The organism is Rothia sp. HMSC069C04, from assembly GCF_001812895.1.
Taxonomy (GTDB): Bacteria; Actinomycetota; Actinomycetes; order Actinomycetales; family Micrococcaceae; genus Rothia.
In genome coordinates this window covers 253,095-310,418 of record NZ_KV810736.1, presented here as the reverse complement: position 1 = coordinate 310,418, position 57,324 = coordinate 253,095, and the positions used below count along the sequence as shown (strand labels likewise).

58 protein-coding genes (1 of these 58 cut by a window edge) are annotated in these 57,324 nt (G+C 58.3%); 49 read left to right on the top strand and 9 right to left on the bottom strand.

What is annotated here, in order from left to right:
- A protein-coding gene (gene fusA, locus HMPREF2879_RS03975) for an elongation factor G (protein WP_049347282.1) crosses the window boundary here: on the top strand, positions 1-1,213 show its 3' portion. The gene continues 902 nt to the left of window position 1, outside the view; only the last 1,213 of its 2,115 coding nucleotides appear in the window; the start codon falls outside the window, past its left edge; its stop codon occupies positions 1,211-1,213.
- Between the two features lie 200 nt (positions 1,214-1,413).
- Positions 1,414-2,604, top strand: a complete 1,191-nt coding sequence (tuf, locus tag HMPREF2879_RS03970) for an elongation factor Tu (RefSeq protein WP_005508397.1) — start codon at positions 1,414-1,416, stop codon at positions 2,602-2,604.
- A 622-nt stretch (positions 2,605-3,226) separates the two neighbouring features.
- Here the strand turns inward: tuf and HMPREF2879_RS03965 are convergent.
- A complete protein-coding gene (locus HMPREF2879_RS03965) occupies positions 3,227-6,556 on the bottom strand; it encodes a Fe2+/Zn2+ uptake regulation protein (RefSeq protein ID WP_246822900.1) in 3,330 nt (1,109 codons plus the stop codon).
- Positions 6,557-7,132: 576 nt separating this feature from the next.
- Between HMPREF2879_RS03965 and rpsJ the strand changes: the two genes are divergently transcribed.
- The 37 genes from rpsJ (at position 7,133) to glmM (ending at position 35,838) form a co-directional block, all read left to right on the top strand.
- Positions 7,133-7,441 carry a 30S ribosomal protein S10 gene (gene rpsJ, locus HMPREF2879_RS03960; RefSeq protein WP_004005287.1) on the top strand — a complete coding sequence of 103 codons (309 nt, stop codon included), beginning with the start codon at positions 7,133-7,135 and terminating at the stop codon, positions 7,439-7,441.
- A 13-nt stretch (positions 7,442-7,454) separates the two neighbouring features.
- Positions 7,455-8,111, top strand: coding sequence for a 50S ribosomal protein L3 (rplC, locus tag HMPREF2879_RS03955; RefSeq protein WP_005504955.1), 657 nt, complete (start codon positions 7,455-7,457; stop codon positions 8,109-8,111).
- 6 nt (positions 8,112-8,117) lie between these two features.
- Positions 8,118-8,735, top strand: a complete 618-nt coding sequence (rplD, locus tag HMPREF2879_RS03950; protein WP_005504957.1) for a 50S ribosomal protein L4 — start codon at positions 8,118-8,120, stop codon at positions 8,733-8,735.
- Complete coding sequence (gene rplW / locus HMPREF2879_RS03945) at positions 8,735-9,037, top strand: 50S ribosomal protein L23 (RefSeq protein ID WP_005504959.1); 303 nt, start codon at positions 8,735-8,737, stop codon at positions 9,035-9,037. The genes rplD and rplW overlap by 1 nt, the downstream gene beginning before the upstream one ends.
- Positions 9,038-9,077: 40 nt before the next feature.
- Positions 9,078-9,914, top strand: coding sequence for a 50S ribosomal protein L2 (rplB, locus tag HMPREF2879_RS03940; protein WP_005504961.1), 837 nt, complete (start codon positions 9,078-9,080; stop codon positions 9,912-9,914).
- A 12-nt stretch (positions 9,915-9,926) separates the two neighbouring features.
- Positions 9,927-10,208, top strand: a complete 282-nt coding sequence (gene rpsS / locus HMPREF2879_RS03935) for a 30S ribosomal protein S19 (protein WP_004005282.1) — start codon at positions 9,927-9,929, stop codon at positions 10,206-10,208.
- 60 nt (positions 10,209-10,268) lie between these two features.
- Entirely contained in the window at positions 10,269-10,634 is a 366-nt protein-coding gene (gene rplV / locus HMPREF2879_RS03930; protein ID WP_005504964.1) for a 50S ribosomal protein L22, read from the top strand.
- Entirely contained in the window at positions 10,635-11,432 is a 798-nt protein-coding gene (gene rpsC, locus HMPREF2879_RS03925) for a 30S ribosomal protein S3 (protein ID WP_005504966.1), read from the top strand.
- Positions 11,433-11,852 (top strand): 50S ribosomal protein L16, encoded by a 420-nt coding sequence (gene rplP / locus HMPREF2879_RS03920; RefSeq protein ID WP_005504968.1) that lies wholly within the window; start codon positions 11,433-11,435, stop codon positions 11,850-11,852.
- A gap of 5 nt (positions 11,853-11,857) precedes the next feature.
- Complete coding sequence (gene rpmC, locus HMPREF2879_RS03915; RefSeq protein ID WP_005504969.1) at positions 11,858-12,097, top strand: 50S ribosomal protein L29; 240 nt, start codon at positions 11,858-11,860, stop codon at positions 12,095-12,097.
- A complete protein-coding gene (gene rpsQ / locus HMPREF2879_RS03910) occupies positions 12,094-12,366 on the top strand; it encodes a 30S ribosomal protein S17 (protein ID WP_005508401.1) in 273 nt (90 codons plus the stop codon). The genes rpmC and rpsQ overlap by 4 nt, the downstream gene beginning before the upstream one ends.
- A 473-nt stretch (positions 12,367-12,839) precedes the next feature.
- Positions 12,840-15,557, top strand: a complete 2,718-nt coding sequence (locus HMPREF2879_RS03905; RefSeq protein WP_070634862.1) for an LPXTG cell wall anchor domain-containing protein — start codon at positions 12,840-12,842, stop codon at positions 15,555-15,557.
- Positions 15,558-16,507: 950 nt separating this feature from the next.
- Positions 16,508-17,698, top strand: coding sequence for a YncE family protein (locus HMPREF2879_RS03900; RefSeq protein WP_049347277.1), 1,191 nt, complete (start codon positions 16,508-16,510; stop codon positions 17,696-17,698).
- A gap of 657 nt (positions 17,699-18,355) precedes the next feature.
- Positions 18,356-18,727 carry a 50S ribosomal protein L14 gene (rplN, locus tag HMPREF2879_RS03895; protein WP_005504986.1) on the top strand — a complete coding sequence of 124 codons (372 nt, stop codon included), beginning with the start codon at positions 18,356-18,358 and terminating at the stop codon, positions 18,725-18,727.
- Positions 18,728-18,730: 3 nt separating this feature from the next.
- Positions 18,731-19,066 (top strand): 50S ribosomal protein L24, encoded by a 336-nt coding sequence (gene rplX / locus HMPREF2879_RS03890; RefSeq protein ID WP_005504988.1) that lies wholly within the window; start codon positions 18,731-18,733, stop codon positions 19,064-19,066.
- On the top strand, positions 19,066-19,626 hold the full coding sequence (rplE, locus tag HMPREF2879_RS03885) for a 50S ribosomal protein L5 (protein WP_005505001.1): 561 nt from the start codon (positions 19,066-19,068) through the stop codon (positions 19,624-19,626). Before rplX ends, rplE begins: the two co-directional genes overlap by 1 nt.
- Before the next feature lie 73 nt (positions 19,627-19,699).
- Positions 19,700-20,098: a 30S ribosomal protein S8 gene (gene rpsH / locus HMPREF2879_RS03880; RefSeq protein ID WP_005505003.1), complete on the top strand. Its 399-nt coding sequence runs from the start codon at positions 19,700-19,702 to the stop codon at positions 20,096-20,098.
- Between the two features lie 27 nt (positions 20,099-20,125).
- Entirely contained in the window at positions 20,126-20,662 is a 537-nt protein-coding gene (rplF, locus tag HMPREF2879_RS03875; protein ID WP_005505004.1) for a 50S ribosomal protein L6, read from the top strand.
- A gap of 2 nt (positions 20,663-20,664) precedes the next feature.
- Positions 20,665-21,024: a 50S ribosomal protein L18 gene (gene rplR, locus HMPREF2879_RS03870; RefSeq protein ID WP_005505006.1), complete on the top strand. Its 360-nt coding sequence runs from the start codon at positions 20,665-20,667 to the stop codon at positions 21,022-21,024.
- A 29-nt stretch (positions 21,025-21,053) separates the two neighbouring features.
- On the top strand, positions 21,054-21,698 hold the full coding sequence (rpsE, locus tag HMPREF2879_RS03865) for a 30S ribosomal protein S5 (protein WP_171840195.1): 645 nt from the start codon (positions 21,054-21,056) through the stop codon (positions 21,696-21,698).
- A 2-nt stretch (positions 21,699-21,700) separates the two neighbouring features.
- Positions 21,701-21,907: a 50S ribosomal protein L30 gene (gene rpmD / locus HMPREF2879_RS03860; protein ID WP_004005265.1), complete on the top strand. Its 207-nt coding sequence runs from the start codon at positions 21,701-21,703 to the stop codon at positions 21,905-21,907.
- A gap of 2 nt (positions 21,908-21,909) precedes the next feature.
- The gene (gene rplO / locus HMPREF2879_RS03855) at positions 21,910-22,356 is read left to right on the top strand and encodes a 50S ribosomal protein L15 (protein WP_005505008.1); all 447 of its coding nucleotides are present in this window, start codon (positions 21,910-21,912) and stop codon (positions 22,354-22,356) included.
- 280 nt (positions 22,357-22,636) lie between these two features.
- Positions 22,637-23,944, top strand: coding sequence for a preprotein translocase subunit SecY (gene secY / locus HMPREF2879_RS03850; RefSeq protein WP_012903060.1), 1,308 nt, complete (start codon positions 22,637-22,639; stop codon positions 23,942-23,944).
- The gene (locus HMPREF2879_RS03845; protein ID WP_005505015.1) at positions 23,941-24,504 is read left to right on the top strand and encodes an adenylate kinase; all 564 of its coding nucleotides are present in this window, start codon (positions 23,941-23,943) and stop codon (positions 24,502-24,504) included. The genes secY and HMPREF2879_RS03845 overlap by 4 nt, the downstream gene beginning before the upstream one ends.
- Positions 24,505-24,623: 119 nt before the next feature.
- A complete protein-coding gene (map, locus tag HMPREF2879_RS03840) occupies positions 24,624-25,463 on the top strand; it encodes a type I methionyl aminopeptidase (RefSeq protein ID WP_049341779.1) in 840 nt (279 codons plus the stop codon).
- 124 nt (positions 25,464-25,587) lie between these two features.
- Complete coding sequence (rlmN, locus tag HMPREF2879_RS03835) at positions 25,588-26,802, top strand: dual-specificity RNA methyltransferase RlmN (protein WP_044150213.1); 1,215 nt, start codon at positions 25,588-25,590, stop codon at positions 26,800-26,802.
- 286 nt (positions 26,803-27,088) lie between these two features.
- Positions 27,089-27,310, top strand: coding sequence for a translation initiation factor IF-1 (gene infA, locus HMPREF2879_RS03830; RefSeq protein WP_005505018.1), 222 nt, complete (start codon positions 27,089-27,091; stop codon positions 27,308-27,310).
- 124 nt (positions 27,311-27,434) lie between these two features.
- Positions 27,435-27,548, top strand: coding sequence for a 50S ribosomal protein L36 (gene rpmJ / locus HMPREF2879_RS03825; protein ID WP_004005257.1), 114 nt, complete (start codon positions 27,435-27,437; stop codon positions 27,546-27,548).
- 179 nt (positions 27,549-27,727) lie between these two features.
- On the top strand, positions 27,728-28,096 hold the full coding sequence (rpsM, locus tag HMPREF2879_RS03820) for a 30S ribosomal protein S13 (protein WP_005505026.1): 369 nt from the start codon (positions 27,728-27,730) through the stop codon (positions 28,094-28,096).
- A gap of 68 nt (positions 28,097-28,164) precedes the next feature.
- Complete coding sequence (rpsK, locus tag HMPREF2879_RS03815) at positions 28,165-28,572, top strand: 30S ribosomal protein S11 (protein WP_005505028.1); 408 nt, start codon at positions 28,165-28,167, stop codon at positions 28,570-28,572.
- 138 nt (positions 28,573-28,710) lie between these two features.
- On the top strand, positions 28,711-29,703 hold the full coding sequence (locus tag HMPREF2879_RS03810; RefSeq protein WP_005505031.1) for a DNA-directed RNA polymerase subunit alpha: 993 nt from the start codon (positions 28,711-28,713) through the stop codon (positions 29,701-29,703).
- Between the two features lie 105 nt (positions 29,704-29,808).
- A complete protein-coding gene (rplQ, locus tag HMPREF2879_RS03805) occupies positions 29,809-30,462 on the top strand; it encodes a 50S ribosomal protein L17 (protein WP_005505032.1) in 654 nt (217 codons plus the stop codon).
- 174 nt (positions 30,463-30,636) lie between these two features.
- Positions 30,637-31,602, top strand: a complete 966-nt coding sequence (gene truA / locus HMPREF2879_RS03800; RefSeq protein WP_070604078.1) for a tRNA pseudouridine(38-40) synthase TruA — start codon at positions 30,637-30,639, stop codon at positions 31,600-31,602.
- Between the two features lie 364 nt (positions 31,603-31,966).
- Complete coding sequence (rplM, locus tag HMPREF2879_RS03795) at positions 31,967-32,410, top strand: 50S ribosomal protein L13 (protein ID WP_005505035.1); 444 nt, start codon at positions 31,967-31,969, stop codon at positions 32,408-32,410.
- Between the two features lie 31 nt (positions 32,411-32,441).
- Positions 32,442-32,933: a 30S ribosomal protein S9 gene (rpsI, locus tag HMPREF2879_RS03790; protein ID WP_070634861.1), complete on the top strand. Its 492-nt coding sequence runs from the start codon at positions 32,442-32,444 to the stop codon at positions 32,931-32,933.
- Between the two features lie 235 nt (positions 32,934-33,168).
- Positions 33,169-34,236: a polyphosphate kinase 2 gene (ppk2, locus tag HMPREF2879_RS03785; RefSeq protein WP_049345685.1), complete on the top strand. Its 1,068-nt coding sequence runs from the start codon at positions 33,169-33,171 to the stop codon at positions 34,234-34,236.
- Between the two features lie 243 nt (positions 34,237-34,479).
- A complete protein-coding gene (gene glmM, locus HMPREF2879_RS03780; RefSeq protein ID WP_049341784.1) occupies positions 34,480-35,838 on the top strand; it encodes a phosphoglucosamine mutase in 1,359 nt (452 codons plus the stop codon).
- Between the two features lie 178 nt (positions 35,839-36,016).
- Here glmM and mscL read toward each other — a convergent pair whose 3' ends face one another.
- The 3 genes from mscL to coaA form a co-directional block, all read right to left on the bottom strand.
- Complete coding sequence (mscL, locus tag HMPREF2879_RS03775; protein ID WP_049341785.1) at positions 36,017-36,400, bottom strand: large conductance mechanosensitive channel protein MscL; 384 nt, start codon at positions 36,398-36,400, stop codon at positions 36,017-36,019.
- 292 nt (positions 36,401-36,692) lie between these two features.
- Complete coding sequence (locus HMPREF2879_RS03770) at positions 36,693-37,607, bottom strand: M15 family metallopeptidase (protein WP_070634860.1); 915 nt, start codon at positions 37,605-37,607, stop codon at positions 36,693-36,695.
- Between the two features lie 151 nt (positions 37,608-37,758).
- On the bottom strand, positions 37,759-38,715 hold the full coding sequence (coaA, locus tag HMPREF2879_RS03765; RefSeq protein ID WP_005505041.1) for a type I pantothenate kinase: 957 nt from the start codon (positions 38,713-38,715) through the stop codon (positions 37,759-37,761).
- Positions 38,716-38,899: 184 nt separating this feature from the next.
- Here coaA and glmS point away from each other — a divergent pair, with 184 nt between their 5' ends.
- The 3 genes from glmS (at position 38,900) to HMPREF2879_RS03750 (ending at position 43,174) form a co-directional block, all read left to right on the top strand.
- Positions 38,900-40,783: a glutamine--fructose-6-phosphate transaminase (isomerizing) gene (gene glmS / locus HMPREF2879_RS03760; protein ID WP_070634859.1), complete on the top strand. Its 1,884-nt coding sequence runs from the start codon at positions 38,900-38,902 to the stop codon at positions 40,781-40,783.
- A gap of 278 nt (positions 40,784-41,061) precedes the next feature.
- Complete coding sequence (locus tag HMPREF2879_RS03755) at positions 41,062-41,502, top strand: holo-ACP synthase (protein WP_044150219.1); 441 nt, start codon at positions 41,062-41,064, stop codon at positions 41,500-41,502.
- An 85-nt stretch (positions 41,503-41,587) separates the two neighbouring features.
- Positions 41,588-43,174: a bifunctional ADP-dependent NAD(P)H-hydrate dehydratase/NAD(P)H-hydrate epimerase gene (locus tag HMPREF2879_RS03750; protein ID WP_070634858.1), complete on the top strand. Its 1,587-nt coding sequence runs from the start codon at positions 41,588-41,590 to the stop codon at positions 43,172-43,174.
- A 226-nt stretch (positions 43,175-43,400) separates the two neighbouring features.
- Here the strand turns inward: HMPREF2879_RS03750 and HMPREF2879_RS03745 are convergent, their stop codons facing one another.
- From HMPREF2879_RS03745 to HMPREF2879_RS03735, 3 genes are all read right to left on the bottom strand, one after another.
- Positions 43,401-44,882, bottom strand: coding sequence for a sugar transferase (locus HMPREF2879_RS03745; protein ID WP_070634857.1), 1,482 nt, complete (start codon positions 44,880-44,882; stop codon positions 43,401-43,403).
- A 509-nt stretch (positions 44,883-45,391) separates the two neighbouring features.
- On the bottom strand, positions 45,392-46,174 hold the full coding sequence (locus HMPREF2879_RS03740; protein WP_049341800.1) for a phosphatase: 783 nt from the start codon (positions 46,172-46,174) through the stop codon (positions 45,392-45,394).
- Between the two features lie 28 nt (positions 46,175-46,202).
- Positions 46,203-47,465: a glycosyltransferase gene (locus HMPREF2879_RS03735; RefSeq protein WP_070634856.1), complete on the bottom strand. Its 1,263-nt coding sequence runs from the start codon at positions 47,463-47,465 to the stop codon at positions 46,203-46,205.
- 137 nt (positions 47,466-47,602) lie between these two features.
- On the opposite strand from HMPREF2879_RS03735, the gene alr reads away from it, so the two are divergent.
- From alr to tsaD, 5 genes are all read left to right on the top strand, one after another.
- On the top strand, positions 47,603-48,916 hold the full coding sequence (alr, locus tag HMPREF2879_RS03730; protein WP_070634855.1) for an alanine racemase: 1,314 nt from the start codon (positions 47,603-47,605) through the stop codon (positions 48,914-48,916).
- On the top strand, positions 48,916-49,521 hold the full coding sequence (tsaE, locus tag HMPREF2879_RS03725; RefSeq protein WP_060824446.1) for a tRNA (adenosine(37)-N6)-threonylcarbamoyltransferase complex ATPase subunit type 1 TsaE: 606 nt from the start codon (positions 48,916-48,918) through the stop codon (positions 49,519-49,521). The genes alr and tsaE overlap by 1 nt, the downstream gene beginning before the upstream one ends.
- A 23-nt stretch (positions 49,522-49,544) precedes the next feature.
- Positions 49,545-50,372, top strand: coding sequence for a tRNA (adenosine(37)-N6)-threonylcarbamoyltransferase complex dimerization subunit type 1 TsaB (gene tsaB, locus HMPREF2879_RS03720; protein ID WP_049341806.1), 828 nt, complete (start codon positions 49,545-49,547; stop codon positions 50,370-50,372).
- Positions 50,373-50,882 (top strand): ribosomal protein S18-alanine N-acetyltransferase, encoded by a 510-nt coding sequence (gene rimI, locus HMPREF2879_RS03715; RefSeq protein WP_049341807.1) that lies wholly within the window; start codon positions 50,373-50,375, stop codon positions 50,880-50,882.
- A 157-nt stretch (positions 50,883-51,039) separates the two neighbouring features.
- The gene (gene tsaD, locus HMPREF2879_RS03710) at positions 51,040-52,140 is read left to right on the top strand and encodes a tRNA (adenosine(37)-N6)-threonylcarbamoyltransferase complex transferase subunit TsaD (RefSeq protein ID WP_049349291.1); all 1,101 of its coding nucleotides are present in this window, start codon (positions 51,040-51,042) and stop codon (positions 52,138-52,140) included.
- 100 nt (positions 52,141-52,240) lie between these two features.
- Here tsaD and HMPREF2879_RS03705 read toward each other — a convergent pair whose 3' ends face one another.
- Both HMPREF2879_RS03705 and HMPREF2879_RS03700 read right to left on the bottom strand, forming a co-directional pair.
- Positions 52,241-53,389, bottom strand: a complete 1,149-nt coding sequence (locus HMPREF2879_RS03705; RefSeq protein WP_049358746.1) for a glutamate--cysteine ligase — start codon at positions 53,387-53,389, stop codon at positions 52,241-52,243.
- Positions 53,390-53,708: 319 nt separating this feature from the next.
- Positions 53,709-55,199 (bottom strand): class I SAM-dependent methyltransferase, encoded by a 1,491-nt coding sequence (locus HMPREF2879_RS03700; protein ID WP_371326086.1) that lies wholly within the window; start codon positions 55,197-55,199, stop codon positions 53,709-53,711.
- A 227-nt stretch (positions 55,200-55,426) separates the two neighbouring features.
- Here HMPREF2879_RS03700 and groES point away from each other — a divergent pair, with 227 nt between their 5' ends.
- Together groES and groL are read left to right on the top strand one after the other, a co-directional pair.
- Positions 55,427-55,714, top strand: a complete 288-nt coding sequence (groES, locus tag HMPREF2879_RS03695) for a co-chaperone GroES (RefSeq protein WP_005505066.1) — start codon at positions 55,427-55,429, stop codon at positions 55,712-55,714.
- Between the two features lie 105 nt (positions 55,715-55,819).
- Positions 55,820-57,324: chaperonin GroEL (gene groL, locus HMPREF2879_RS03690; protein WP_070634853.1), on the top strand; the 1,505-nt coding region annotated here is incomplete at its 3' end.

Below are 57,324 nucleotides of genomic sequence, written 5' to 3'. Positions count from 1 at the left end.
CAACGAGGAAGAGAAGCTGACCCGTAAGGCATCCGCTGAGGAGCCCTTCGCAGCACTGGCGTTCAAGGTTGCAGCTCACCCGTTCTATGGTCAGCTGACCTACACCCGTGTGTACTCCGGTACCGCAGCTCAGGGCCAGCAGGTTCTGAACTCCACCAAGGGTAAGAAGGAGCGCATCGGTAAGCTCTTCCAGATGCACTCCAACAAGGAGAACCCTGTTGAGGAGATCACCGCAGGTCACATTTACGCTGCAATCGGTCTGAAGGACACCACCACCGGTGACACCCTGTGCGACCCCGCACACCCGATTGTTCTCGAGTCGATGACCTTCCCCGATCCCGTGATCTTCGTGGCTATCGAGCCCAAGACCAAGGGTGACCAGGAGAAGATGTCCACCGCTATCCAGAAGCTCTCCGCTGAGGACCCCACCTTCACCGTTTCGCTGAACGAAGAAACCGGTCAGACCGAAATTGGTGGTATGGGTGAGCTGCACCTGGACATCATCGTTGACCGTATGAAGCGTGAGTTCAAGGTTGAGGCTAACGTTGGTAAGCCTCAGGTTGCTTACCGCGAGACCATCAAGAAGGCAGTCGAGAAGGTCGACTACACCCACAAGAAGCAGACCGGTGGTTCCGGTCAATTCGCAAAGGTGCAGGTCTCCTTCGAGCCCCTGCCCCTGGATGGCGAAGAGCTGTACGAGTTCGAGGACAAGGTCACCGGTGGCCGCGTTCCTCGCGAGTACATCCCCTCGGTCGACGCTGGTATCCAGGACGCTATGAAGTTCGGTGTCCTCGCTGGCTACCCGATGGTGGGCGTGAAGGCAACCCTGATCGACGGTGCTTACCACGACGTCGACTCCTCCGAAATGGCGTTCAAGATCGCTGGTTCGATGGTCTTCAAGGAAGGCGCTAAGCGCGCTAACCCGGTCCTGCTCGAGCCGCTGATGGACGTTGAGGTTCGTACCCCCGAGGAGTACATGGGCGACGTTATCGGCGACCTGAACTCCCGCCGTGGCCAGGTTCGTTCCATGGAGGACGCATCCGGCGTTAAGATCATCAAGGCTATCGTGCCCCTGACCGAAATGTTCGGTTACATTGGCGACCTGCGTGGCAAGACCCAGGGTCGTGCAGTGTTCTCGATGGCATTCGACAGCTACGGCGAGGTTCCCAAGAACGTCGCTGACGAGATCATTCAGAAGAGCCGCGGCGAGTAATTTTCGCGTCTCACCCGTGGGCCACGGGCTAAAAACCTGTGGCCCACGCTAAAATTTTCAATTAAATCCATTATTGAGAGCATGAACAGTTTCATCTCTGCGGCGTAATCCGCTATTGTAGACGCTAGACCGTTTTATAACGGGATGCGCCGGAGCGAAGATCCGCGTGCATGTTTTCAATCGTTCTAGGAGGAACACTCTTGGCTAAGGCTAAGTTCGAGCGCTCCAAGCCTCACGTTAACGTCGGTACCATTGGTCACGTTGACCACGGTAAGACCACCCTGACCGCAGCAATCTCCAAGGTTCTGGCTGACAAGTACCCGGACCTGAACGAGAAGCGCGACTTCGGTATGATCGACTCCGCTCCCGAGGAGCGCCAGCGCGGTATTACCATTAACATTGCTCACATCGAGTACCAGACCGAGAAGCGCCACTACGCACACGTTGACGCTCCCGGCCACGCTGACTACGTCAAGAACATGATTACCGGTGCGGCTCAGATGGACGGCGCAATCCTCGTGGTTGCTGCTACCGACGGCCCCATGGCACAGACCCGCGAGCACGTTCTGCTCGCTCGCCAGGTTGGCGTCCCCACCCTGCTGGTTGCACTGAACAAGGCAGACATGGTTGACGACGAAGAGCTCCTCGACCTCGTCGAGATGGAGGTCCGTGACCTCCTCTCCTCGCAGGAGTTCGACGGCGACAACGCTCCCGTTGTTCGCGTTTCCGCACTGAAGGCTCTCGAAGGCGACCCCGAGTGGGTTGCTAAGGTCGAGGAGCTCATGGACGCAGTCGACACCTACATTCCGGACCCCGTGCGTGAGAAGGACAAGCCCTTCCTCATGCCCATCGAGGACGTCTTCACCATTACCGGTCGTGGCACCGTTGTTACCGGTCGTGCAGAGCGCGGTACCCTGAAGATCAACTCCGAGGTCGAGATTGTCGGTATCCGTCCGATTCAGAAGACCACCGTTACCGGTATCGAGATGTTCCACAAGCAGCTCGACGAAGCATGGGCAGGCGAGAACTGTGGTCTGCTGCTGCGTGGTCTGAAGCGTGACGATGTTGAGCGTGGTCAGGTTGTCGTGGAGCCGGGCTCCATCACCCCCCACACCGAGTTCGAGGCAAACGTCTACATCCTCTCCAAGGATGAGGGTGGCCGTCACAACCCCTTCTACTCCAACTACCGTCCTCAGTTCTACTTCCGTACCACTGACGTGACCGGCGTTATCACCCTCCCCGAGGGCACCGAGATGGTTATGCCCGGTGACAACACCGAGATGACCGTTACCCTGATCCAGCCCATCGCAATGGAAGAGGGCCTCGGCTTCGCTATCCGTGAGGGTGGCCGCACCGTTGGTTCGGGTCGCGTTACCAAGATCATCAAGTAATTGCCGTAAATTTACGACAATTCGCTAAAGATCTGCCGGAGAGGTAACTCTCCATCAGGTAGCGATACTCAAGGACCCCCGCATCTGCGGGGGTCCTTTTGTTATGCCCTTTTGCGGGTTGCTGAAGGCTCCGGCGAAGGAGAGAGCGACATTATCTGCTGGGCTGTATAAAAACCCCGCTCTGAGCGTTATCAGTTCGTCTCAGCAGCCGCTCAAGGCTTCTGAAGGGGTATACGTGGCCGATAGCGGAGTTCATGGTGAATCTGTAGCGGCAGGGAACACCCTCCTCGGCGGCGGTATGACATGTCCGTACCTTCTAGCCGTAGATTCTGAACTCCTGGATATGGAAAGAAGCTGGACATGGAAAGAACCTGGGTAGGGGAACGATTGCCTACTCCGTTCAGAGATCTGCTGGCTCGAGACAGAATCTGGGTCATGCGGACCGGCTTGCGGCGGGGGAGCGACTACAGACCCTGTAGATGGAATATAGAATCTGCGGACAAAGAAAAACGGTTCCCAGCCCGAAGGCTGGGAACCGCAATTCGAATGACTGCCCCTCGGAAGGGACATAGCTAATCCTACTACAGAATGCCGTAGGAATAGAACCTATGTGTGCTGATCGCTAGAGGTTTTCCTCGTGGAGAGGCTGGTAGCCCTGCTGAGGAGCCGGGGGCTGCTGCATCTGGACGTTGCCCTGCGGATACATATCCGGCTGATCTTGAGTGTGCGGGAAATTCCCGAGCTGCTCAGAATCCTGGTGCGGAGCTGCTGCATCCTGCTTGTTCTGTCGCACCAGCAGGCGCCAGATAACGCCGGCAATGAGCAGAATAGAAATGATCAGCAAGGTCAGCGGGTTCAGACCGTTGAGCAAAATCGCCAGGTCGAGGGTGACTAGCGCAGTTGCGATATAGGTCCAGACTCGGTCGAGCAGCAGAGCGCTCAGGAGAGTCAGGGCAATGCCGAGTACCAGCACTACGATATCCGGACCGTCAGCGGGAACTGCCCACGTTACCAGGGTGAGGAACACCTGCAGGCCCAAAGCCCAGTACAGAGGAGAATCCGATACCTGCTCGTCTACAGGCCTCTTTGCGATGAAGTTCTTGAGAACCTTGGCAGCTACAACAGCCAGCAGAATCAGGAGAGCAACCTCAAGAATGACGCTCAGGGGATTGGACTTTGAGTAATCAATGACCAGACGGGCGATGAAGAGGCTGAACGCCGTAGTGCAGACGGTCGGCAGGTTCTTCGCCTTGGTGACAGACACGAAGGACAGAGCGCCTAGACCCCAGAGAAGTGCGTTGAGCTCCACCTGCCTGGGCTCAAAAACCAGCCCAACGAAAGTGTAGAATCCCAGCGTCGCCAGAGCGGGAATCATCAGCAGCGTATTGACCGGTGCATAGATACCCTGGCTCAGGGGACGACGAGACAGGAAACGCGCGTAAGGGGCACCCAACGGGCCGTGCATCGGCAAATCAACCATCGTATTACCAACCGGGACAGCGATGCGCGGACGAACATTAGCGTTCACACCGAAGACCTCAATCGGGAGCGTGACCTTCAGAACGAACAGGATGATGACGGCAATCAGAGCGTAGTAGCCCAGAAGAGTCATCTCCATTGTGCTTTCCCTCGTGTTGAAGAGATTCCACAGAGCACCGATGCAGAAAGTCGTGATGCTGATGGAGGCACCAATCTGCATGCGGGAGACCCTGAAGATAAGGGCAAGCACCCATACAGCGATGAAGATAGCAGGAGTTGCTACCGCGAACAGAAGATTATCAAAATCGCCAATGAAACGGCCTGCGCTCAGGACAGAACCAAGGGTGAAGAAAATCGCCGCCGCGTATGCTTCGTAGTTTCGCTTGGAGTACGCATAGAGTAGCACGCTGCACAGCGCCTGAACCGCCAGCAGTGCAAGTACGAGGAAGTCTACGAGCGATTCCTTCATATTGCCGGTAATCGCGAGCAGAATGACCGACCAGCAGATGGGGAATCGCGCAACGGTGAGTAGCTCCGAACGAATCGAAGAGCCAACCGGCATAAAGAAACCAAGCGCACCATAAACGACGGTTAGGAGCGCCGGCAGTGCTACAGCAATGTACTCCTTCTGCAAGTCGTACAGCAGGTAGTGTCGCGAGCCAATCGTCGCGATAAGCAGAGTCGCGTAGAACGCGATACGGACAAACATGACAAGCGTGGAGCGGAAGGAACCAACGTCCGAAAGTCGTAGCGCGCGGGCCAGAATAAGAGCGCTCAGGACGCTCAAGAAGAGGACGGCACCCGAGAAGAGCGGGAAACCAACCCAGAATCGGCCATGTGCTCCGCCATCAGCATGGTTAGCTACGTACCCAACGAAGAGAGCAAAAACGCCCAAGAAGAGGTAGACCGACATCTCTACAAGACGGTAGCTTGCGTTCTGTACTGCAACGCCCTGAGAGAGGACAAAAGTCAGCAGCGCAATAGCGGCGCAGACCAACGCAAACATCAAAAGCGACTCAGAAGTCTGCATCTCAGGAATGAGAGCGAGGAAGAGCTGAATCATACCAATGGCATAACCGATGTTGCTCAGTACCGCTCCAGCGGTACGTGCCTCGGGAGCCTTAGCACTGACCAGATAGATGACTACAGCCGCGGCAAAGAAGAGGTAGAACGTTCCCTGGTTGCCAGGGGAGGCGTACATGCCAATAACAGGAATGAGCGCTACAAAACTCATGAGCACCAGAGGCTGAATTGCCTTGCGGTACAGCAAGAAACTGACAATGCAGAGGACACCAATAACCCAGGGCGCGGGGAAGACACCTTGATTACCCTCTGCATAGGGAAGGAAAGTGCTCCAGCGCGTTGCGTAGGTAACGCTATCAGCGACGTGAGCAGTGTAGAAGGCATCAAGGAGAGCAAAGAAGGAGAAGAATACGCCGACGCATGCGTCAATTGCCGGCAACCACTCCATCTTGTGAGCGGGATGGTGAGGAGCTTCCTTCGCCCAGGGGATAGCCGGGGTGCTTTGCACCTGCTCGGACTGTTCAGCGGCAGCAGGAGCGGAACCAGCAATAGTCTTCTGCAGACGAGGAATAAATACGTAGGCAGAAATCAGGTTAACAACCAGAACAGAGACGAAGAAGATACTGGGGAACCACGGGCCGTGATCCGAGTCCATGATGAAGGAGAGAATGGATGCAATCGGGTAGATGCGTGCCTGGGCGTAGTAATCCGCCGTGCCGTTCAGCCAGGTGAACAGAATGGCGTGCACAGACATGACCGCAAAGGCAATACCTGCATCCGTGTAGCTCAGATCGTTGGTAAAGAAGAAAATGGCGACGGCAGTAGCCGGGACGAAAATACGGGAAGAATCAACAAGACCTTCGCGGATACCCTTCGGGGCAGCATTCGGGGCAAAGTGCAGAATCAAACCCAGAACAGTGGCAACGGCAGTCAGAGAAACGAAATACCAAACGAAAGGCAGAGCCGCCACCTTCGTAGCTGCCAACGAGTCCGAAACGATGAACGAAATCAGCAGGTACGCCATCACACGGTTACGCATGAGGGCGCAGGCTCCAACAATAGCTGCAGTGCCAACCAGAGACGTGAGGAGCCAGATGTAGCGTCCTTCAGTCCAAATCTTGAGGACATAGATAGCAACGCCGGTCAGAGGAATAAACGCAAGACCCGTTGCTGCAAAAGAGTAGGAGGCAATACGCAGGCGCTCTACGAAACGGTAGGTGAGCAGACCGGCTCCGTAGAAGACAATTGCTCCAAGCGCCATTGCGAGGACACGGAAGATAGCCGTTTCATCCTGAGAAGAAGTCACCGAGGTGACAAAAAGACCTGCAGCGCCGATGAGCAGGAGCGAGCCGATGTACAGAACAATATTGAGGAAGATATCCTCATTGACCCGGCGTCGCTGCGCAGGAGGCTGAGGATACGGACTCGATAGGGACGGGGGAACGTACAAGCCGAGACCTTGCGGCTGAGCATACTGAGGGCTCTGAGACGAAGAGTGAGAGCTAGAGGATGCCTGATGAGGTTGTGTCGGCTGAGACATGGTTTCTCCTTAGGCTGTAGTGATACTTCTACGATACGAGAGTCTTTAGGCCTAAAAGCTTTATTAAGAGCAATAAAGCGCATGGAACTTACTGAAAGTAGATTGAAAGCTCCCTGAGAGTTACATCGCGGGAGTATCCTCAGGTTGACAGCGACAGTTAAGTGTTCTTAAGCACTTAACTTGTGTTCGTATTGCATCAGGGCTCTAACTCTGAGAGAATTGACGACGTTGTCAAAGCGTCTACCTGCACTAAAGGTAGGCCCACGTATGACCCGGTCCGAAGGATGACGGGACGAGTTTGTCTAGAAAATAGGCGACACGCCCGAGTTCGGGGGTCGGTACTCAGGCGGGGTGAGGAACCCGGCAAAGCCGGATTCAGTCCGTTCTGAGTGGCGCACGTGATGAATATATCGCGTTCCTTAAGCGCTATAACAAAGGGGCAAAAGCTCCGATACAGGGAATACATCAAGAAAGAGAGTCCGACAGATGGCGGGACAGAAAATCCGCATCCGTCTGAAGTCCTATGACCACGAGGTCATCGATTCTTCGGCACGGAAAATCGTCGAAACGGTCAAGGGCGCAGGCGCAACTGTAGTTGGCCCCGTGCCGCTGCCGACCGAGAAGAACGTCTACTGTGTTATTCGTTCTCCCCACAAGTACAAGGACAGCCGCGAGCACTTCGAGATGCGTACGCACAAGCGTCTGATCGACGTTGTTGATCCGACCCCCAAGGCTGTTGATGCCCTCATGCGTCTCGACCTGCCGGCAGACGTAAACATCGAGATCAAGCTGTAGAGGATCGCATCTAATGACTAACAAATTCGAGCGCCAGGTGAAGGGCCTGCTGGGCACCAAGCTCGGCATGACCCAGGTCTGGGACGAGGACGGCAAGTTCGTGCCCGTCACCGTCGTCAAGGCTGATTCTAACGTTGTTACCCAGATCCGTAACCAGGAAACTGACGGCTACGAAGCTGTTCAGATCGGTTTCGGTGCAATCGACTCTCGCAAGGTTACCAAGCCCCTGGCTGGTCACTTCGAGAAGGCCGGTGTTACCCCCCGTCGCCACATCGTCGAGCTGCGTACCGCAGATGCTTCTGAGTATTCCCTCGGTCAGGAACTGACCGTTGAGCTCTTCGAAGCAGGCCAGAAGGTCGACGTCGTTGGTAAGACCAAGGGTAAGGGCTTCGCAGGTGTTATGAAGCGTCACGGCTTCAAGGGTGTTGGCGCGTCTCACGGTCAGCACAAGAACCACCGTAAGCCCGGTTCCATCGGTGGCGCATCCTACCCCGCACGCGTGTTCAAGGGTATGCGCATGGCTGGCCGTATGGGCGCAGCACGTCACACTACCTTGAACCTGACTATCCAGGGTGTGGACGCAGAGAACAATGTCCTGCTGATCAAGGGCGCAATCCCCGGTCCCAAGGGCGGCGTTGTTCTGGTTCGTACCGCTGTGAAGGGAGCCTAATACATCATGGCTGTTAAGACCCTTAAGGTAGACCTGCCCGCAGAGATTTTCGACGCGCAGGCATCCGTGCCCCTGCTGCACCAGGTTGTCGTTGCACAGCTCGCTGCTGCACGCCAGGGCACCCACAAGACCAAGAACCGCGGCGAGGTTTCCGGTGCAGGCCGTAAGCCCTTCAAGCAGAAGGGTACCGGTAACGCACGTCAGGGCTCCATCCGTGCACCGCACATGACCGGCGGTGGCGTTGTTCACGGTCCGACCCCGCGTAACTACGCACAGCGCACCCCCAAGAAGATGATCGCCGCTGCACTGCGCGGTGCTCTCTCTGATCGCGCTCGTCACGACCGCGTCCACGTTGTCGAGAACTTCATCTCCGGTGAAACCCCCTCGACCAAGGCTGCAAAGGCTGCATTCGCAGCTATCACCGAGCGCAAGAACATCCTTCTTGTGATTGCTCGTGCAGAGGACGTTGTGGCTCTGTCCGCACGTAACCTGGAGAACGTCCACGTTCTGTACGCAGATCAGCTCAACACCTACGATGTGCTGGTTTCTGACGACGTGGTCTTCACCAAGGCAGCATTCGACGCATTCGTTGCTGCAGCTCAGAAGAAGGAGGGCGCTAAGTAATGAGCGTTTCCACCAAGTCTGTATACGACGTGATCATCGCTCCCGTCGTTTCCGAGAAGAGCTACGGTCAGCTCGACGAAGGTAAGTACACCTTCGAGGTTGCTACCGATTCCAACAAGCTGGAAATCAAGCAGGCCATCGAGAAGATCTTTGACGTCAAGGTTGCTTCCGTCAACACCATCAACCGTCAGGGCAAGCGCAAGCGCACCCGTTTCGGTTGGGGCGCTCGCAAGAACACCAAGCGTGCGATTGTGACCCTCAAGGAAGGCACCATCGACATCTTCGGCGGTCCGCAGGCATAAGCCCCGCGGAGACCACTTTAACGAAGGAAGAAATATCTAAATGGGTATTCGTAAGTACAAGCCGACGACCCCGGGTCGCCGCGGTTCGAGCGTTGCTGATTTCTCCGAGATCACCCGCTCCACCCCGGAAAAGTCCCTGCTTCGTCCGCTTCACAAGACCGGCGGCCGTAACAACACCGGCCGCATCACCACCCGTCACAAGGGTGGCGGCCACAAGCGCCAGTACCGTCTGATCGACTTCCGTCGTCACGACAAGGACGGCGTTAACGCACGCGTTGCACACATCGAGTACGATCCCAACCGTACCGCTCGCATCGCGCTGCTGCACTACTTCGATGGTTCCAAGCGCTACATCATCGCTCCGAACAAGCTCGCTCAGGGCGACATCGTCGAGTCCGGCCCCGCAGCTGACATCAAGCCCGGTAACAACCTGCCCCTGCGCAACATCCCCGTTGGTACCGTGATTCACTGTGTCGAGCTCCGCCCCGGTGGCGGCGCAAAGCTGGCTCGTTCCGCAGGTGCTTCTGTACAGCTGGTTGCTAAGGAAGGTAAGTACGGTCAGCTCCGTCTGCCCTCCGGAGAAATCCGCAACGTGGATGTTCGCTGCCGCGCAACCGTTGGTGAAGTTGGCAACGCTGAGCAGTCCAACATCAACTGGGGTAAGGCAGGCCGTAACCGCTGGAAGGGCATCCGCCCGACCGTCCGTGGTGTGGTCATGAACCCGGTTGACCACCCGCACGGTGGTGGTGAAGGTAAGACCTCCGGTGGTCGTCACCCGGTTAACCCCAACGGTAAGCCCGAGGGTCGTACCCGCCGTCCCAACAAGGAAAGCGACAAGCTCATCGTTCGTCGCCGTCGTACTGGCAAGAAGCGCTAAGGAGCCTGAAACATGCCTCGTAGTTTGAAGAAGGGCCCTTTCGTTGATCAGCACCTCTACCTGAAGGTTGCAGCTCAGAACGAGAAGGGCACCAAGAACGTAATCAAGACTTGGTCGCGTCGCTCGATGATTATCCCCGACATGCTCGGTCACACCATCGCAGTGTACGACGGTCGCAAGCACGTGCCGGTGTTCATCACCGAGTCGATGGTTGGTCACAAGCTCGGTGAGTTTGCTCCGACCCGCACTTTCCGCAGCCACGTGAAGGACGACCGTAAGGGCAAGCGTCGCTAATCGGTTCACACCGATAAGCTAACGTTTCCCTTTCGGCAATAGACGAAAGAGAGATAGGCAATGGAAGCCAAGGCATCAGCGCGTTTCGTTCGCGTTACGCCTATGAAGGCCCGCCGTGTCGTCAACCTGATCCGTGGTAAGCAGGCGGAAGAGGCTCTGGCGATTCTGAAGTTCGCCCCCCAGGCAGCTTCGGAGCCGGTATACAAGATCGTTGCTTCGGCAGTAGCTAACGCTCGTCAGAAGGCAACCCAGCAGGGTCTGCCCTTCCGCGAGGAAGAGCTGTTCATCAGCGAAGCATTCGTGAACGAGGGCCCGACCATGAAGCGCATTCAGCCCCGCGCTCAGGGTCGCGCATACCGAATCAACAAGCGCACCAGCCACATCACCGTGGTAGTTGCTACCCCGGAGAAGGAGGAGGACCGCTAAATGGGTCAGAAAATTCACCCGAACGGTTTCCGACTGGGCATCACCACTGACCACGTCTCCAAGTGGTTCGCTGATTCCAACAAGCCCGGCGAGCGTTACGCTGACTTCGTCCGCGAGGACGTAAAGATCCGCGAGCTGCTGGCTAAGAACCTGGATCGCGCAGGCGTTGCAAAGGTCGAGATCGAGCGTACCCGTGACCGCGTGCGTGTGGACATTCACACCGCTCGTCCCGGTATCGTGATTGGCCGCCGTGGCGCAGAAGCAGACCGCATCCGCGGCGAGCTCGAGAAGCTCACCAACAAGCAGATTCAGCTGAACATCCTCGAGGTTGCTAACCCCGACCTCTCCGCTCAGCTGGTTGCACAGAGCATCGCAGAGCAGCTCGCATCGCGTGTTGCATTCCGCCGTGCAATGAAGAAGGCAATCCAGTCCGCACAGCGTGCAGGTGCAAAGGGTATCCGTATCCAGTGCTCCGGCCGTCTGGGTGGCGCTGAAATGTCCCGTTCCGAGTTCTACCGCGAAGGCCGTGTGCCCCTGCACACCCTGCGTGCGAACATCGACTACGGCTTCTTCGAGGCTAAGACCACCTTCGGTCGCATCGGCGTGAAGGTCTGGATCTACAAGGGCGACCTGACCGACAAGGAGCTGGCAGCTCAGCAGGCAGCAAACAACCGCCGTGGCAACCGCCGCGATGGTGACCGCCGCCGCCAGGGCAACCGTGGTCCTCGTCGCGAGCGCCGCAACGAGAACGCTTCGGCAAAGGTCGAGGCCAAGACTGCAGAGAACGGTGAGGCATAAATGCTTATTCCCCGTCGAGTAAAGTACCGCAAGCAGCACCACCCCAAGCGTAGTGGTCTCGCAAAGGGCGGCACCGAGGTTAGCTTCGGTGAGTGGGGCATTCAGGCCCTGTCGCCCGCATACGTGACCAACCGCCAGATTGAGGCTGCACGTATCGCAATGACCCGTCACATCAAGCGTGGCGGTAAGGTCTGGATCAACATTTATCCCGACCGTCCGCTGACCAAGAAGCCCGCTGAAACCCGTATGGGTTCCGGTAAGGGTTCGCCCGAGTGGTGGGTCGCAAATGTCAAGCCGGGTCGAGTCATGTTTGAACTCTCCGGTGTGTCCGAAGAAGTGGCTCGCGAGGCAATGCGCCTGGCAATCCACAAGCTCCCGATGAAGGCACGTGTTGTGCGTCGCCGCGAAGGTGGTGAATAAGCGAGATGGCAGTAGGATCCAAGGACCTGAGCATCGATAAGCTCGCAGAGCTCTCCAACGAAGAGCTGGCTGCAAAGCTGAGCGAAGCGAAGAAGGAACTCTTCAACATCCGCTTCCAGGAAGTCACCGGTCAGGCTAACGCAGGTCGTCGCCGCACTATCAAGCGCGACATCGCACGTATCTACACCGTGCTGCGTGAGCGCGAGCTCGGTATTCGTCCCGCAACTGAAGGTGAGTCCAAGTGAGTGAAGTAAAGAACGAAGAGCGCGGCTACCGCAAGACCCGCCGCGGCTACGTTGTCTCCGACAAGATGGACAAGACCGTTGTCGTCGAGGTCGAGGACCACGTGAAGCACGCACTGTACGGCAAGGTCGTTCGCCGTAGCTCCAAGATCAAGGCACACGATGAGCAGAACGCTGCTGGCATCGGTGACCTCGTTCTGATTGCAGAGACCCGTCCGCTGTCCGCTTCCAAGCGCTGGCGTATCGTGGAGATCATCGAGAAGGCTAAGTAAGCCCTTTTCATGACTCTCTGCTAGAGCAGTAAAAGAACCCCTCTCCTACTTCGGTGGGAGAGGGGTTCTTTGTGTTTTAACCTTTGTTAGGGAAAACTAGGGCGGGCGCCCTATGACATGGGCTAATAACAGACGCTAAGACAATATCTGTCATAAATGTCTTGATATGTCATACGAGAAAACAATATTTTTCTCTCGCGTTGATGGCGCAATCCACGAGTAGATGCTACTAGAGAAGAAAGCGCATGTGGAGGCGGAATTAGGGCGAAAAAATGAAAAGTAATACGTGAGTAAGGCGCATGGGGACTGCGGAATCCGATGAGCAGCACTTGAAAACAACCTGATTAGGGACTTATTATCAACTTTATAGTTGCTTAGCATAACCTTGCCTAATAATCAGTCGGGTGGCTTTGCACCTTCCGGAGGTTGCACGACCTTTGGAGAAGTACCACTACACATCATTGAGGATCAGCATGACTTCTTCACCCAAGCCCTCACGTAAGCTGCTCGCCATTGCTGGCGCACTTTCCGTTGTCGCAGGCTCTTTCGCTACCGTTCCCGCTACCTTTGCGGCAAACGTCTCCGCATCCGTTCCCGGCGGGAACTCCCAGAACTCCGCTGAGGAATGCCGCCACATTGCAGTGAGTGCTACCCAGTACCAGGGCTTGCCCGGCCAGTACCAGCTGGCATACTCGGCAGCAACCTCCTCCCTCTATACTTCCTTCTCCTCCGGACGCCCGCCGATTCTGACCGGTGGCGTCGGCACCTGGAACGTTGCATCCACCCCGAGCCTTGCCACTGTCTACCAGTTCCCGACCACCGACTTCACCGCACGTGGTGCTACCGCACCGACCGGTAAGCAGATCGAATCTCCCTACGGTATCGCTTACGATGAAGCAACCGGATACGTATGGGTGACCCAGACCCGCGTCAACAAGGTATCTGTCTTCGATCCCGCGACCAACAAGATTATTTGGAGTAGCGCAGAAGGCGACGTCAACCACCCTCGTGAGGTACGCATCGACCCCTCCAGCGGCAAGGTCTTTGTATCTGGCTCCGGCGGCATTAGTGTCTTCGACACCACTCGGCACGCCCTGGTCAAGAAGATTGAATTCACCGATGCCAAGGGCGAATCTGACATTGCAATGAACATGCACGTAGACTCCGCTGATGGCAAGCTCTACGCACCCTCCCTGAGTGCCGGCACCGTGAAGGTGATCGACACCAAGAGCTACGAAGTCGAGAAGACCATTCAGCTGCACAAGGAAAATGCTGAAGCTGCTCTGAACCCCTCGGACGTCACTATCGACAAGTCCCTGAAGGAAATCTACGTCAGCACCCAGGGTGACCGTAAGGGCACTAACTCCGGTATCACCGTCTACGACCTGGAAACTGGTGCCTACAAGAAGACCATTCCTTTCGGCAACCAGGCCCTCGCCCTCGCCTCCGACGAAGCCCGTGACCTGCTGTACGTGACCGATTACGGTACCGGCAACGTCGGTGTTGTTGATGCACGAACCGGCACCGTTGTTTCTCAGGTGTCTACCGGTGCGACCAGCGGCGCAAATGATGTTCTGGTCGCTGCAGACGGCAGTGTATACGCTGTAGCACGCAGCATCGAAGGCGCTTCCGCTATCGAAACCGACTACACCATCGATAAGACCACCGGCGAATACCGCACCTCTAGCACCGAGCCCAAGGGTAAGGACAACGCAGACTCCCCGATTACTCCCGGTGTCATGGTGAAGATCAACACCACCGTTGAAACCACCGCGAAGCCTGCTGCACAGACTTCTTCTGAAGAACTGGTGAAGACCTACGCCGACGGCGCTAAGCTCTACGCCGTGAAGGACTGGACCACCGGTGAAACCCTGAAGCTGCGTGGCGAAGGTTTCAAGACTCAGGACGGTTCAAAGGGCTCCGTACTCGCAGTCAAGCTGAACAAGGGCCGCATCTCCGCGAAGGAAGAGCCGAAGCTCAACGGTGCTGAGGGCAACAGCGCCGGCGTCTGGGCGTACATCCAGGCAGATGAGAATGGTAACTTCACCGCTGAGCTGCCGTACCCGACCACTGAAAACTCCAACCTGAAGGAAAACCTGAAGAGCGGCGATAAGGTATCTGTCTTCCTGCTCTCCGGCTCCATGGTTGAAGGCGATACCGCACGTGGTGGTGAAGCGCTCTCCGCAACTGTTGCAGAGAAGAAGGCAGACACCGCTACGACCTGCGCGCCGGCAGAAACTACCCAGGTCGCTGCTGCTCCCTCTGGCGTGATTACCACTTACCCCGCCGGCACTAAGCTGAGCCTGCCGGATAGCGAACAGCCCACTCCGGCTCCGAGCGAGTCTGCTAAGCCTGAGCCGACTACTCCGGCTCCGAGCGAGTCTGCTAAGCCCGAGCCGAGCACCCCGGCACCCTCCGAAAGCGCAAATTCCAATGAGGTTGTGCACGAGTACAAGGACGGCGCTAAGGTCTACTTCCCCAAGACTTGGGACGGCCAGAAGCTGACCTTCCGCGGTGAAGGCTTCAAGACTCTGGACGGTAAGGGCTCCGTTATCGCCGTCAAGCTGAACAAGGGCGCTATTTCTGCGAAGGTAGAGCCTAAGCTCGCAGGCGTTGAAGGCAATAGCGCAGGCATCTGGGCATACATCAAGGCGGACGAAAACGGTAACTTCACCGCAACCATCGACCGCCCCACCGTGGCAAACTCTAACCTGACTGAAGAACTGAAGACCGGCGATAGCGTTGCTATCTACCTGCTCTCCGGTTCCCTGACCGAGAACGATAACGTGCGCGGTGGTGTGGCTGCAGAATACACCTTCAGCGTTGACAACCAGGCACCTGCACCGAAGGCATCCGAATCGGCTAATGCACCTGTAACTAACCCCTCTGAGGCGCCTTCCGCACCGGCAGACTCCAAGGAACAGGTAAAGGAAAACGCTAAGGATCAGTCCAAGGCTCCCGCGGATTCTTTGAAGTCTGATGCTCAGAAGAAGGACAGCACTGCACCGAAGACCTCCGGCTCTTCGTCGCAGAACGTCACCTCTTCCAACAACGGCTCCACCGCTTCGAGCTCCTCGAAGTCTTCGCTGGCTAACACCGGTGCTTCGGGCGTCGTCGTTGCTGCAGGAATCGGCGTTCTTGCCCTGGTCGTTGGCGCAACCGTGCTGGTAGCACGTCGCCGCAAGGCATAGCCCGTACCCCACGGCAGCCCACGATACTACCGCTTGGCGGTAGCGAAAGAGGTAGAGCGGGATCTGCTAGATATTCAAGAACCCGCTTGACTCTCTGAAACTGCCGATAGGCGCTGAAAGGGGCGGTACCCATCGAACCGATGGGTACCGCCCCTATCGTTTTGCCTATACGTCTGTATTCGAGCGGAAGGCCTAGACCAGGATCAGAAGTAGTAGCGGGGGAGAGCGGAAGAGAAGCGGAGGAAGGGTGAAGCGCACCCTCTGCGCTCGCCCGCCCTTATTTGACGAGTTAACAGCCTGAAGAATGAAGTGCGGGATTCTAACGCCTCAAATACGAAGAAAACCCGCACCGAAGTGCGGGTTTAGTGTCAAAGCGAGGTTCGGTCCCTAGACAAACGGATTAGCGAGGAAAAAGGGACCCAAGAAATCTGTCCGATAAGGACCGAACCTCTTGTTTGACGCATGCGTCTCTTCTATTATGGTACATCTCGCTGATTTTCGCACCTTGAATCGCGATTTTTGCTAAAAAACTTGATTTTTGAAAAAACAACCCTTAATTTCTAAATTTTTAAGCAGATTTTTTCAGAACGCTGTTTTGAGGGGGTCAGAGGTGAAGAAATATTACAAAATCTATGGCTCTGGTCGACTCGATATAAGTCTTTTAGTTCTAGAAGATGCCGATAGTTCTAGATATATGTCTTTTATGCTAATTATGTTTAGATTGTAAAGCTTTCATGGGGTAAATTTGCCCCGCTCAGAGCCGGAGGGGAGAACAGCTCCGGATGCCAATATAGGACCTCTTGAGGATGAATTTCGTAGTGCATGGACTGCACTAGAAAAGCCTCAAAATGGTGGGCAAAGCGTAAGATATACAGCAGAAAGCTCCGGATGCTAAGCCCGCAAAATATAAGGTGAGCTAGCCTCCAAACTACACAACTCTGGAGATACTTATGGTTCCCCCTGTCGCAGGAGAAGAGCAGAAGAACGTGCCGGATGCTAAGCGTTTTTCCGTGGATCGTTCCGCGGGACTTGCTGGCCAGTATCAAGTGGCATACAACCCTGAAGAGAACGTTCTTTTTGTAAGTGGAAGCTATAACCACACAAAGACCCACGGCACTCTCTGCGCCACAATTGCTCGCATAAACGCGGATACCCTGCAGATTGAGCAGACGGCTACTCTGCCCGTTATCCCGGAAAATAACCCCGAACTAGCAAACCTCTTCCAGGTTCAAGCTGCCTATGGGTTAGCCGCAGACAATGAACGGGGGCTTCTCTGGACCGGAGGAACCCACACAAACTCGGTTACCGCATACTCCCAAAAGGACCTATCGCGCGTATGGGATTCTCTCGTTCTAGAAGTAGAGATGCTGACTCCGCGTGAGCTATACGTCGCACCCAACGGTGCCGTACTCGTTACCGGAATGGGCGGCTACCAGGTGATTTCTGCACCCACCGCAGAGGGGGAACGTAGGGTTAGCCCCCTTCAAGGGGAAGGCCCTGCCATGCTACTAGGACCCGTAGCGGACGAAAGCCGTAGCCTCCTGTACATCCCGAATATTATGCGAGATGAAATCTGGGTTGTGGATATGAATACCTGGGAGCTTGCACGCAAGCTGCCCGTAATTGGCGGGGAAGACGCCAATACTCCAGTCGGTGTTCACGGTGTGGAGATTGTTTCGACGCGCGGTGAACTATATGTCTCTGCGCAAGGGCGCGAGGGTAAGAATGGCGGTCTGTATGTTCTGAGCTTTGAGGGTGAGCACCTCGCTTATCTTCCGTTCGGAAAGATGCCCACCGATATCTTGCTCGATGCAGAACGTCACCTGCTCTATGTTGCTGATTTCGGTGGCAAGGGGGAGGCGGCAGTTGCTGGTGGCGGAACTATTACCGTCATTAATACGCTCAATCGAGCCATTATTGACACCGTGCAGGTGGCTCCCACCCGCATTAACCACCAGGTCCTGTTGAAGGACGGGAGTGTCATTGCTGTCGATAAAGCAGGAGACTACCCCGCAGCTGAGGTTCCCTACGTGCTGGATGCAAACTCTGGCGAATACTACGAGGCTGCAGAAGAGACTCGACCGGGAGAACCTCCTCGCCCTATCGTTCGTGACGGTATCGCGAAAGTATATATGCCCTAGCTGATGAGTGAAGAGCGGCTGAGCCGCCTATGTCGTGTCTGCTGTGCTCTCGCGTCGTATGCATGTTTGTGTAAGGAGCGGAACCGCGGTGATCTCCCGCCAGCCCCGCGGCAAGTCTGTCGTGGAGGGACATTAAAGCGTAGTAAAATATTAATATCTATCTTCTTTGTTTGACACATTGTTTGATAGATTTCTCGAGGCCCCTTCAGTTTCTTATGCGTCAGGAACTACACGAAGGGGCCTCCTGCTTTAAGTGTCAAATAAGGGGCCTTCTCAATCGATGGTGATGTGGGGTATGGGGTTTTTGCTCTCTAAGCCCGGCTATCCCCAGAGATAGGGTGGAGGAGACTGAAATCATAGTCGGCAAACTCTTGCGCTACATACCTGCTTCCTGTACAGTGTTAAGACTGTGTGGCTGTATCCAAATAGCCGCACAACCACGGGCTTCTCGTGCCAGTGCATAATGCCGCTATTTACGGGTGGGATACGCCCGCTTCACGCGGGTCCAAATGCTTCTGGCATGGGTTTGCCCCAGGCGTTTCCGCTAACCCCTTCCATAGAGTTGGGGCCCGGGGCGTCAACCAATCCCGTAAAAATGTTCCGCAAGGCTGGCTCGCGCCTAAAGCGAGTCGGAACCGGCGAGACGACAGGAGAAATATGATTCAGCAGGAGTCGCGACTGAAGGTCGCCGACAACACTGGTGCGAAGGAAATCCTGACCATCCGTGTTCTCGGTGGTTCCTCGCGTCGCTACGCAGGCATCGGCGACATCATTGTCGCAACCGTCAAGGATGCAATCCCCGGCGGTACCGTAAAGAAGGGTGACGTTGTTAAGGCAGTCGTCGTCCGCACCAAGAAGGAAACCCGTCGTCCCGACGGCTCCTACATCAAGTTCGACGAGAACTCCGCAGTGATCCTGAAGAACACTGATGGTGATCCCCGTGGTACCCGTATCTTCGGCCCCGTGGGTCGTGAGCTTCGCGACAAGAAGTTCATGAAGATCGTTTCGCTGGCTCCGGAGGTGCTCTAATTCATGGCTAAGATCAAGTCCGGCGACCTGGTTCAGGTTATTTCCGGTGCAGATAAGGGCAAGCAGGGCAAGGTTCTGAAGGTTCTCCCCAAGGAAAACCGTGTGATTGTTGAGGGCGTCAAGGTCGTCACCAAGCACACCAAGGCTAACCCCCTGACCGGCGCAGCAGGCGGCATTCAGAAGGTTGAGGCACCGATCCACGTTTCTAACGTTGCGATTGTTGACCCCGAGACCAAGAAGCCGACCCGTGTTGGTTTCCGCCTCGAGACTGTAGAGCGTGACGGCAAGGAGCGCACCGTTCGCGTGCGCGTTGCTAAGCGTTCGGGTAAGGACATCTAATGACCGAAACCAAGATCACCCCCCGCTTCAAGACCAAGTACGCTGAGGTCGTCGTTCCCGCTCTGCAGGAAGAGTTCAAGTACGAGAACGTCATGCAGACCCCGAAGATCGTTAAGGTCGTCGTAAACATGGGTGTTGGCGAGGCAGCTCGCGACGCAAAGCTCATGGACGGCGCAATCCGCGATCTCACCGCAATCACCGGTCAGAAGCCGATTGTTACCCGCGCTAAGAAGTCCATCGCACAGTTCAAGCTGCGCGAAGGTATGCCCATCGGCGCACACGTCACCCTGCGTGGCGACCGCATGTGGGAATTCCTGGACCGCCTCGTCACCCTGGCGCTGCCCCGAATCCGCGACTTCCGCGGCCTCTCGGACCGCCAGTTCGACGGTAATGGTAACTACACCTTCGGTCTGACCGAGCAGTCCATGTTCCACGAAATCGATCAGGACTCGATCGACCGCGTGCGTGGTATGGACATCACCGTGGTGACCTCCGCGAAGACCGACGAAGAAGGCCGTGCAATCCTGAAGGCACTGGGCTTCCCGTTCAAGACCAACTAACGACTACGTTGTAGGTCCAGACCCCGTTACCGCGGGGTAGGGAAACCACAACGAGGAAGGGCTAAAGCCCACAATGACTATGACTGATCCGGTCGCAGATATGCTGACCCGTTTGCGTAACGCAAACTCCGCATACCACGACACCGTATCCATGCCCTACTCCAAGCTGAAGGCTCGCATTGCTGAGATCCTGAAGGCTGAGGGCTACATCGCCGACGTGAAGGTTGAGGATGCAAAGGTCGGCAAGACCCTGACCCTCGTCCTCAAGTACGGTCCGTCCCGCGAGCGTTCCATCGCTGGCGTGCGTCGTATTTCCAAGCCGGGCCTGCGTACCTACGCAAAGTCCACCAACCTGCCCCAGGTTCTGGGTGGCCTCGGCATCGCAATCCTGTCCACCTCTTCGGGTCTGCTCACTGACAAGCAGGCTGCGAAGAAGGGCGTGGGCGGCGAAGTCATCGCTTACATCTGGTAGTCGGTTAGAAGAGAAAGGAAGAGAATAATGTCACGTATTGGACGTCTCCCCATCTCGGTTCCCGCCGGCGTTGAGGTTAAGGTCGATGGCAACCTGGTTACCGTTAAGGGCCCGAAGGGCGAGCTCTCCCACAAGGTAGCTTCCCCCATCACCGTGGCTCTGAACGAAAACGAGATCGTTGTATCTCGTCCGAACGACGAGCGCCTGTCTCGCTCGCTGCACGGTCTGACTCGTACCCTGATTCAGAACCTGATTATCGGCGTTACCTCCGGCTACGAAAAGAAGCTGGAAATCGTTGGTACCGGTTACCGTGTGACCCCGAAGGGTAACGACCTGGAGTTCGCTCTGGGCTACTCCCACCCGATCAACATCACCGCTCCCGAGGGTATTACCTTCGCAGTGGAGGGTGCTAACAAGCTGACCGTGTCGGGTATCGACAAGCAGCTCGTTGGTCAGGTTGCAGCAAACATTCGTGGTCTGCGTAAGCCCGATCCCTACAAGGGTAAGGGTGTTCGCTACGCAGGTGAGCACATCCGCCGCAAGGTCGGAAAGGCTGGTAAGTAAACATGGCTATCAAGTCGAAGGCAGCGCAGCGTGCACGTCGTCACGCTCGCATCCGCAAGTACGTTTCGGGTACCGCTGCGCGTCCGCGCCTGTGCGTCACCCGTTCGACCCGTCACATGTTCGTTCAGGTTATCGACGATGTCAAGGGCGTAACCCTGGCATCCGCTTCCACCATGGAAGCAGAGCTGCGTGCAGCTGACCTGGACAAGACCGCTAAGGCAAAGCGCGTTGGTGAGCTCGTAGCAGAGCGCGCCAAGGCAGCTGGTGTTGAGGCAGTCGTGTTCGACCGCGGTGGTAACAAGTACCACGGCCGTGTTGCAGCCGTTGCTGACGGTGCACGCGAGGGAGGTCTTGCACTCTAATGAGCGAGCAGAACGTAAAGGAAACTCAGGTGAGCGAAGCAGTAGTAGCTGAAACCGCTGAGACCTCCAACCAGCGCGAGGAGCGCCGCAACAACCGCGGCGAGCGTCGTGGCCGTGGTGAGCGCCGTAACAACCGCGCTCGCGAGGAGGAGAAGGACAAGTACATCGAGCGCGTTGTGACCATCAACCGCGTTTCCAAGGTCGTCAAGGGTGGTCGTCGCTTCAGCTTCACCGCACTGGTCGTCGTTGGTGACGGTAACGGCCTGGTCGGCGTTGGCTACGGTAAGGCTAAGGAAGTTCCCGCAGCAATCTCCAAGGGTGTCGAGGAAGCAAAGAAGAACTTCTTCCGCGTTCCCCGCATCGAAGGCCGCACCATCCCGCACCGTGTGCAGGGTGAGGCAGCTGCAGGCGTTGTGATGCTCCGCCCGGCAACCGCTGGTACCGGTGTTATCGCAGGTGGCCCCGTGCGTGCAGTACTCGAGTGCGCAGGCATTCACGACGTGCTGTCCAAGTCGCTCGGTTCCTCCAACCAGATCAACATCGTTCACGCAACTGTTGCAGCACTCAAGGAGCTCGAGGAGCCCCTGGCAGTGGCAGCCCGCCGTGGCCTGCCCACCGATGAGGTTATCCCCAGCTACCTGCGCAACACCAAGTCTGAAAAGGCAGGTGCGTAGTAATGGCCAAGCGTATTCAGCCCAGCGACGCAAAGCTGGAAATCACCCAGGTCAAGTCCTATGTTGGTCAGAAGCAGAACATGCGCGACACCCTGCGTTCCCTGGGCCTCAAGCGCCCCGGCAACAAGGTAGTCCGCACTGCTGACCCCGTCACCGTTGGCATGGTTAACACCGTTGCTCACCTGGTGAAGGTTGAGGAGGTCAAGTAAAGATGGCAGAAGCTATCAAGATTCACGATCTGCGCCCGGCACCGGGTGCCCACAAGGCAAAGACCCGCGTTGGCCGCGGTGAAGGCTCCAAGGGTAAGACCGCAGGTCGCGGTACCAAGGGTACCAAGGCACGTTACCAGGTTCGTGCAGGCTTCGAAGGCGGCCAGCTGCCGCTGCACATGCGCCTGCCGAAGCTGCGCGGCTTCAAGAACCCCTTCCGCACCGAGTACCAGGTTGTTAACCTGGACCGCATCCAGGAACTGTTCCCCAACGGTGGCGACGTCACCGTCGAGGCACTGGTTGCTAAGGGTGCCGTTCGCAAGAACGAGCTCGTGAAGGTTCTGGGCAACGGCGAAATCTCCGTCAAGGTGAACGTTGTTGTTGACAAGGCATCGGCTTCCGCTATTGAGAAGATCGAGGCCGCTGGCGGTTCTGTAACCGTTAAGTAGTCTTCAAGACGAGAAAGCCCCCGTCCGTACACTGTACGGCGGGGGCTTTTTGCTGCTCGGAAAGACTCACAACGGGATATATTCCTGTATTCGTATATTTGAACGCTTGGTGTGCGCCACATTTGGCGTTCAAAAATCACGCTAAGAGAATATAAAAGCTACATAATCTGCTAGGGAGTTATCGTTACCCGCTCCAAACACGATAGACTGGAAGATGTGTTTACTGCGCCCTAAAACTCTTTGAGAGGGATGGGCGCCCCATAGACTTACAGGAGGACATGTGCTGAGCGCATTCGGGCGAGTCGTCAAGACCGCCGATTTGCGGCGTAAGCTGCTGTTTACCCTGGCAATGATTGTGCTGTACCGCGTGGGCACTTTCATCCCCGCGCCAGGCGTTTCCTACGGAAATGTACAGCAGTGTCTGAACGCCAATGTTACAAGCGGTGGCGTCTACGATATCGTCAACCTCTTCAGTGGTGGCGCACTGCTGCAGCTTTCGATCTTTGCCCTCGGCGTGATGCCGTACATTACCGCGTCCATTATCATCCAGCTGCTACGCGTGGTCATCCCGCGATTCCAGGAGCTGCACGATGAGGGCGCGCAGGGTCAGGCAAAGCTCACCCAGTACACCCGCTACCTGACCATCGCTCTTGCTCTGCTGAATGCAACCACCATCGTCTCGATGGCACGCTCTGGCGTTCTGCTGGGTAACTGCCCGGGCATCATCCCCCAGGACGACGTACTGCACATCCTGCTGATTATCGTCACCCTGTGTGCAGGTACCACCGTCATCATGTGGATGGGTGAGCAGATTACCGAGCGTGGCGTCGGCAACGGTATGTCCCTGCTGATCTTCACCTCCATCGCTTCCTCCTTCCCGAGCGCTCTGGGCTCCATCCAGCGCACCCACGGTTGGGGTATCTTCGCGGCTGTCTGCGGTATTGGCCTGCTGGTCATGCTTGCCGTGGTCTACGTGGAACAGTCCGTTCGCCGTATCCCCGTGCAGTATGCAAAGCGCATGATTGGTCGACGCACCATTGGCGGCACCAGCACCTACATCCCGCTGAAGGTCAACATGGCCGGCGTGATCCCGCTGATCTTCGCGTCCTCCCTGCTGACCCTGCCCGGCCTGATTGCCCAGTTCAACACCCCCACCGACGGCTCCACCCCGCCGGACTGGGTCAACTGGATTAACGCATACCTGGTGCGCGGCGATCACCCGCTGTACATTGCTCTCTACTTCTTCATGATTATTGGCTTCGCGTACTTCTACGTGGCGGTCACCTTCGACCCGGTAGAAGTAGCGGACAATATGAAGAAGTACGGTGGCTTCATTCCCGGCATCCGTGCGGGTAAGCCCACCGCGCGTTACCTCAGCTACGTACTCAACCGAATTACGTTGCCTGGCGCACTTTACCTGGGTGTAATTTCCATGATTCCCCTGGTAGCGCTTATCCTATTCAACGCAAACCAGAATTTCCCGTTCGGCGGCGCCTCGCTGCTGATCGTGGTGGGTGTTGGTCTTGATACTCTCAAGCAGATCAACGCTCAGCTCCAACAACGAAACTACGAAGGACTGCTCCGATGAACCGTCTGCTCATCGTCGGCCCTCCCGGTGCAGGTAAGGGCACCCAGGCCGTCAAGATCGCTGAAGCGCTGAAGATTCCCGCGATTTCCACCGGTGATATCTTCCGTAAGAACATCAAGGAAGAGACCGAGCTGGGCAAGGAAGCGAAGTCGTACATCGACTCCGGCAACCTGGTTCCCGACTCTGTCACCAACAACATGGTGCGCGCACGTCTGGAGGAAAGCGACGTCGTCAACGGCTTCCTGCTCGACGGCTACCCCCGCAACACCTCCCAGGTGCACGAGCTAGACTCCATCCTCGAAGCCAAGGGTGAGAAGATCGATCGAGTTCTCCTGCTGGTTGCAGACAACGACGAACTCGTTGAGCGTCTGCTCAACCGCGCAGCAGAGCAGGGTCGTACCGATGACAACGAAGAGGTCATTCGTCACCGCCTGAAGGTCTACGAAGAAGAGACCGCACCGCTGATCGCAATCTACCGCGAACGCGGCATCGTCAAGGAAGTTAACGGCCTCGGCGAGATTGCTGAAGTCACCGAGCGCATCCTCGACGCTCTGAAGTAATCTTCTGCTGTACCCCCGCAATTTGAGGTGCATGATGCATCACAAAGACTTGCGGGGGTACAGTGCTGTCTGTAGAGTTCTAAGCTTGGGCGCACCGCCCCTATACCTAAGGAGCCAGAATGGCACGAGTCGAAATTAAAACCAATGCACAGCTTCAGCAGATGGCTCGTGCAGGAGTCATCACCAGCCGCGCGCTCGATGCGGCAGTGGCGGCAGCTCGCCCCGGCGCAACCACCGCAGAGGTGAACGCCGCTTTTGAACGCACCATGCTGGAACTGGGTGGCACCTCCAACTTCTACGGCTACTACGACTACCCGGCAACCGTATGCACCTCCGTCAACCATGAGGTCGTTCACGGCATCCCCGGCGACTACGTGCTCAAGGACGGCGACATCCTTTCTATCGACGGTGGCGCATACGTTATCGACCCCGCAACCAACCGCCAGTGGCACGGCGACTCGGCACGTACTGTGCTGGTCGGTGACAATGTGAGCGAAGCACGCGCAGAGCTCTCCGCCGTCACTCGCGAGGCAATGTGGCACGGCATCGCCGCTCTGGCAACCGCAAAGAAGGTCGGCGAAATCGGCCTTGCCATCGAAGCATATGTGACCGAAGAATACGGCGATAAGTACGGCATTATTGAAGACTACGTGGGCCACGGCATCGGTTCCCAGATGCATATGGCACCGGACGTACTGAACTACGCAGTGCGTGACATGGGGCCGAAGATCAAGCCCGGCATGGCTTTCGCTATTGAGCCGATGCTTGTGACTGGTTCCATCGAGACCAAGGTGCTCTCCGACGACTGGACCGTTGTAACCGTTGACGGCTCCGATGCCTGCCAGTGGGAGCACTCCGTTGCTGTGCATAGCGAAGGTATCTGGGTCCTGACTGCAGAAGACGGTGGTGCAAGCGAACTTGCTCGCTTTGGCGTAACCCCGGTTCCGATCCCCGCCTAAGTCCCACCACTAGGGGAGGGGTATCCACCTTTAGCTGCCCCACCTCCACCCGAAGAAACCGGCGAATCCGGTCCGGTGCGTGATAGCGCATCCGAAAGCATCCACATCACAAGGAAGAAGCTCCATGAGCGAAACTCTCAATAGCGGCGAGGCAACCGCACCCGCTGCGACCAAGGTGCCGGTTGAAATCTCGAACGTTCGCCCCGCACCCGGCCAGATTGCCCTGAAAGCACCGCGCCGTGCGAAGCCGCCCAAGCATATCGCTGACTTCGACATGGCTGGCCGCCGTGAATTTCTGAAGGAACTTGGCTACCAGTCGTTCCGTGCATCCCAGCTGTCCAAGCACTATTTTGAGCGTCTGGTCACTGACCCCGCTGAGATGACTGACCTGCCGGCTAAGGACCGCGAGCAGATGGTTGCACAGGCGATGCCTCAGCTTCTGACCCCGGTCCGTACCCTCGAGGCTGACGGTGGCGACACCCTGAAGGTTGTGCACCGCCTCTTTGATGGTGCGCTCATTGAGTCTGTCATCATGCGTTATGACAACCGCGTGACCATGTGCATCTCTTCGCAGGCTGGCTGCGGTATGAACTGCCCCTTCTGTGCGACCGGTCAGCAGGGTTTGACTCGCAACCTGTCCACCGCGGAAATTGTGGAGCAGGTCGTTGCCGGTGCCCGCTACCTGAAGCAGATGAAGGGCCTGGAAGAAGCAGAAGGCGGTTCTGAGGATACTCGTCCGCTGCGTGTTTCCAATATTGTCTTCATGGGTATGGGCGAGGCGCTTGCTAACTACAAGGCAACCATGGGTGCTGTGCACCGCCTGATTGACCCTTCGCCCGAGGGCCTCGGTATTTCTGCTCGCGGTCTGACCATGTCGACCGTGGGCCTGGTGCCGGGTATTCGTAAGTTTGAGCTGGAGAAGTTGCCCATTACTTTGGCGCTGTCTCTGCACGCTCCGGATGATGAGCTGCGTGATGAGCTGATCCCGATTAACCAGCGCTGGAAGGTCGACGAGACTCTGGACGCTGCGTACGACTACTACCGTACGACCGGCCGCCGCGTCTCCATTGAGTACGCGCTGATTCGCGATATTAACGATCAGGGCTGGCGTGCGGATCTGCTCGGTAAGAAGCTGGCGCAGCGCGGCCGTGGTTGGGTGCACGTGAACCCGATTCCGCTGAACCCGACCCCGGGTTCGAAGTGGACGGCATCCCGTAAGGGCGTTGAGCAGAACTTTGTGGAGCGTCTGCGTGCCCACGGTATTCCGACGACTATTCGTGATACTCGCGGTTCCGATATTGATGGAGCATGCGGTCAGCTTGCCGCTAAGGAAGACTAAGCAGTTGAGCTGTGACCGGTGAACGGTGCCCCTTTCCTGCGGAGGGAAGTCAATAAGACTTTCAGGAACGTGGGGGAGGGGCTTCTTCCTTTTAAACATTAAGTGCCTGATGTCATAAAAATCACGGTTGTTTTTCCACGGCCTTTGCCGTAGAGTTAACAGTTGGTTGTTTGTGCCAGTGTTAAGTGCGCCTTAAAACGCCCTATCGCCTCACCGAGGTGAGCTCACAAACAGAAGATACAATTGCCCGCCGCACCTGCGACGGGCACCGACGTTAGCGGAGGATATGGCTAAGAAAGACGGCGTCATCGAGATTGAAGGCTCTGTGGTTGAAGCTCTGCCCAACGCGATGTTCCGTGTTGAGCTGGATAACGGCCACAAGGTTCTCGCACACATCTCGGGCAAGATGCGTCAGCACTACATTCGCATCCTGCCTGAGGACCGAGTAGTAGTGGAACTGAGCCCCTACGACCTTTCCCGAGGTCGTATCGTCTACCGTTACAAGTAAACCCGAGATAAACGTCGCCCCTGGCGGCGTTTAAATCGTGTTCAAAGGGATAACGCAGTTCCCCAACGTAAGTGAGGGAACCTCTTATCTCGCCAGTAATCAAGTTGCAATCAAAAGGAATGCGATGAAGGTCAAGCCGAGCGTTAAGCCGATCTGCGATAAGTGCAAGGTGATCCGCCGTCACGGTGTGGTCATGGTGATCTGCGAAAACCCGCGCCACAAGCAGCGCCAGGGCTAATCCCTAGCAGCTGACTTCATAACCGCCCCAACAGGGGGCGGAATTGTCATAGGCACCGCTCCGAAGCAACGCCCACGAGGCGACTTCGGATACCTCCGGACTCAGAGGCCGGGGACCGGGTCAGAACAACCCGGGCAGTGATGCTATAGACCTCTGGAAAACAACAAGGAGAAGCCAGTATGGCACGTCTCGCTGGAGTTGATATTCCCCGCGAAAAGCGCGTGGAAGTTGCTCTCACTTACATCTACGGCGTGGGCAAGACCCGTGCACACGAAACCCTCGCTGCTACCGGCGTCAACCCTGACACCCGCGTCAAGGACCTGACTGACCAGGAGCTCGTGGCACTTCGTGACTTCATCGAAGGCAACTACAAGGTTGAAGGTGATCTTCGCCGCGAGGTTGCAGCTGACATCCGCCGTAAGGTTGAAATCGGTTCCTACCAGGGTCTGCGCCACCGCCGCGGCCTGCCGGTTCACGGTCAGCGCACCAAGACTAACGCACGTACCCGCAAGGGCCCGAAGCGTACCGTCGCAGGTAAGAAGAAGTAAGCAACGTTGCTCTGTTGGATATCTCTATCCGACCAACGTATTAGAAAACCTTTGTAGGAGAATCAAAAATGCCTCCCAAGACTCGCGCTGCGGCAGCTCGTAAGACCAACCGCCGCAAGGTTAGCAAGAACATCGTTGCTGGTCAGGCTCACATCAAGTCGACCTTCAACAACACCATCGTCTCCATCACCGATCCCACCGGTGCAGTGATCTCCTGGTCCTCCGCTGGCGACATGGGCTTCAAGGGCTCCCGTAAGTCCACCCCCTACGCCGCACAGCTGGCTGCTGAGGCTGCTGCAAACCGCGCCAAGGAGCACGGCGTCCGCAAGGTTGACGTGTTCGTCAAGGGCCCTGGTTCCGGTCGCGAAACCGCAATCCGCTCCCTGCAGGCTGCAGGCCTCGAGGTCGGTTCGATCCAGGACGTTACCCCCGTTGCACACAACGGTTGCCGTCCCCCGAAGCGCCGCCGCGTCTAATTAGGTCCCTGACCTAATCCCTCGACGGGTACGCTCCACGGAGCTGTACCCGGAGAGTACAGACACCCGTCTGCTTCCTAAGATATGTTTTCCCCAACCTGTGGGCTCATATAGCGGAGCTCACCGAAAGGAAACAAAGTGCTTATTGCACAGCGCCCCACTCTGACTGAAGAGGTCGTAGCGCCCAACCGCTCGCGCTTCACCATCGAGCCTCTGGAGCCCGGTTTCGGCTACACCATGGGTAACTCCCTCCGCCGTACTCTGCTGTCCTCCATCCCCGGCGCCGCTGTTACCAGCGTCCGCATTGATGGCGTACTGCACGAGTTCAGCACCGTTCCCGGCGTGACCGAGGACGTCACTGAGATCATCTTGAACATCAAGAAGCTCTCCATCTCTTCTGAGAACGACGAGCCCGTCGTGGCCTACCTGCGCAAGCAGGGCGAAGGTGAACTGACCGCAGGCGACATCGAGGTTCCCGCTGGCGTGGAGATCCACAACCCGGAACTGCACCTGGCAACCCTGAACGCCTCGGCAAACTTCAACGCTGAGCTGGTTATCGAGCGCGGTCGCGGCTACGTGACTGCAGCTCAGAACAAGGTCGGCGATGGCGAGATTGGCCGTATCCCGGTTGACTCCATCTATTCCCCGGTTCTGAAGGTTACCTTCAGCGTGAACGCGACCCGTGTTGAGCAGCGCACCGACTTCGACAGCCTGACCCTGGACGTCGAAACCAAGGAAGCCATCGCACCGCGTGACGCCGTTGCTTCTGCAGGCAGCACCCTGGTCGAGCTCTTCGGCCTGGCACGTGAGCTGAACATTGCAGCTGAGGGTATCGAAGTTGGCCCGTCGCCCGCCGACGAGTCCATGGCCGCTGATCTGGCGCTGCCGATCGAGGACCTGAACATGTCCGTCCGCTCCTACAACTGCCTCAAGCGCGAGGGTATCCACACCGTGGGTGAGCTCGTGACCCGCAGTGAAGCTGACCTGATGGACATCCGTAACTTCGGTGCTAAGTCCATTGACGAGGTCAAGGCAAAGCTCATCGAGCTCGGCCTGGCCCTGAAGGACTCCCCTCCCGGTTTCGAGCCTGCTGCACGCCCGCTTGATGACGAAGACGGTTCCGGCGAATAATTTCGACCGAATAGTTCACCCGGTTCCACCGGGATCAGTCAAACTTGATTCCCTAAGAGGCTCCGCTGCTGGGGCGTTAGGGAACGCAACTATGGAGATTTAACTATGCCTACTCCCACTAAGGGTCCCCGCCTCGGCGGTTCCCCGACCCACGAGCGCCACATGCTCAACAACCTGTCGGCGCAGCTGTTCCAGCACAAGCGCATCACCACCACCCTGACCAAGGCAAAGCGCCTGCGTCCGGTGGCAGAGCGCTTCATCACCTTCGGTAAGAAGGGCGACCTGGCTGCTCGCCGTCGCGTGCTGCGTTCCATCACCGACAAGTCCGTCGTGCACGAGCTCTTCACCGTTATTGCTCCGGCAATGGCAGAGCGCCCCGGTGGTTACACCCGCATCATCAAGATCGGTAACCGTAAGGGTGACAACGCTCCCATGGCAGTCATCGAGCTCGTCATGGAGCCCGTTGCAACCAAGGGTGCAGTTGCTGAGGCAACCAAGGTTGCTGAGAAGGCAGCTGAGGCTCCCAAGGCTGAAGCAGCTGAGGGCCTGCCCGCAGGTTCTCACGCACCCCTGGAGTCCGGCGAGGCTCCCGAGGGCTTCGAGGTTAAGGGTAACGCCGATTCCATGAAGTACCACGTGCCCGGTTCCCGCTGGTACTCCAGCACCAAGGCTGAAATCTGGTTCGACTCCGCTGAGTCGGCAGAGGCTGCAGGTTACGCCCCCGCAGGTGGCGCAGCAGCACAGAAGGTTTCCGAGTAATACGGATCCCAGCTGATTTAGGCTAAGCCTAAAATATGTCAATCCGCCGTCCACTGTTGTGGGCGGCGGATTGGTGTATCTGCATACTTAACGAGGAGACGGTTCTTTGCGCATTCGCTATACAAGAGCCGGCCCGTATTCTTCAACCGTCCTTTACCGCTGAAAGGCACACCAATGCATAACGCTACTGCTTTAGAGAACCGTGAAGCGCAGCCCTTCACTGCTACGCACCGCGTGCGTATTGATTGTGCCTACGACGGTTCTCTTTTTAGCGGGTGGGCTGCCCAACCGAACCTAGTTACCGTGCAGGGGGTCATTGAGAACGCCCTTGAACTGATTTTGCGGGCGCCTCACCGCGTGGTGGTCGCGGGCCGAACCGATGCCGGTGTGCATGCGGAAGCCCAGACCCTGCATTGCGATTTGAACGATGAGGATTGGACTCGCCTGCAAGGTCGAACGGGGGAGGACGACCCGACGGCTGCCCTGGGGCGCCGCCTCACCGGCGCTCTTCAGCGTTGTCTTTACGATGCGGAAGAGCAGTTGAACTTGCCGAAGAATGTCCGCGGCATTTTGCAGGGCGCTATTCAGATCCACCGCGTGACTGGGGTTCCCTTCGATTTTGATGCGCGCTTCTCGGCTACCGGTCGCCGCTACGTATATCGCATTGCAGATGGCGCGGCGGACGGTCTTAATCCTCTGCACCGTACCTACACCTGGGCGGTACCTGAGCACCTGGATTGTGCTGATCTTAACCAGTCGGCGCAGCAGCTACTCGGCCTGCGTGATTTTCTCTCCTTCTGCAAGCCGCGTGAAGGCGCGACCACGATTCGTGAGCTGCGAGAGCTTAGCTTCACTCGTGCTGAAAGTGGCCTTATTGAGGTGCGTGTGGTGGCTGATGCCTTCTGTCATCACATGGTGCGTTCACTTGTGGGTGCGTTGGTGCTCTACGGCACGGGTAAACGTGACGCGGCCTGGTTGCGTGAGCGGATCGAGAACCCGGGACGCGAAGCTTCGCTGACTCTTGCGCCTCCGCATGCTCTGGCACTAGCTGAGATTTACTACCCTGCCCCGGAGTTGTATGGAGAGCAGGCGGAACGTGCTCGAGCAAAGCGAGAGGACCACGAAGCGCAGAGCGCTTAACGCCCTGTATATATTGAGCCCCGTCACACGCCGGAAGTGATGAGGGGCTCAACGGAGGAGCGCAATCGTCGAGGGTGAATTACACGGATGGAATTTAAAATGTGTTTAAGACAAAAAAGCCCTATTTTTAAGGCTTTGGCGGTGGATTAAGCACTCGACGTCCTGTATAGTCTTGATATGTTGTGCGTGTTCTACCCGAGCGCGCTCTAAATCGCTGTCTAGTTGCAGGACGTTAAGGCGGTCTAGAGTACGGGCAGAACGGGCGGCAGCTCGGTCCTCACCCGGGTGTTCGTCATGCACGTAAGTAAAAGGCGCGATACCCAACTAAGCGCCGTATGTACATTTCGAGACAAAGGCCAATATTTTGCGCACTTATACTCCCAAGCCCGGCGAAGTCGAGCGCCAGTGGCACGTCATTGACGCCACCGACGTTGTTCTCGGCCGCCTCGCAAGCCAGACCGCTATCCTGCTGCGCGGTAAGCACAAGCCGACTTTTGCTCCCCACGTTGACACCGGTGACTTCGTTATCATCGTGAACGCTGAGAAGGTCGCCCTGACCGGTGCAAAGCTCGAGCAGAAGCGTGCATACCGCCACTCGGGTTACCCCGGCGGTCTGAAGTCCGTGAACTACGCAGAGCTGCTTGAGACCAACCCCGTTCGCGCGGTTGAGAAGGCTGTCAAGGGCATGCTGCCCAAGAACAAGCTTGCTGCACAGCAGCTCAAGAAGCTGAAGGTCTACGCTGGCCCCGAGCACCCGCACGCGGCACAGCAGCCCAAGACCTACGAATTCAACCAGGTCGCCCAGTAATTCGGGCCTACGAGAAACAATAGGAGAAATCGTGGCTCAGAACGAAGAGCAGATCGTAGTCGAGGAAGAGCTGACCAGCTACACCTCGGAGTCCGCTGCCCCCGCAGCGGCTAAGGCAGCACGCCCGGCCCTGACTGTTGCAGGCGCAGCAGTTGGTCGCCGCAAGGAAGCAGTGGCACGCGTTCGCGTTGTGCCCGGTTCCGGCAACTGGACCATCAACGGCCGTAGCCTGGACGACTACTTCCCCAACAAGCTGCACCAGCAGGACGTCAACCAGCCCTTCAAGCTCCTCGAGCTTGAGGGCGCATACGACGTCATCGCACGCATCAACGGTGGTGGCCCCTCCGGCCAGGCAGGTGCTCTGCGCCTGGGTATCGCTCGTGCACTGAACGAGATCGACCGCGAGAACAACCGCCCCGCACTGAAGAAGGCTGGCTACCTGACCCGTGACGCACGCGTCATCGAGCGTAAGAAGGCTGGTCTTAAGAAGGCACGCAAGGCTTCGCAGTTCTCCAAGCGTTAATCGCTGGTTTTCACGAAGCGTTACGCCCCGTCTCTCCCTAGAGAGCGGGGCGTTTTGCGTACCCGGATTGAACTCTGAGAACTGGGGGAGGAACTGGGGTCTCGTCTGCTCCACCGAGAGCTCTCGGACGATTTCCTCTCTAGGGTATAGGGTGCCCCTAACTGTTACGTTTGTTCATCGAAGAGCACACCGGTAGAGTTAAAGAGTCAAAGCAGACAGGAAGAAAAGAGTACTCATGGCAGAGCAGAATCCCTCCACCCAGCCCGAAGAGAAGGCAGTGGAGGCTCCTCAGACTGAATCCCACCACCACGTAGCTGAAGGCGCACACGCACACACCGGTTCTGAGAAGAAACAAGCCATCAAGGAAGCCCTGAAGCCCCAGGCACGCCGCACCTCCGTTGTCGAGGACTACTCGGCAGAGCTGGACGAAATGGCTTCCCTTACCCGCGCCCTCGGCAAGGACAAGAAGGACGACGAAACCTCGCAGGCATGGAAGAAGGGCTACCCCTACGACACCAAGCTCAGCCGTAAGGCATACGAGAAGGAAAAGCGCGCCCTGCAGATTGAGCTGCTGAAGCTGCAGCTCTGGGCGAAGTCCACCGGTCAAAAGATTCTGATTATCTTCGAAGGCCGCGACGCAGCAGGTAAGGGCGGCTCCATCAAGCGCTTCACCGAGCACCTGAACCCCCGTGGCGCTCGCGTTGTGGCGCTGGAGAAGCCGACCGACATCGAGCAGACCCAGTGGTACTTCCAGCGTTACATCAAGCACCTGCCCTCCGGCGGCGAAATCGTCCTGATGGACCGCTCCTGGTACAACCGTGCCGGTGTTGAGCGCGTGATGGGTTACTGCACCCAGGCACAGTACTTCGAGTTTATGCGCGAAGTTCCGGACCTGGAGCGCATGCTGGTGAACTCCGGTATCCACATCATCAAGTTCTGGTTCTCCGTCACCCGCGAAGAGCAGCTCGCACGCTTCACCTCCCGCCGTACCGACCCGGTTCGCCAGTGGAAGCTTTCCCCCACCGACCTGGCATCCCTGGACAAGTGGGACGACTACACCGCGGCAAAGGAAGCAATGTTCTTCTACACCCACACCGGTGACGCCCCCTGGACCGTTATCAAGTCCAACGACAAGAAGCGCGCACGTCTGGAAGCAATGCGTTACGTGCTCTCCCAGTTCGACTACCCCTCCAAGGACGAGGCAGTCGTGGGCGAGCTCGACTCGCTGATCGTTCGCTCCGCATCCGACGTTTTTGAGGATGAGTCTGGCGACTCGCCCGACGGCTTCCCCGTCGTCAAGTAAGCGTGGATAAATAGGGGAGAATAAAAACTCAACCCTACGGCGATAGAGCCGCCAAATAGCTTGCATTATGAAGGTGCCTGTCTCTCTTTTCCCAACCCCGGGAACGGAGAGCAGGCACCTTTGCGCGTCTGCAGAAATATTAGCTATGAAGCAGATATGTAGCCGCTGAAAATCACTTTCTGATTATGAAGAATTTACGGTGTATGCGCCTAAGCAGAGTTACGCACAACGTAAAATAAAAGGGTGACTGAACGACTTTTTGGAACCGACGGCGTACGCGGTCTGGCAAACGATGTAATTACTCCCGCCCTGGCTATGGAGCTCGCGCAGGCGGCTTCTATTGTTCTGGGCTTTGACACGGTAGAAGAGGGCGTACGCCCCCGTGCCGTGATTGCAAATGACTCCCGATCCTCTGCAGACTTTATTGTCTCTGCGATGAAGGCTGGCTTCGCTAGCGCAGGTGTTGACGTGCTGGATGCCGGCATTGTCCCCACCCCCGCAGCAGCTTACCTGGTGGCACACACCGGTGCTGACTTTGGCGTGATGATTTCTGCATCGCACAACCCCGCAGCGGACAACGGTATTAAGTTCCTGGCTCGTGGCGGCCAGAAGCTGGAAGACTCCGTTGAGGACGCTATTGAGCGCGTTTACCGCGAGAAGTCCTTCCGCTACCCGACCGGTGGTGCTGTGGGTACCGTCAAGCCCCTGGAGAACGGTACCGAGGCTTACGTGAAGCACCTGGTCTCCACCCTGCCCGAAGGCAAGCCCCTCGACGGCATGAAGATTGTTCTGGACTGCGCAAACGGTGCAGCCTACGCGGCGTCCCCGGCAACCTTCGAGGCACTGGGTGCAGAGGTCATCGCACTGGCTGTAGAGCCCAACGGCACCAACATCAACGACGGTGTGGGCTCCACCCACCCCGAGAAGCTGCAGGCGGCTGTCGTTGAGCACGGCGCGGACCTCGGCATCGCCCACGACGGCGACTCCGACCGTTGCCAGGCAGTTGACGAAAAGGGCAACCTGGTAGACGGCGACCAGATCATGGCTATCCTGGCTGTTGCCGCTAAGCGCGAAGGTAAGCTCGCAAAGGACACTCTCGTCGCAACCGTGATGAGCAGCCTGGGTCTGGAACTGTACCTGCGCGAGCACGGTATTACCCTGGGCCGTACTGCTGTGGGCGACCGTTACGTCCTCGAGTCCATGCGCGAGCACGGCTACAACCTTGGCGGCGAGCAGTCCGGCCACGTTATCATGAGCGACTACGCAACCACCGGTGACGGCGTTCTGACCGGCATCCAGCTGGCTGCAGAGGTGGCTCGTAGCGGTCAGACCCTCTCGGAGCTGGCATCCCGTATGCAGCCCACCCCGCAGCGCCTGATTAACGTCAAGGGCGTTGACCGTGCGGCTGTGAAGACCAATGAGGCGCTCGCTACCGCTGTGAGCGAGGCTGAAGGTGTACTGGGTGAGAGCGGCCGCGTGCTGCTGCGTGCATCCGGCACCGAGCCTCTGGTTCGCGTCATGGTTGAAGCTGCAACCCAGGAGCAGGCTGATGAGGTTGCTCAGCAGCTGGCTGACGTTGTAGCTAAGGAACTGGCACTCTAAACGTATTCTTCCGGTGCGAAGACCGCAGTGGAGGATAGAGAAGGGCTGGGAAGGTGTTACCTTCCCAGCCCTTCTTCGTTATCTTGGGCGGGGGAGGGGGGGGGACGAGGATACGGAAAACCCCCGTATCCACAGGGGATACGGGGGTCTAAAAAATTAGTGGTAGAGAGCAGAGAAATTACTTCTTTGCCAGAGCGTCGCGGATCTCCTTCAGGAGGTCAAGCTCGGTCTCTTCCTCTTCTTCAGCAGCCTCGTCTTCAGCCTTCTTCTTAGCCAGTGCGAGTTCAGTCAGCTTCTGAGTGGGCACAACAACTGCGAAGTAGACAGCAGCTGCAATCAGGATGAAGTTGACAATAGCGGTTAGGAACACGCCAACCTTGATCTGGCCGAAGACCAGGAACTCGTCGAAGTTGGGGGAGCCAACCAGCATGGAGATAGCCGGCATCAGGACGGCCTGGACAAGCGAGGTCACCACAGCGGTGAAGGCGGTACCCATAATCAGACCAACTGCGAGGTCGATGACGTTACCGCGGATCAGAAAATCTTTAAAACCCTTAAGCATGAGATATAGAATAGCGCCTTTTCACCTCAGAAAATGCCATATTCTGAGAAAATTTTCACTGTAAAGCATGTGTTTTTCTTCACAGTGGTTTTATGGCGCCCAATACTTAAGGTCTAGGTCACATGAAGCTGAGTAAAAATCTCTGAAACCCGCGAAAAACCGCGGATTTACAAGGTGTATACGCGAAAAAATATGCATCTACTGTGCCTATTTATTTCCGACATGGAAGCTAGAAAGACGATACACATCACCGCTCAGCGCACCGGGCAAAGCCGAAAGCTTAGCCCAGACCCTAGCTCGCATTTGCATAATCGGGTGCCGCACCCGTACCGATAAACTCCTCAAAAGTCTTCGCACCCGAAGACACATACTCCTGAGCAATCTGCACACCCACATAACGGTAATGCCACGGCTCAAAACGATAACCGGTCACCGACTGACGACCATCAGGGAAACGCAAAATATATCCGTAACGCGGAGCATTCTTAGCCAACCACTGACCAGCCAGTGTATCGCGGTAACACTCCTCCAGACGGCAACCCTCAGGAGAAGCAAAGTCAATCGCCAAACCAGTCTGATGCTCCGAATAGCCGGGACGAGCCGACAACTGATCCGCCACCTGCTGGCCGTTCACCGAAACCCAATACTGATAGGTCTGCTGCTGCACCGCATACGAACGATATGCGCTAGAAACAAGCAGAGTCACGCCGTCGGTCGCCGCCGCATCAATCATCGTGTCCGCCGCCTTAGCCGCCTCAGCACGCAATTGATGACCATAGAACTCCACCAGGTCGCTCGGCTCCCAGTCCTGTTGCTCAAAGGGGCGCATCTTATTTACGAGGCAACGCAACGAGTCCGGCTGAGACTCAACACTGGGCTGAGCAAGAGCCAACGGGGACGAAGACGCGCTCGCAGAAGCCGAAGCGCTTGCAGAAGCACCGGTAGCAGAAGCAACAGGGGAGGGCGCGGCAGAAGAGGTCGCCGCAGTGGAAGAGACACTAGAAGAAGCCGTTGAAGCCGTCGCAGACTCAGACGCAGAAGCGCTCGCTGCAGAAGATGAAGAGGAGGCACCCTGACCCTGCGAGCCACAAGCCGCCAACAAGGCGGTACCGCCAACCCCCAAAGCGGCACCCAAGAGAGTGCGGCGGTTCAGCGCAGAACTATTAAGAGACTCCTGAGCGGTAGACGTACGGTGCAGGGACTTCACAATAACTCCTCATCATGGCGTAGGTGCATACAAAAAGAGCCGGAAGCCTAAACCCACCCCGCGAGGGAGTGGAGCCTCCGGCGCTTTCTACTAGAATGCACCACAATACCGGCTAAAAGCCGCATGCGAACACTAAAAACCTAAAGAACCTCTAGTTCTTACGCAGAAGAACCTGCTCCACGGTATGCTCGGCGCCCTTCTGCAGAATCAAATGCGCACGAGCACGAGTCGGCAAAACATTCTGCACCAGATTAGGCTCATTCACGCTCTTCCAAATGCCGGTCGCTACCTCAACCGCCTGCTCATCGCTCAACTCCGCATAACGCTTGAAATATGACTCCGGATTCGCAAAAGCTGAAGAACGCAGAGTCAAGAAACGATTTACATACCAGCGCTCAATATCCTCAGTGCGGGCATCTACATAAATAGAGAAATCAAAGAAATCACTCAGCGTCAGATCAGAAGTCTCCGGACCCTCAGCCTGCGAAGGCGCCAAAACATTCAAACCCTCAAGAATCAGAACATCCGGTGCGGTGACCTCAATATGCTCATCCGGCATGATGTCGTAATACAGGTGTGAATACTTCGGCGCCACCACACGCTCGGCACCGGACTTCACCTGCGACACAAAATTCAACAGAGCACGGCGATCATAAGACTCCGGGAAACCCTTACGGTGCATAATACCGCGACGCTGAAGCTCAGCATTCGGGTACAAGAAACCATCCGTAGTCACCAACTGAACCTTCGGAGTCGAAGGCCAACGGCTCAAAAGAGCCTGCAAAATACGTGCCGTCGTCGACTTACCCACAGCAACAGAACCCGCCACACCAATAATGAACGGGACGCGGCGCTGAGACACATGCAGAAAATCATTCGTCATATGGTTCAACGAAGAAGCAGCAGTCACATACAGGTTAAGAAGACGAGAAACCGGCAGATAAATACGCTGCACCTCCTCAAGGTCGACAGTTTCACCCAGGCCTCGAAGAGACTCAATTTCCTCAGCACTGAGGGGAACAGAAATCTCATCGGCTAGGTGCGACCAACGGGAACGGTCAAGATGCATGAAGCGGTCATCGCCAGAAAAATACGGTGCGGTGCTCATTTATCTAAGTGTACGAACTTTCAGCCCGTGGGGAAAATATCTACTCTCACGGTATGTCTGAAGAAATAAATGTATGGAAAGAAAAGGGTAAAACCTGAAAAAGCCAGGAAAGCCACAATAAACGTGACGTATAACGGTATTTCACCGTGCGCATATCTGGATACTTGTGGGATAAACTTATAGCATGTGTGGAATCGTAGGATATGTAGGTCTGGACACTGCTCCGGACGGTAACAAGTTTGACCACAACGCATACGATGTGGTCCTCGAAGGTCTGCGCCGCCAGGAATACCGCGGCTATGACTCTGCTGGCGTGGCACTCGTGTGCCCCGACGGCATCGTATTCCGTAAGAAGGCAGGCAAGCTCCTGAACCTCGAAAACGAGGTTAAGGAAAACCCCCTGCCGGACTCCCAGATTGGTATCGGTCACACCCGTTGGGCTACCCACGGTGGACCCACCGACAACAACGCTCACCCCCACGTTGTCGACAACGGCCGCCTCGCCGTCGTACACAACGGTATTATCGAAAACTTCGCCGAACTGCGTGCCGAACTGCTCGCCGAAGGCGTAGAGTTCGCATCTCAGACCGACACCGAGGTAGCTGCAGCAACCATCGCAAGCATCTACAACAAGCTCGGTACCGGTGACCTCACCGAGGCAGTACGCGTCGCATCCAACCGCCTCGAAGGTGCATTCACCATCCTGGCTATCCACGCCGACCACCCGGACCGCGTTGTGGCAACCCGCCGCAACTCCCCGCTGGTTATCGGCCTGGGCGAGAACGAGAACTTCCTCGGCTCTGACGTCTCCGCGTTCATTGATTACACCAAGGAAGCCGTCGAGATGGGTCAGGACCAGATCGTGACCATCACCGGCACCGACTACTCCATCATCGACTTCGAAGGTAACCCCGCAGAGGGCAAGCCCTTCCACATCGAGTGGGACGCAGCAGCAGCCGAAAAGGGCGGCTACAACTCCTTCATGGAGAAGGAAATCCACGAGCAGCCCGCAGCTGTTGAGCAGACCCTCATGGGCCGCCTCGACGAGAACGGCAACCTGACCCTCGACGAGCTGAACATCGACGACTCGGTGCTACGCTCGATCGACAAGATTATCGTCGTCGCATGTGGTACCGCAGCATACGCAGGCCAGGTGGCACGCTACGCCATCGAGCACTGGTGCCGCATCCCCACCGAGGTTGAGCTCGCACACGAGTTCCGCTACCGCGACCCCATCGTGAACGAGAAGACCCTCATCGTGGCACTCTCGCAGTCCGGTGAAACCATGGACACCCTGATGGCAGTGCGCCACGCACGCGAACAGGGCGCAAAGGTTGTCTCCATCTGCAACACCCACGGCTCGACCCTGCCCCGTGAATCCGACGCTGCGCTGTACACCCACGCAGGCCCCGAAATCGCAGTGGCATCCACCAAGGCATTCCTGGCACAGATCACCGCAGCATACCTGCTTGGCCTGTACCTGGCACAGCTGCGCGGCAACAAGTACAAGGACGAAATTGCTTCGATCCTTGCCGAGCTGCAGAACATGCCCGCAAAGATCCAGAAGGTCCTCGACAACGACACCCAGGTCAAGGAACTGGGCGTCGAAATGAAGGATGCCTCCTCCGTGATCTTCCTTGGCCGCCACGTGGGCTTCCCCGTCGCAATGGAAGGCGCACTCAAGCTCAAGGAAATCACCTACATCCACGCTGAAGGCTTCGCAGCAGGCGAGCTCAAGCACGGCCCCATCGCACTGATCGATGAAGGCCAGCCGGTCATCGTAGTGGTTCCCTCCGCAAACGGTCGCGACTCCCTGCACGGCAAGGTCGTCTCCAACATCCAGGAAGTGCGCGCTCGCGGCGCCTTCACCATCGTCATCGCCGAGGAAGGCGACGAGGCCGTCAAGCCCTACGCAGACCGCCTCATCACCGTCCCGGCATGCCCCTCGCTGCTGCAGCCCCTGCTGGCAACTGTGCCCCTGCAGATCTTCGCATGCGCACTGGCAGAAGCTAAGGGCCTGGACGTTGACCAGCCGCGTAACCTCGCAAAGTCCGTGACCGTGGAGTAATTCTCTAGGGTAATCCTCTGGAGTAATCCTCGGAAATCGCCTCGGCGATAACGACAAGGGCGGTGGTTGAGTTCTTAGAGAACTCAACCACCGCCCTTGTCGTTTACTCAGGCGGTTATTCGTGGATGATCCAACAAAAATAGACGCTGTGAAACAGATATCAACTATGCGTCATATTTGCCGCTATCCCATCTAAAAGAAACGAATCTCGCTAGACTTAAAACAAGAGAAACCGCAAACAGGACGCGGCACCACCCCTAGCCCAGAAGGTGAAGCTCATGATCATGGGAATCGGCGTAGATACCGTCAACATCGAACGATTCGAACGAATCGTCACCGAAACACCAGCCTTCGTCCGCCGCGTCTTCACCCCCAACGAACGTACCCGGAATGTACGCTCCCAAGCCGTACGATTTGCCGCCAAAGAAGCCGTCGCAAAAGTACTCGGAGCACCCGCCGGACTCAACTGGCAAGACTGCGAAGTCGCCACCGCCGAAAGCGGCCAACCCTACCTCATCATTCAGGGCACCATCGCCCGCCGTGCTAAAGAACTCGGCATCAACCGCATCCACCTCTCGCTGACCCACGATGAACCCATCGCCATCGCCATCGCAACCGCCGAATACCTCAGCGATGCAGAACTGGCGCACCTGCAAAAGTTCAACCCCGAAAGCTACCGACTCAGCGTCATCGCCGGCGACGACACCGACGAAAACTAACGCCACCGACGATTAACGCAGAGCCACATCAACACCACACCCGGTGACCCCTAAGGCCCGCACGGTGCCACCCAAGGAGACAGCAATGAAGCTCATCTACACTGCTTCCCAGGTACGCGAAGCAGAAAAGCCCTACATCGAAGCCGCCGACTACGACGGCTACCTCATGCAACGCGCCGCAGACGCCGTCGCAGCCGAAGCACAGGAGCTACTCCACGGCAAAGACACAGCAAAAATCCTGCTGCTCATCGGCCCGGGCAACAACGGTGCAGACACCATCTACGCCGGCGCCCGCCTCAGCGCCAAGGGACACCGCGTTGATGCAGTCATCTTCGACTCCAGCGAAAAGAACCTCGAACTCATCGCCCGCGAAGGCGGCGAAGGCACCCGCGTGCTCGACCCCGAACATACCCTCGAACAGCTTGCAGGCTACGACCTGACCATTGACGGCATCCTGGGTACCGGCTCCAGCGGCGCCGTACGCGGTAGCGCCGGTGAATACCTTGGCGTACTCCGCGCCGCGCAGCTCGACGGTAAGCTCGGCGCAGTCCTCGCCGTCGACACCCCCTCCGGAGTCGACAACAACCGCGGAACCGTGCACGAACCCTCCCTGCGTGCCGACCGCACCGTCACCTTCATCGGTCACAAGCTGCCGGCAGGCACCAGCCACAGCGTCCACTCCGGAGACATCAAACTCTACGACCTTGGCGTTCCCGAAGCCCTCAACTCCCACAAGCCTGCCCTGCGCGTTCTCGACCGCGAAGACTACCGCGAACTCATCGAAGTACCCGACGAGCACTCCCACAAGTACACCCGCGGCGTACTGGGCATGCTCACCGGTAGCCTCGAATACCCCGGCGCAGCCCTCATGAGTGTACGCGCAGCCCTCAACACCGGCGTGGGCATGGTCCGCTTCAACGCCAATTCTCACGAGCTACGCCAGCTCATGATTGCCCACAACCCCGAAACCGTCTACTTCAGCGGCGCCCCCGCCCTGCAGAGGGTCACCGTATGGGCCGGCGGATCTGGCTCTAGCCACGACTCGCTGGACAAGAACCGCTACCTGCTCCACTCGCCCGAACCCGCCATCATCGACGCGGGCGCCTGCGACCTGGCGGCAGAATACCTGGCAACCGGCAAGCCCCTCGGCTCCCACAAGATCCTCACTCCGCATGCCGCAGAGCTCGAACGCTTCCTGCGTATCGTGCACGAGCTCGCCCCCGAAACCTGGAAGAAGCACCTGGGTGACGCCATCGTACCCAGCCGCAAGGATATCGACGCAGAACCCTTCCGCTGGGTACGCGCCGCCTCCGAACTCTCCGGCGCCACCGTCATGCTCAAGGGCGGCTACACGCTCATCGCGGCGCCCAACGGCGCCACCTACAGCATTGCTGGCGGAAGCCCCTGGCTCGCCACCGCAGGCAGCGGAGACACCCTCACCGGCATCTACGGAGCACTGCTCGCCCAGACCGTAGCAGCCTTCGATGCTCGCGGAGAAGCGCTGGAAGGCTGCACCTTCGCCTCCATCGGTGCGCTCGCCGTCTACCTGCACGGCGAAGCCGCACGCGCCAGCGCCACCGGAAGCGTCAAGGACGCCCGGCCCGGCCCGGCACCCGCAACCCGCGTCGCGGAGATGCTCCCCGAAGTTATCGCCCGACTCATCGCAGAATAGGGGAGCGGGAACAAAGCTAGCACACTGAAGCTCTGACACTCGTCTCAAGACGAAGAGAAAAGCCCCCAGACACCCTGGGTATGCAGAAGGGGCGTGAATCCATCGGAAATGGATTCACGCCCCTTCAACGCGTTTACATCAATGCACGATACCGAGCTGCCTGTGCCGGGACAGCATCACTAAAAACCGGCATACGCATCGGCGGGAGAAACTCCCACCATCTTTCTTAGTACGCGCCTTCCTTAGCGAAAACCGCACGGACAGTACGCAGAAGAATAATGAAGTCACCGGTAAGCGACCAGTTCTCAACATAGTAGAGATCCAGACGAACCGACTCCTCCCAAGAGAGGTCACTACGACCCGAAACCTGCCACAGGCCGGTAATACCCGGCTTCACCAGAAGGCGGCGGTACGCAATATCTTCGTACTGCTCAACTTCCTCAACCAGCGGAGGACGCGGACCCACCAGCGACATATCGCCAATGAACACGTTCCACAGCTGAGGCAGCTCATCAATCGAGTACTTACGGATGAACTTACCGATGGGGGTAATACGCGGGTCGTCCTTCATCTTGAAGAGCACACCATTACCCTCGTTCTGCTCCAGGAGGCGCTTCTTAACCTCTTCGGCGTCAGTACGCATCGAACGGAACTTCACCATCTTGAACATTTCACCGTTCAGACCCACACGGTTCTGCAGGAAGAAGACCGGACCGCCATCACGCTTGACCAGCAGCGCCACCACCAGGAACAGCGGAGACAGCAGAATCAAACCCAGACCCGAAGACACAACATCCACAGCGCGCTTGAAGAACGCCGACAGACCGGTAATACGCGGCGTCGACACGTGCACCAGCGGTAGACCATTCAGCGGCTGCATGTGCATACGCGGACCAGCAATATCGGTCGTCGCAGGAGCCATAATCAGCGAAATATGCGCGTCAGCAAGCTTCCAACCCAGCAGACGAACCTGATCCGGGCTCAAGTGGTGACCATTCGTAACCGCGACCATGTGAATATCGTTCTCGCGGATGGCCTCCATAATGTCAGCCGGAGAAGTGCTGTAACCAAGGACCGGAATCGGAGCGCCAGCAACAGTAGTACCCGGGGTGAAACCGGGCAGGTAGAACGCAGCGGGGGACAGGCCGGAAGCAACCACATCCTTCAGGTTCTTGTACAGGTGCTGACCAGTCGTCACATCAGAAATAATCATGACGCGAGTCAACGCACGACCGCGAGTACGCGAACGCACCAGACCCTGACGAATCAGCCAACGCTCAACGAGCAGAAGGAACAGACCCAGCGGGTAAGCAATCAGTAGGTACATGCGGGTGACGTCAACCTTAAGGAAGAACGCCACAATAATCAGCAGGCAGAAAAAGTAAGTAGTACCGCGAGTAATGAGGCGGTACTCCTCAGTGCCGAACCCCATGATGCGCAGGCTGCGGGAGCCGTTCACCTGGAGGATAAACCACCAGCCGACAACCATACCAACGCCCAGGAAGATGTAATCAATAGCGGGAATACGGCCATCCAGGGCGTTAATAGGCCAAACGTTCACATAGGGCAGGTCAGCATTCTCCCACCCGAAACGAATCAGATGCGCAGCGACAACCGCAATAGCAATGGCGAGAAAATCGCCAAAGTAAAGGGCACGCTGAACCTTGGGATGCCAGCTTCGCTTGACGACGAAGTCTGAACCCCACATTTTTTTAAGACGATCTTGTACTTTCAACGGTGTAATCTTCCCCGGAAATTTGTCCTGTGTCGTGGACTGAGAGCGGCGAATAGGCACATTTACCCCTAATTATCGGTGAATAGGGAATCGTGTCCTAGTCTTTGTCCTGATGAATGAGTGAACCCTTAATCTTACTGAGTGAAAATAATGGCAGAGACTACGGCAAAGGCGCTGGTAAGACGCCTAGTGGAGCGTTATATGAGCCCACAGAGCGCATAAACGTGTTCCGTAAACTATTCTACGGGGTCGGGGGTCTTCCGTCTCGAAGAATGAAGAGGCAAAGTCGCTCCGGTGTGATGAAATCAATCACAGAAAAAGAAGAGAATAAGAGCCTCCGGGAAGAATGCCTAGTGGAGCTAAGAAACTCCCAAAACTACCGGTATGTTTCACGCACCTGCAGAAAAACAATAACCGGCATATAAAAAGACAAACCCCGGAGGCTCAATAACAAACCCTACGCACACGGCGTAAAAGGGACATTAAGGACGCTCAAGCCCCGCACGATCCAAAATGAAATCAATCATCGGCTCATAACGGCGCGGCGGAACGTTATCGTCCATCGGCACGCACACCGGCAAATCTCCCTGCTCAGCCGCAACAAACAGACCCGGATCATTACAATCCGCAATGCCAATCGTCAGCAGCTTACGAGTAGACGCCGCATAACCACCCATACCGTGATCCGAAACCACCAGGTCCGGGGTCACGCCACGCGCCTCCAGCTGATCCAAAGCGATGCGCATCGGGCCGGGGAAATGCGTATGCTGCAGGTTGCCGTACTGCTCAAACATCACGACATCCATAATCTGGCGGACGTCGCCGTCCAGGAAACGCTCGCCCTCCTCAATCTGAAGAACCTCAGCACCAGCAGCCTTCGCCGCCGCAGCCATCACCGCGTACATGGGGAACAGACCCGCCGGGTGACCGGTCGCAAACAGAATACGAGAACCCGCACGCACCGCCTCGCCAAAGATACGGGCGTACTCCTCCAGCGCGCTGATGCACTGCTCGGCACCAATAGTGTCCTGACCGTGAGTATGCGAACGGTCCGGGTTCAGACCCGCGCGGCGGACCATCACCTCAAACACCGAATCGTAATCCCACTCGCGGGTCCACTGCACACCAAACTCAAGGTGCTCATTACCATCCAGGAAACCCTGAATATGGTCCAGGTTATTCTCTCGGGCGGTCGCTACCTCACCGGTAATACGCACCGAATCCAGGTACGCGGCGAACTCATCGCGGCTCATGGAGAAAGACATTAAAACTCCTCACAACGTGAAAAATACATTACTGCGAGATACCTTCACGTACCTCGGCATAAGCTTCAAGGGTTCGGCGCGCCGTCTGATCCCAACCCATCGTGCGGGCACGCGCCGCGGCGTTCGCACCCAACGAATGACGCAGATACGGGGCACGCACCAGACGCTCAATAGCCGCAGCCCAACGCTGCGGAGTACGAGGCGCCACCAGCAGACCCGTACGGTGGTTCTCCACCGCATAGCGCAGACCGTCAGCATCCGTAGCGAGCACCGCCGCGCCGCATGCCTGCGCCTCCAGCGCCACCAAACCGAACGTCTCAGATGAGGACGGGGACGCCACAATATCGGCGGCACGGAAAATGTTCGCCAACTCAGACGCCGGAACCGGGTCCTTCAAATGCACCCGATCCGCCACACCCAGCTCAGCTGCACGCTGCAACAGGCGGCGCTCATAATCCGAATCGGAACGACCAATAATATCTACGTCCACCTGCAAGTCATCGGGGAGCAGCGCGAGTGCCTCCACCAGCAGATGCGGGCCCTTCAACGGCTGAGGCCTACCGGCAAAAACAATGCGGCAACGAGTCTCAGAGGTGTCATTGAGCGGATGCACGCCAGGAATCGTATGGAAAATCGAGGTGTCAACACCCGGCGGGATAGTGGCAAGCTTCTGCGCGTCCGTACCGTAATACTCGCCCATCTGCTGCGCCTCCAGGGGAGTATTCACAATCACCCGGCTCGCGGAGCTACTCATCAGGCGCTCGGCGGCATAGCGCTCCTCGGGTTCGGGCGCCTCACCTTCGCCGCGGCGCGCATCCTTGGCAGCAGCCGTCGTATGCGGAGTAAAAAGAACAGGAACCGGGAAGCCAACGCCCTGAGCCGACCACAGGTCGGATGCACGAGCCGCAGCCTGACCCGACAGCCAATAGTGGGCGTGAATAATATCCGGGGTGTACAGTGCCTGCTCGACGCACGCCTGCGCAAAATCATCGGTGACCGCAGCCAGCTCGTTCTTCGAAAGACCACGGGCGGAGGGCAGATCAAGACTGTGGCGCACAAGGCGCTCGCCGGGCTGAGGAGGCTGACGGAACGGCGAATCGGTCGGAAGCGCCTCACCGCGATCCAGGGTGAAAACCTCAACCCGCAGCTCCGGATCCAGTTCCAGCATGGCATGCACCGACCGGGCAATATAGACGTTCATGCCGCCTGCATCTCCGCTACCGGGCTGCGCAAAAGGGTCGGTGTGCATGGAATACACGTGAACCGTCCGAACCGGCGGCAGAGTGCTCATCGATGCTTTCCTCTCTAAAGGGGTACCTGACCTAGTGTAGCGCGACAGGACTTTCGCACAGCGGGAGGTCTAGAATTTAGTAGAAGAGAGGCTGCTCAAGTACAGCCTGTAGTACCGCCCGTCAGAAACGAAGGACCATGACTCACCCTCAGCAGCCTGCCGAACCGCTTTACTGCCCGCCCTGCGCTCCCGGCCAGGTGGAACGTAGCGCCACGATTGATCTTGACGCGCTGGAACATAATGTGCGCCGACTCAAGGAACTCATTGGCGACCGCGTGCTCATTGCAGTGATTAAGGCGGATGCGTACGGTCACGGCGCGTACCCGGTGGCACGTTCGGCTATTGCAGCCGGCGCTGACCTGCTGGGTGTGGTGCACGTGAACGAGGCGCTGGAACTGCGTGCTGACGCTATTGATGCGCCGCTCATGGCGTGGCTGCACACCCCCTCCACCGATTTTGAGGCTGCACTGCAGGAGAAGATTCGTCTGGGTGTTTCCGGTTGGGACCTGGAGGCGGTTGCCGCCGCCGCTGAATGCACCGGCGAGCGCGCTATCGTGCATCTGAAGGCTGATACCGGTCTGGGCCGTAACGGTGCCACCGCGGCGGATTGGCCTGCGCTGGTGGCTCGCGCCGCTTCCCTGGAGGATGCCGGTCTGATTACGGTTGAGGGTATTTTTAGCCACCTGGCGGTTGCGGATGAGCCGACCCGCGCCGAGACTGCGCAGCAGGTCGATACTTTGGATACTTTTGTGGCTCAGGCTCGTGAGGCTGGCCTGGACCCGAAGATTGTGCACCTGGCGAACTCGCCGGCGACCCTGACCGCCTCCCTGGAGGGTTGGGATACGGAGGAGCGTCTGCTCGGTGACGGTGTGCGTTGCGGCCTTGCTCTGTACGGTCTTTCCCCGCTGCCGGGGGTGACCGCTGAGGACCTGGGCCTAAAGCCCGTCATGACGGTGGGCAGCTACATTGCCGCCGTGAAGGAAGTTCCTGCAGGTCAGGGTGTTTCCTACGGGCTGCGCTACCACACTCCCAAGGCAACCACCCTGGCGCTTGTGCCGCTCGGCTACGCTGACGGTGTGCCGCGCATTGCGGAGAACGCGCCGGTGCGCATCTACCCGGGCGCGCAGAACGTGGAGAACGGCTCCGTGCCTAATAACGCGGAGGGTACGACCTACCGCGTGGTTGGCCGCGTCGCCATGGACCAGATGGTCGTTGACCTGGGCGAACCCGGCCTGAGCGATCCCGCCCTGGGGTACCTGGGCGCGCCCGCCATCCTTTTTGGTGCCGGTGAGAACCCGCCCGTGGAAGAGTGGGCGGATGCCGCGCAGACCATTAACTACGAAATCGTGACCCGCATTTCGTCCCGCGTGGAGCGCCTCTACGTTGGCGGCTCCTGGGTTGAAGCTGAGCTGAACGAGCTGTGGGGTACCGGGCAGGAGCAGGAGGGCTAATGAGCGCTGAGTACATTTCTGCCGCACTCGATCTGGATGTGACCGGCCCCGACCATACCCGCCGCCTGGCGCTCACCCTGGCGCAGCACCTGAACGCCGGGGACGTACTGTTGCTCTCGGGCGAGCTTGGTGCGGGTAAGACCACGTTCACCCGCTCCCTGGGTGAAGGCCTGGGCGTGCGCGAAGGCGTTATCTCACCGACCTTCGTGCTCTCGCGCGTGCACCCGAACCTGCCGGACGGCCCCCGCCCCGGCGGCCCCGACCTGGTGCACGTGGACGCCTACCGCCTCTCCAGCGCCGAAGAGCTCGACGACCTGGATCTGGAGTTCTCCCTGCCGCGCTCTGTGACCGTCATTGAGTGGGGCCGCGATAAAGCTGAGCACCTGAGCGATTCCCGCCTGGAGCTGGACTTCACCCGCCTGACCGGCGCGGATGCACGCTTCGCCTACTCGGGCGCCGAAGAGTTCAGCTGGGACGACGAAGACGAGGACGAAAGCGACGAGGACGCGGACACCCCCGAACCTCGCCTGCTGCGGGTGCGCGCCTTCGGCCCCCGCTGGGAGCACGCTTTTGACGCCCTGAAAGAGGCCCTGCAGAGCGCCTAGAGCCCGCGCGTTAGAATGATAGGGTGCTAGTACTTGCCCTTGATTCATCCGCCACCGCATCTGTGGCGCTCGCCCGTGTGCACGGCTCCGAAGCCGGTGCGTCCTTCGAAATCCTCGCCCGCTACGAGAGCGAAGATACCCGCTCCCATGCCGAGGTGATGGGACCCTACGCGCGGGCTGCCCTGCAGGACGCTGGCGTGCGCGGCGAAGACTTGGATGCGATTCTGACCGGTACCGGTCCGGGACCTTTTACGGGTCTGCGTGCCGGTATCGTTACTGCGCGCGCTCTGGGTTTTGCCTGGTCGGTGCCGGTGTACGGCATGATGAGCTTGACCGCCCTGGCTGAGCGCGCTGTATCCGGTGCGGCTGCCGGGGAAGCAGGCGCAGTTGCCGAGGAAGAGAACGTAGAACGAGCGTTCGCTTCTGCTGATCTTATCGAAGATGCTGAGCTGCTCGTACTCTCCGATGCGCGCCGCCGCGAAGTCTACTCCGCCCGCTACCGCGTGAACGCCGAAGGCTACAGCCTGGTGGACGGACCGAACGTATGCCCCGCCTCCGAAATTCTGCCCGGTGGGGATCCCTCCTACGCCTACGGCTACGGCGCCGGCCTGTACTCCGAGGCCCTCGAAGAGCACGGCTGGACCATCGTCGATTCTGCCCGTCAGGTTCACCCCCACGCCGAGTACCTGGTTGCCGCCGCGGCACGCCTGGGCGTAGAGAACCTGAGCGAGGACACCTCCGCCCAGTACCTGCGCGACTCGGACGCAAAGGTCCCCGCCGCAATGCTCGCCCGCCAGCAGAAGCAGGGCGCACAGGCAGCTGCACAGACTGCCGCGCAGAAGGAGAACTAAATGAGCGCTACCGAAAATATCGTGCGAGACGACCTAGCACAGGGTGCCCGCCTGCGCATTGCCGAACTTGCCGACGTGCAGACCATGCACCGCATGGAAACCACACTGTTCCCCGCCGACGCCTGGCACATCGACATGTTCCTCGAAGAGCTGACCCACCCGACCCGAACCTACTACATGCTCGAACTGCCTGCAGAAGGTTCGGAAGATAACGAGGGCAGCTGGCGCGCCATCGGCTACTGCGGAACCATGGTCGTAGCCGACACCGCCGACGTTCAGACCATCGGCGTGCTCCCCGAGTACGAGGGTCACGGCTTCGGTCGCGCCATGCTCGAGCAGATGCACGAGCGCGCCCGCGAGCAGGGAGCCGAGCGTATCCTGCTGGAGGTGCGTGCCGACAACCCGCGCGCCCAGCGCCTCTACGAACGCAACGGCTACCGTGCGATTCACGTACGCCGCGGCTACTACGATGACGGAACCGACGCCATCATTATGGAATGCACGTTCTAAATAGTCCGTGGAGCTAAACGGCAATCCCCTCAATAGGGGCGAGCATTCGCCGCTCTCTACACTTGCCCTCTACGCCACAGCATCCCTACGCCACGGCATCCTTACCTCACTGCAACTAGAAGCACTACGCGCAGACAGCGCAACAGAAAGATGAACTATGAGCACTCGCGAACCCCTCGTTCTGGGCATCGAATCCTCCTGCGACGAGACCGGAATCGGCATTGTGCACGGTGCACAGCTGCTCAGCAACACCATCTCCTCCTCCATGGAAGAGCACGTACGCTTTGGCGGCGTGATCCCCGAAATCGCCTCCCGCGCTCACCTGGACGCCATGATTCCCGCCCTCAAAGCGGCACTTGCCGAAGCGGACATCACCCTCGATCAGGTGGACGCTATCGCCGTCACCGCGGGTCCCGGCCTAGCGGGCGCACTCATGGTGGGTGTCTCCGCGGCGAAGGCGCTCGCTATTGCCACCGGCAAGCCCCTCTACGGCATTAACCACCTGGTCGCACACGTTGGCGTTGGCCTGCTGGAGGACAACGGCACCGAAGACGGCTCCGACCTGCTGGCGAATGCCGGATCCGGTGGCCTGGGTGCGCTACTAGTCTCTGGCGGTCATACCGAAATCCTGCAGGTGCGCGATATTACCTCCGATGTGCGCCTGCTCGGCGCAACCCTGGATGACGCCGCCGGCGAGGCCTACGACAAGGTCGCCCGCCTGCTCGGCTTGGATTACCCGGGTGGCCCCGCCATCGACCGCGCCGCCGCGCAAGGTAACCGCAACGCCTTCGTGTTCCCGCGCGGCCTGTCGAACCGCAAATTCATGGGCACCGCCGAGAACCCCGGAGAGCATCGCTACGACTTCTCCTTCTCGGGCCTGAAGACCGCAGTGGCGCGCGTGATTGAGAGCTTCGAAGCCGCCGGTGAAGAGATCCCTGTTGCTGATATCGCCGCCTCCTTCCAAGAAGCGGTCGTGGACGTCATCACCAAGAAGGCGATGCTCGCCTGCCGCGAGCAGGGCATGAAGACCCTGCTACTCGGCGGTGGCGTGGCGGCAAACTCGCGTCTGCGCGAGCTGCTGGCCGCCCGATGCGCCTCCGAGGGTGTGCGCCTAATCATTCCGAAGTTCACCCTGTGCACCGACAACGGCGCGATGGTTGCCGCCCTGGGCGCCCGCCTGGTCGCCGCGGGCCGCGAGCCCTCGGGCGTGGACTTCACGACGGACTCCTCGCTGCCGGTGACCACCGTCTGCTTCTAAACTGCCTGCTTCTAAAAAAGCTCGTAGAAATGCCTCGGCACAGTCTCATGATGACTGCGCCGAGGCATTTTACGTATCTAAGTTTTCTTCCCGCGAGGGGTTAGCGCAGCGCTCGCGCACGAGACTGCGCGGCCACATCCAGTGCCACCTCACGCATCGAGCCGGTGCGCTCGAACACTGCACGCTGGCGGTCGGCTCCCGTACCTTCCGCAAGGATGCGGCGCACCTGTGCCAGCTCCACCTCGCAGTCCAGGTCGCGGGCCACCGGCTCCAGCTCGGGCAGCAGCAGTTCAAAGTCCTCGCGCAAGGTGCGCTGCTCCGGCGCGTTGGAAACCACGATCTTTGCGTCCAGGCCGTAGCGGGCCACGCGCCACTTATTCTCCTGCGCGTGCCAGGGGGCCAGCACCTCGGGCTTGTCGCCGGCCTCAATGCGGCGGGAGAAGTACTCCACCAGGCACTGGGTGAACGCCACAACCGCGGCAACATCCGGCAGGGAGGCCAGGCCGTCGCAATAGCGCATCTCAATGGTGCCGTAGCGCGGAACCGGGCGCACATCCCAGCGGTCCTCACTCGGGTCGTTAATCACGTCGGTCGCCACCAGTGAATCCAGGTACTCGCTGTACTGCTCCCAGGTGTCGAAGTGGAAGGGCAGGCCGTTGGTCGGCAGCTGCTGGTAGAGCTGGGTGCGGTGCGAGGCGTAACCGGTGTCGATGCCCTCCCAGTATGGGGAGGAGCAGGAGAGCGCCAGCAGGTGCGGCCCGTAGTTGGTGAGCGCGTCAACGAGCGGCAGAACCTTATCGCGAGAATCCACACCCACGTGCACGTGCACGCCGTAGATGACCATGTGGCGGCCCCAATACTGGGCGCGCTCCACGACGCGCCGATAGCGTTCTTTGGCCACGACGGGCTGCTCGGACCAGCGGGAGAACGGGTGCGTGCCCGCCGGGTAGAACTCGATACCCAGCCCGTCGGTAATCTCGCGAATGGTGTCGGTCAACTCCTGCAGCTGGCGGCAGGCCTGCGCCACGGTCGTGCAGACGCCGGTGATGACCTCGATGGTGTTCTCCAGGAATTCCCCGGTCACGTGCGCCCGGTCGGAGGCGGGCTCAAGCAGCTCGGGGCGGCGCTCGCGCAGGATGGATAGCACCTCGCTGGCGCGCTGGGTCAGTGCGCCGCTTTCACGGTCGATAAGCGCAATCTCCCATTCCACGCCGAGAGTGGACTGCGGGGAGGTAGCAAAGTCGATCATATTGCCTTTCCTGCGTCTGGAAATAGGGTCGTGCATGGTGCCGACTATGGAAGTTATTATCGGTGGGCTCTGCCCGGCTGTGCGCTAGCCTGTGAGAGCTGGCTCCTTGAGGGAGTACCTCTACTAGGCCGCGTATCTTTGATCAGGCACAGTATCTTTATCCGGCACCGTATCTAGTGTACGGTCTTGCGGTTCCCAGTGCCCTGTCGAGTGCAGAATCCGGAACGGTACCGTAATGAATCGTCATGAACGGTAACCTGTCCTCGGGGCTGGGCAGTCAGGGTTGGGTAGCCAGGGTTGAGTAGTCAAGGCTGGTTAGTTAGGGCTGGCGAGGTTGGAGCGGGCGCACGTGCCAGCCGACGCGTCGTGAATCCCTACCCGAACCGATGCGGGTAAAGACCAGCGTTGCCGGACGGTACGAGGACTCCTGAGTACCCGAAGAAGAATTAGCGTTCTTTTTCTGTTTCTTCTTGGAAGGCTTAGAACCCGCAGAACCCAGTAGTCGCGCCCGCAACTGCTCCGGAACAATATCCACGCCACGCTTCTTAATAGTCAGCGCCGTAAAGCCCTGCTCACGCACCCAATGCTTCAGCTGCTTCTCCTGCAGGGGAATCTCCTCCAGCACCTCGTAGCAGGCAACCAGCGGATGCGCCACCGGCTCGGCAGAACACAGGTACGCCAGGTGCTCATCCAGCAGGTGCGCGCCAATACTCTGCGCAAACTCAGCGACCAGGTGCGAGCGCACAATCGCCGGGGCAGGCTCCAGCAGGTAATCACCGGGCTGAGGTAGGGACACCGGAACGTCAACGCTCTGCTGTGCCTCTTCCGCCGTCAAGGGGCTGCGGAAGTTCACCGCCTCGTAGGGAGGCAGTAGGGCGCAGGTTTCGGCGGTGCCTCCGGTGGATCCTTCGGTGGAGCCTTCGTTGGGGGTAGCCTCTTCCGCAGGCATCTCGCGCGCAGGGGTTTCATGCACAGAGGTCGCCGTGCGAGCCACCCCCTCCTGAGCCAGCGCGTTAAACCAGAGCACCAACTCGGCGAGGGAACCCTCCGACTGGATCCACTCCGCCTCAACGCGCGGGTTGGGGTTCGCCTCCGACGCAATATCTTCGGGTGAGGGGATGCCCTCATGCGGAAAACCGGGGCCCAACTTCACGCCCATCGGCACGCCCGTACGAGCCAGATTCAGCACGAACGAGAACGGGGGAGAGAACGCCTCCGGATCAAAAAGACGCTCCGTCTGAGCCTTCTTCGCGCCCCGCAACTCGCGGCGTGCCGGGTCCATCCACACAATGCCCACCGGCTCACCGGCTGCGTCCAGAAGTTCACCGTGCACATAGTCGGTCACATCCCCCGAATACACGCGCGCCTGCGGGCAAAACTCAAGGTTCTTCGCCGCAAAAGAAGCGGTCAACGGGTCCAGCTCCACCGCAACCACGGCACCGCGATCCGCCGCATACACGGCAGAATCCGACGCAATACCGCAGCCCAAATCAGCCACCGTGCCGGCAACCGGGCGCAGACGCTGGGCGCGATAGTGCGCAATCACCGGGCGGGTCGCCTGCTCCGCCGCCTCCTGAGTCAGCATAAGCGTGCGGGCGCGCTCGCCGAACTTGGCGCGCGCACGGGTACGAGCCTGCGCCAGCGAAATAATCTGTGCAGACTCCTCGGGGCTGAAACCTCGCGAACGCAAAGAAGTAACGGCGCTGAGCGTATCCGAGCCCAGCGGGTAGAGCTCGTCGGCTGCCGCGAGCGCTTCGGCGCTGAACGGAAGCTCGGCGACGGGTGTAAAAGGGGATGCGGGAATAGGCATGCTCCTCATTTTACGGGGGTGCCGGTTTTGAGAGGTGAGGAGCCCGATTTGCCCAGCTTTTTGCTCAGCGTTCGCCTTGCGGTGAAACACCCCGGTAGAGGGGCGCTTTTCTTGACCGAAAGCACAGGTGAAACTAGAGTTGAGGTAGCACTCGAGACAGCCATCGGGCGCGCCACTGCGCCGCTGTCTCGCATCAAACGTAAATCCACAACCCGGAGGAACCGATTATGGCCATCAAGCCGCTGGAAGACCGCGTCGTTATCAAGATCGAACAGGCTGAGCAGACCACCGCATCCGGTCTGGTCATCCCCGAAACTGCGAAGGAAAAGCCGCAGGAAGCACGCGTTGTCGCCGTTGGCCCGGGCCGCGTGGATGAGAAGGGTAACCGCATTCCCGTAGACATCAAGGAAGGCGACGTTGTCGTGTTCTCCCGCTACGGTGGCACCGAGGTCAAGTACCAGGGCGAAGAGTACCTGATTCTCTCCGCACGCGACGTTCTGGCAATCGTCGACTAATACTTTCAGATGCTCATGCGCCGTACCGCTCATCCGGTACGGCGCATGAGCTATCATCTGCCCCTCAAATTTTCCTTTCTGTGACGCACTAGGAGTAGCGAACACATGGCTAAGCAGCTTGAATTCAACGATGCCGCCCGCAAGTCCCTGCAGGCTGGCGTCGATAAGCTGGCAAACGCGGTCAAGGTAACCCTCGGCCCGCGCGGGCGCAACGTTGTGCTCGACAAGCAGTGGGGTGCACCCGTCATCACCAATGACGGCGTGTCCATTGCCCGTGAAATTGAACTGGATGACCCGTACGAGAACCTGGGTGCCCAGCTGGCGAAGGAAGTCGCCACCAAGACCAACGACGTAGCCGGTGACGGCACCACTACCGCAACCGTGCTCGCACAGGCACTGGTCAACGAGGGTCTGCGCAACGTCACCAGCGGCGCGGCACCTGCCGACGTCAAGCGCGGCATTGAGGCTGCTGTGGAGGCTGTTTCCGCACGACTGCTCGAGAACGCACGCCCCGTGCAGGGCCCCGAAGTGGCGCACGTTGCCGCTATCTCCGCCCAGTCCGAGCAGATCGGTGAGCTGCTGGCTCGCGCCTTCGAGAAGGTCGGCCAGGACGGCGTCATCACCATCGAAGACGGCTCCTCCACCGAAATTGAGTTGGACATCACCGAAGGTATGCAGTTCGACAAGGGCTACCTCTCGCCCTCCTTCGTCACCGACGCTGAGCGCGGCGAAGCAGTGCTGGAGAACAGCCTCGTGCTGCTCTACCAGGGCAAGATTTCCACCATCGCAGAAATCATGCCCGTGCTCGAGAAGATCGTTCAGGCGAAGAAGCCGCTGACCATCATCGCAGAAGACGTTGACGGTGAGGCGCTCTCCGCACTGGTCGTGAACAAGCTACGCGGCACCATCAACGTGGTCGCTCTGAAGGCTCCCGGTTTCGGTGACCGCCGCAAGGCAATCATGCAGGACCTGGCAATTCTGACCGGCGGTACCGTCGTGACCGGCGAGCTCGGCATTGACCTGCCGCAGGTCACCCTGGAGCACCTGGGCTCGGCACGCCGCGTGACCGTCACCAAGTCCCACACCACCATCGTGGACGGCGGCGGCGACCCCGAGGCAATCGAGGACCGCGTGCAGCAGCTGCGCCGCGAAATTGAGCGCGTGGATTCCGAATGGGACCGCGAGAAGCTCAAGGAGCGCCTGGCTAAGCTCGCCGGCGGCGTGGGCGTCATCAAGGTCGGCGCCGCAACCGAGGTTGAGGCGAAGGAACGCAAGCACCGCATCGAGGACGCTGTGTCCTCCACCCGTGCGGCCCTGGAAGAGGGCATCGTCTCCGGTGGCGGCTCCGCACTGGTTCACGCGCTGAAGGCACTGGACGGCATGGACCTGGGCAACCACGACGCAAACGTGGGTGTACAGATCGTTCGCCGCGCCCTGGTTCAGCCGCTGCGCTGGATCGCTGAGAACGCTGGCGAAGACGGCTACGTCATCGTCTCCAAGGTCTCCGAACTGCCCGTGGGTCACGGCTTCAACGCCAAGACCGGCGAGTACGTGGACCTCATCGAAGCCGGTGTGATTGACCCGGTGAAGGTGACCCGTTCGGCTCTGCA

Excerpts from the sequence above, each read along its gene's own strand:
- HMPREF2879_RS03755 (WP_044150219.1), top strand. The coding sequence starts at position 41,062 with ATGATCATGGGAATCGGCGTAGATACCGTCAACATCGAACGATTCGAA.
- rimI (WP_049341807.1), top strand. The coding sequence starts at position 50,373 with ATGAGCGCTACCGAAAATATCGTGCGAGACGACCTAGCACAGGGTGCC.
- rpsS (WP_004005282.1), top strand. The coding sequence starts at position 9,927 with ATGCCTCGTAGTTTGAAGAAGGGCCCTTTCGTTGATCAGCACCTCTAC.
- rpmD (WP_004005265.1), top strand. The coding sequence starts at position 21,701 with ATGGCCAAGCGTATTCAGCCCAGCGACGCAAAGCTGGAAATCACCCAG.
- rplD (WP_005504957.1), top strand. The coding sequence starts at position 8,118 with ATGGCTGTTAAGACCCTTAAGGTAGACCTGCCCGCAGAGATTTTCGAC.
- HMPREF2879_RS03705 (WP_049358746.1), bottom strand. The coding sequence starts at position 53,389 with ATGATCGACTTTGCTACCTCCCCGCAGTCCACTCTCGGCGTGGAATGG.
- map (WP_049341779.1), top strand. The coding sequence starts at position 24,624 with ATGGCACGAGTCGAAATTAAAACCAATGCACAGCTTCAGCAGATGGCT.
- HMPREF2879_RS03740 (WP_049341800.1), bottom strand. The coding sequence starts at position 46,174 with ATGTCTTTCTCCATGAGCCGCGATGAGTTCGCCGCGTACCTGGATTCG.
- truA (WP_070604078.1), top strand. The coding sequence starts at position 30,637 with ATGCATAACGCTACTGCTTTAGAGAACCGTGAAGCGCAGCCCTTCACT.
- rplR (WP_005505006.1), top strand. The coding sequence starts at position 20,665 with ATGGCTATCAAGTCGAAGGCAGCGCAGCGTGCACGTCGTCACGCTCGC.
- rpmC (WP_005504969.1), top strand. The coding sequence starts at position 11,858 with ATGGCAGTAGGATCCAAGGACCTGAGCATCGATAAGCTCGCAGAGCTC.
- HMPREF2879_RS03845 (WP_005505015.1), top strand. The coding sequence starts at position 23,941 with ATGAACCGTCTGCTCATCGTCGGCCCTCCCGGTGCAGGTAAGGGCACC.
- rplO (WP_005505008.1), top strand. The coding sequence starts at position 21,910 with ATGGCAGAAGCTATCAAGATTCACGATCTGCGCCCGGCACCGGGTGCC.
- glmS (WP_070634859.1), top strand. The coding sequence starts at position 38,900 with ATGTGTGGAATCGTAGGATATGTAGGTCTGGACACTGCTCCGGACGGT.
- rplN (WP_005504986.1), top strand. The coding sequence starts at position 18,356 with ATGATTCAGCAGGAGTCGCGACTGAAGGTCGCCGACAACACTGGTGCG.
- coaA (WP_005505041.1), bottom strand. The coding sequence starts at position 38,715 with ATGAGCACCGCACCGTATTTTTCTGGCGATGACCGCTTCATGCATCTT.
- rplQ (WP_005505032.1), top strand. The coding sequence starts at position 29,809 with ATGCCTACTCCCACTAAGGGTCCCCGCCTCGGCGGTTCCCCGACCCAC.
- rpsM (WP_005505026.1), top strand. The coding sequence starts at position 27,728 with ATGGCACGTCTCGCTGGAGTTGATATTCCCCGCGAAAAGCGCGTGGAA.
- rplW (WP_005504959.1), top strand. The coding sequence starts at position 8,735 with ATGAGCGTTTCCACCAAGTCTGTATACGACGTGATCATCGCTCCCGTC.
- rpsH (WP_005505003.1), top strand. The coding sequence starts at position 19,700 with ATGACTATGACTGATCCGGTCGCAGATATGCTGACCCGTTTGCGTAAC.
- HMPREF2879_RS03900 (WP_049347277.1), top strand. The coding sequence starts at position 16,508 with ATGGTTCCCCCTGTCGCAGGAGAAGAGCAGAAGAACGTGCCGGATGCT.
- rplF (WP_005505004.1), top strand. The coding sequence starts at position 20,126 with ATGTCACGTATTGGACGTCTCCCCATCTCGGTTCCCGCCGGCGTTGAG.
- rplP (WP_005504968.1), top strand. The coding sequence starts at position 11,433 with ATGCTTATTCCCCGTCGAGTAAAGTACCGCAAGCAGCACCACCCCAAG.
- HMPREF2879_RS03905 (WP_070634862.1), top strand. The coding sequence starts at position 12,840 with ATGACTTCTTCACCCAAGCCCTCACGTAAGCTGCTCGCCATTGCTGGC.
- alr (WP_070634855.1), top strand. The coding sequence starts at position 47,603 with ATGACTCACCCTCAGCAGCCTGCCGAACCGCTTTACTGCCCGCCCTGC.
- rpsJ (WP_004005287.1), top strand. The coding sequence starts at position 7,133 with ATGGCGGGACAGAAAATCCGCATCCGTCTGAAGTCCTATGACCACGAG.
- rplV (WP_005504964.1), top strand. The coding sequence starts at position 10,269 with ATGGAAGCCAAGGCATCAGCGCGTTTCGTTCGCGTTACGCCTATGAAG.
- mscL (WP_049341785.1), bottom strand. The coding sequence starts at position 36,400 with ATGCTTAAGGGTTTTAAAGATTTTCTGATCCGCGGTAACGTCATCGAC.
- HMPREF2879_RS03700 (WP_371326086.1), bottom strand. The coding sequence starts at position 55,199 with ATGCCTATTCCCGCATCCCCTTTTACACCCGTCGCCGAGCTTCCGTTC.
- rlmN (WP_044150213.1), top strand. The coding sequence starts at position 25,588 with ATGAGCGAAACTCTCAATAGCGGCGAGGCAACCGCACCCGCTGCGACC.
- groES (WP_005505066.1), top strand. The coding sequence starts at position 55,427 with ATGGCCATCAAGCCGCTGGAAGACCGCGTCGTTATCAAGATCGAACAG.
- rplX (WP_005504988.1), top strand. The coding sequence starts at position 18,731 with ATGGCTAAGATCAAGTCCGGCGACCTGGTTCAGGTTATTTCCGGTGCA.
- tsaD (WP_049349291.1), top strand. The coding sequence starts at position 51,040 with ATGAGCACTCGCGAACCCCTCGTTCTGGGCATCGAATCCTCCTGCGAC.
- rplB (WP_005504961.1), top strand. The coding sequence starts at position 9,078 with ATGGGTATTCGTAAGTACAAGCCGACGACCCCGGGTCGCCGCGGTTCG.
- rpsK (WP_005505028.1), top strand. The coding sequence starts at position 28,165 with ATGCCTCCCAAGACTCGCGCTGCGGCAGCTCGTAAGACCAACCGCCGC.
- HMPREF2879_RS03735 (WP_070634856.1), bottom strand. The coding sequence starts at position 47,465 with ATGAGCACTCTGCCGCCGGTTCGGACGGTTCACGTGTATTCCATGCAC.
- rpsC (WP_005504966.1), top strand. The coding sequence starts at position 10,635 with ATGGGTCAGAAAATTCACCCGAACGGTTTCCGACTGGGCATCACCACT.
- HMPREF2879_RS03745 (WP_070634857.1), bottom strand. The coding sequence starts at position 44,882 with ATGTGGGGTTCAGACTTCGTCGTCAAGCGAAGCTGGCATCCCAAGGTT.
- HMPREF2879_RS03750 (WP_070634858.1), top strand. The coding sequence starts at position 41,588 with ATGAAGCTCATCTACACTGCTTCCCAGGTACGCGAAGCAGAAAAGCCC.
- rplC (WP_005504955.1), top strand. The coding sequence starts at position 7,455 with ATGACTAACAAATTCGAGCGCCAGGTGAAGGGCCTGCTGGGCACCAAG.
- ppk2 (WP_049345685.1), top strand. The coding sequence starts at position 33,169 with ATGGCAGAGCAGAATCCCTCCACCCAGCCCGAAGAGAAGGCAGTGGAG.
- rpmJ (WP_004005257.1), top strand. The coding sequence starts at position 27,435 with ATGAAGGTCAAGCCGAGCGTTAAGCCGATCTGCGATAAGTGCAAGGTG.
- rplE (WP_005505001.1), top strand. The coding sequence starts at position 19,066 with ATGACCGAAACCAAGATCACCCCCCGCTTCAAGACCAAGTACGCTGAG.
- infA (WP_005505018.1), top strand. The coding sequence starts at position 27,089 with ATGGCTAAGAAAGACGGCGTCATCGAGATTGAAGGCTCTGTGGTTGAA.
- tsaE (WP_060824446.1), top strand. The coding sequence starts at position 48,916 with ATGAGCGCTGAGTACATTTCTGCCGCACTCGATCTGGATGTGACCGGC.